The following is a 49,750-nucleotide window of genomic DNA, read 5'->3' on the forward strand; positions in this document are numbered from 1 at the left end:
CCCTCTCCCACCTCGCCGGGTGCGTGCAGGACAGGCGACCCAGCCCTGGGTGATACCGACGACCGCCGAGCCGTCCAGGTCGGTGATCTTGGTGCCCACGAAGCCACGGGCCCAGTCGGAGGTCTGGAGGCGGAAGGCGGGCCGGTCCGCGGTCAGCGCCTCGATCACCGACTCGGCGGCGCCCTCGGCGGTCTGCGCGCCGTCCAGGAACTGCCCGACCGTGCGGTTCACGTAGGCGCTCAGCTGGGGTGCGTACACCCCGGCACCGGCGACGGCCTCTTCCAGGTCCACACCGACGTTGGCCACGAACTCGGTGGCGACGGCGCCGGGCTCGATCACGGAGACGGACACTCCGTGCGCCGCGGCCACGGGAGCCAGGCTCTCCATGTACCCCTCGACGGCGAACTTGGCCGCGCAGTAGGCCTCGTTGAAGGGCTGGCCGATGACGCCGCCGACGCTGGTGACGGTGATCAGACGGCCGCCGGAGGCGCGCAGGTGGGGCATGGCGGCCTTGGAGACGTTGAGTACGCCGAAGAAGTTGACCTCCATGACCTTGCGGACCTCGGCCACTGACTCGTTCTCCAGGGTGCCGAGGTGTCCGGCGCCTGCGTTGTTGACGACGGCGTCCAGGTGGCCGTAGTCGGCGAGCACGCCGTCGATCGCGGACGTGATGGAGGCCTCGTCGGTGACGTCGAGCCGGCGGATGTCGAGTTCCACGCCCGCCTCGGCGGCGGCCTTGCGCAGGGCGTCGGAGCGGCTGGGGTCACGCAGCGTGGCGACCGTGGTCCAGCCGGCGCGGGCGGCGGAGACGGCGGCGGCGAGGCCGATGCCCGAGGAGGTACCGGTGATGAGGACGACCTTGGGGGACTGGGAAGACATGGGGAAGCCCTTCGTGGTGGGGATGACGCACATTTGAGTGCGTGTACACACACCATAATGCATCTATGTGCGTGTACACGCAACCGCTAAGCTGGGGACATGCCGAAGAAGAAGCTCACCCAGGCCGAGATGCCCGTGGCCGACCACGCCTTCTACGGGCTGGTCTGGGCCGGGACCGTCCTGACGGACCGAGTGGACCGTGCCCTGACCAAGGCGCACGACCTGCCGGTCTCCTGGTTCGAGGTCCTGCTCTGGCTGGCCTCCAGCCCCGACCCCGTTCCGGCCTCGGTCCTGGGCAACAGCACCATGCTCAGCCGCAGCCAGGTCTCGCGCGTCGTCGACGCCCTCCAGAGCCGCGGCCTGGTCACCCGCACCCCCTCGCCGCGCGACGCCCGCTCCGTCGAGGTCTCGCTCACTCCCGAGGGCCACCGGCTGTTCGAGGCGGCCGACGCCACCCGCCGCGAGTGCCTCGCCCCTGTCTTCACGGACCTCCTCGACCAGGACGACCTGCAAGCGCTCAGCACGGTGTGGCAGAAGCTCAAGGCCAACAAGGACGCCTAAGAGATCGCGCAGATAGGCGCGGGGGTACCCGTGACAGCACGGCAGGTACAGGTCAGCCGCTCTGGGCGATGGCGCGCAGGGCGTCGAAGGTCTCCTGTTCGTCTTGCTGGTCCCCGTAGTCGCTGAGTTTCACCACGACGGTCTTGCTTACGGGGTCGACGTAGATGTACTGCCCGTACACGCCGAGGGCGGAGTAGTCCTTGCCGTTGCCGCCGGGCGGATGCCACCACTGCGCGGAGTAGCCCCAGCCGTCGACTTTGTGGGGTGCTGGGGTGGCGATGCGCTTGATCCATGCCGGGGGGATGATCTGTTTGTCCTGGGCGCGGCCGTTGTTCAGGACGAGTTGGCCGAGTTTGGCGTAGTCGCGGGGGGTGGCGTTGATGCAGCAGTACGCCTTCTCGTGGCCGTTGTCGTGGTCGAGGTTCCAGGTGGCGCTGTCCTGTGCTCCCATCGGTGCCCAGATGTTGTCCGCCAGGAGGTCGGCCAGCGGCCGTCCTTGGGCCTTGGCCAGGACCTGGCCAAGGAGTTCGGTGTCGATGCTGCGGTAGGCGCCTTGGCTGCCCGGCGGGAACTGCAGGTCTCGATGGTCCTGCGCGAAGGCGGGCAGGTCCCGGGTGAGGTACATCCGGGCGGTGCCGGTCAGCGGGTAGTACTCGTTGTAGTTCTCCGGGACGTCCACGCCCGAGGTCATGTCCAGCAGGTCGCGCACGGTGATGGCGTCGTAGGCTCCGCCGGTCTTCAGCTGGGGCAGGATATCGACCAGCCGGTCGTCTTCCCGGAGTCTGCCCTGTTCGATGGCCTGCCCGGCGAGCAGGGACACCACCGACTTGGCGGCCGACCAGGACGACAGGCGGGTGGTGGGGCTCACCCCGTTGCGGTACCACTCGTGGGTCAGCCGGCCATTCCTGAGGACAAGGAAGGCATTGGTGTGGGTGGTCGTCAGGAACTGCTCGACCGGCGCCCGCTCGCCCTTCCATGGCACGGTCGCAGGAAGCGACTCGTCGTGGACGGGCAGGGGTGCCGGCGTGGCGGAGGCGGGGATGGTGCGGGTGGCGAACAGGTCGCCCTGCCGCGAGGGCTCGGTGGTCAGCAGTTGGGCCAGCGTGGGTGGGGAGGGGATGTCCAGCAGCGCGGTGGCCGTGTAGGAGCCGGCCACCAGCACGCCAAGCGCCACCGGCAGTGCGATGAGGGTGCGCCGTAGTACGCGCCGTGTCCGCGGCTTTGCAGAACGCGAGTCGGCCACGGTGCGGTCGGTCGGCTCCACGGCCCGGGTGGTGGGACCGGCAGCGGAAGCGGACCGGGAGCTGGCTGCCGGTTCGGGACTGCTGTCCTGGGGGGCTTTCTGGTCCGTGTCGACAGCCTCGTCAGCCTCGTCGGCGGCTTCCACAGCAGGGCGGTGGTCAGACATCGGCGCCGTCCTTGGGGGTGGTGCGGGCGGTTGCGTCGACGGCCAGCCAGAACGCTTCCATCAGCGTCTGGAAGACGGCCTCGTCGTCCTGCGCTGCCAGGTGGGGCAGGTGCGTGGTGATGGCCGGATACTGCTCGGGGGAGATGGTGGCGTATGCCCCGGCCCAGGCATGCTCGTCGGCGGCGCGCACCTCCTGCGGGAGCGCGGCATACCCGGCACGCATGCCCGCGTACGCCAGCACGGTGTCGGCGAGCATCCGTTGGTAGCGAGCCACACTGCCCTCGTCCAGACCGATCTCCTCCAGCGCCGTGAGCATCGTCTCCATCGCGGCGAACTCCCCCGGGCCGCGGGTGGTCCGGCATGCGACGGCCGCACCGACGTACGGGTGGGCCGCAAAGACCTCCACCAGGGAGCGGGCCAGCTCCTGCAGAACCTCCCGCGGCCCCAGGCCGTCGGGCACACGCTCCACGGCCATTGCCAGCAGCCGGTCACCCACCGCCAGCAGCAGCGCGTCCCGGTCCGCGAAATGCCGCCACACCGCCGACCGGTCCACACCCAGTTCCTCTCCCAGAGCCCGTCCGGTCAGCCCGTCCGGTTCCGCCCGCGCCGCGATCCGCACGGCCGCCTCCACGATCAGCTCCGGCGACAACCGCACCGCCCGGCCCTTGCCCACAGCCATGTCCGTCCCCACTCTCGAAATCATCAGTGCTGTCATCAATGATGACAATGCTGGGGTGGGATGGTCAACTCTGGAGTGCGACCACGATGCGGCGACGTTCGGGAAGGGCTTATCAGCCGGACGCAGGCAGTCGAGGCGATCGCTGCCGCCAGCCCAGCGCGACGCTCTGCGATCACCGGGGAGACCTGTGCCTGTTCTTCCGCCATGGCTGACCGAACCGCTGTGGGACCAGTTCTCGGCCCTGCTGCCCCAGCGGCCGCTCTACCACCCGGACCACCCTCTGCGCTGCCACCGTCCGCGCATCAGTGACCGGATCGTGTTCGACAAGCTTCTGCAGTTGCTGCGGTTCGGCTGCCCCTACGAGGCGATTGCTGACACGACCTGCTCGGCGAGCACCATCCGCAGCCGTCGCGATGAGTGGATCCGCCTGGGCATCTTCAGCCAGTTGAAGCAGATCGCGCTCGACTCCTACGACCGCATCGTCGGCCTAATGCTGGATCAGATCGCCATCGACGGCTCCCTCACCAAGGCACCCGGCGGCGGCGAGGTCGCCGGCCGTTCCCCGGTCGACCGGGGAAAACAGGGCCTGAAGCGCTCCGGCATGACTGACGGCTACGGAATCCCGCTCGGCCGTGTCCTGGCCGGGGCGAACTGTCACGACTCTCCACTGCTGGCCCCGACCCTGGACCGCCTCGCGGAACTCGGGCCGCTGCCCGACGACATCACGGTGCACCTGGACGCTGGGTACGACTCGAACAAGACCCGCGCCCTGCTCGACGAACGCGGGCTGCACGGTCGAATAGCGCACAAGGGCGAGAAAGCACCGATTCAGGCGAGCCGGCGGTGGCACGTCGAGCGCACCCACGCCTGGCAGAACGCCTTCCACCGTCTTTCCCGCTGCTACGAACGCCGCGCCGTCGTGATCGACGCCTTCTTCGACCTCGCAGACACGATCATCACCGTCCGCAGCCTGATCCGACGATCCTGGACCACCAACCGCTGGGACAACCGCCCGAGGCGACGCCCGTAAGCCCACGCCTATCCGCGCGAGTTCTAAGGCCCATGACGTTGCTTCAGGCCGCCGCTCCCTGATCAGCGAACCGGCAGTGCCGCCGAAGAGGCACCTGGTCGCTCCCGCGAAGCGGGAGCTCTGACAATATCCGGTCAAGGAACTGCTGACGCCCGCTCAGAGCCACGCTCCGGGATCCCGCGTACGATCGTCCGCCCCATGCCGGTCTCCTGGAGCTCGAAGCCGATGCGGCCGAGCAGGCCGACCGTCAGGCCGAAGGAGTCGGCATGCACCAGGCGCCGAGCGGCGGGCACCGCCGTACCGTTCACGGTGACGGTGTCGGTGGCCGTGTCCTGATCGGCGCGGTAGAGCTCGTACTCCTGCACCAGCAGCCGGTACAGCGTCAGCAGCCGCCCGGCCGGCGGCGCGATCCCGCCGGTCCAGGCGAATGAGCTCCCGTCGGCTCGGCAGGTGAGCTCCAGCGGGGTGCCCACCTGCTTCCAGTCCCTGTCGTCCTCCCCCACGGCCGCCCGGCTCTGCAGGGTGACGGTGACCCGGCGGCTCGCGGCGGCCGCGCTCACCCCCGTGAACCTAAGCTGCGCCGATATGACGACACCACAGAACGAGACGATCCGACCGTTCCGCGTATCGATTCCGGAGAGCGATCTGGACGACTTGCGGAACCGTCTTGACCGCACCCGCTGGCCGGACGAACTGCCGAACGTCGGCTGGGCGTACGGCGTTCCGCGTGACTACCTGCGGGAGCTTGCGCACTACTGGCGGCACGAGTACGACTGGCGAGCGGCGGAGAGCCGCCTGAACCAGTGGCCGCAGTTCACGACCACGATCGACGGCGCGCACATCCATTTCGCGCACATCCGCTCCCCGGAACCGGATGCCACGCCTCTGATCATCACGCACGGCTGGCCCGGATCCATCGTCGAGTTCGAGCGGATCGCCGGCCCGCTCACCGACCCGCGGGCGCACGGCGCCGATCCCGCCGATGCCTTCCACCTGGTCCTTCCGGGCATCCCCGGCTTCGGGTTCTCCGGCCCCACCCGCGAATCGGGCTGGGAGTACCACCGTGTCGCGGCCGCTTTCGCCGAGTTGATGCAGCGCCTGGGATATCACCGATACGGGACCCAGGGCGGCGACTGGGGATCAGCCATCTCTCGCGAACTGGGTCGCATCCGCCCCGACCAGGTCATCGGGGTCCACCTGAACATGATTCCCGGCGCAGGGGCGGCGGCCGAGCCGACCGGGGAGGAACTCGCCGCCCTCAGCCCCGCGGAACAGGAACGCACCCGGGCCTCCTGGGAGCGGATGCGGGCATGGAGTCGCGAGAAACAGGGCTATGCCGACATCCAGTCCACGCGTCCGCAGACCCTCGCCTACGCACTCACCGACTCCCCCGTCGGCCAGCTTGCGTGGATCGTCGAGAAGTTCAAGGAGTGGACCGATTCCTCCGACCTGCCGGAGGACGCCGTCGATCGCGACCATCTCCTGACCAACGTGATGCTGTACTGGCTGACCGGGACCGCCGGCTCCTCCGGGCGCATCTACTACGAGCGCGCCCACGCGCCCTACTGGGGACAGCCGCCCGAGCCCTCGAAAACCCCCACCGCGTTCGCCTCCTTCCCGCAGGAGAACTTCATCGTCCTGCGCCACATCGCCGAACGCACCAACAACATCGTCCGCTGGACGGAGTTCGATCGGGGAGGCCACTTCGCCGCGATGGAGGAGCCCGACCTGCTCATCGGCGACGTCCGCGCCTTCTTCCGAAGCCTGCGACGAGAATCTAGCGTCACGGCCGTTCCGTGCGGTCCTGCAGAGCCGAGGCAAGCAGGTCGTGGATGAGGAAATCTCCCTGGTCCGGGGGCTACCCAGGGAACCCGGTGGCCGGGGCAGACAGAGCGGCTGGAAGACTGGATGCCTGTGACCCATGCTGATCTTGCACTTCGTATCCACGCTGCGTCCCATCTGACCGGTCGGTTCACCCTGCGGTCCGGGCGGACCGCCACGGAGTACTTCGACAAGTACCGGTTCGAAGCCGACCCCGTTCTGCTGGACGAGATCGCCCGGCGGATGGCACCACTGGTGCCGTCCGACACGGAGGTGCTGGCGGGTCTGGAGATGGGCGGCATACCGGTGGTGACCGCCCTCGGCCGCCACACGGGGCTGCCCTGCGCGTTCGTTCGCAAGCAGGCCAAGGCGTACGGCACCTGCCGACTCGCCGAGGGGGCCGAGGTCTCGGGCCGACGGGTGCTGGTCGTGGAGGACGTGGTCACCAGCGGCGGACAGATCGTGTTGTCGACCGCGGATCTGCGCGGCCTGGGGGCGCAGGTGCACGAGGCCCTGTGTGTGATCGACCGTGAGCAGGGCGGCGCCGAAGCTCTCGCGGCCGAAGGCATCCGTCTGCTGTCTCTGCTGACGGCCGAGGATCTGCGGACCGCCGCCTGACCTGCCGGGCCTCGTGTCCGCCGGCTGCCCGGCGCTGAACAGAACAGAGGAAGTTGGGCCCTTCTGACGGGGGCGCTCATGTCCGCCGTTCAGTTCGCGCCGGTGCGCGCGGCCGTGACCGCCATGGTCGCGTACCGCGTCGTACGAGAGCCACGAATGCCGTCAGGACGTCACGGCGTGCAGGATCCGCGCCCATGCAGACGACGCGACCGTACTCGGCTCGGCCGCCTCGGGCAGCACCGTGCGGATGTCGCCGTGCACCGGCCCCACCTCCCCCGTGCCCTGGACGTGGGCGCTGCCAGCTCGTCGAACAGGCGGCGGCTGGTGTCCGCGGCGATCACGGGAGAGAAGCCGAGGCGGACCAGGGCCAGTGTCTGTTACCGGAGCCGCAGCCCGGATCAATGACCGTCCCGCCGTCTTCGGCTCCCGCCAGGCCGAGTTCCGAGACTGGCCTGGCCCGCCCGTTTACGGCTTCGTGGACGTCGCCGCCCAGCATCCAGGTGTAGTGCTCGGCGAGCAGACGGCAGGTGAGCAACGCCTCCCCGCACGCCTTCCCCCGCCCGGCTGATGCTGTGACTGCAGGGGCGAGCACGTCGGGGTGACGCCCGCCGACGCCGCGCCGGCGCACATGCGAGAAGGGCTCATCGGAACGAACGCCGGCACCCGTCCGACCGCCACGACCGCCGGCTCGGCGAACCGAAGCGGTCCGAGCGCTAGGCGTCGGCGATCCCCGCGTCGTGGGCGAGGAGGCCGGCCTGGGTGCGGTTGACGCAGCCCAGCTTGTCCAGCATCCGCGAGACATAGCCCTTGATCGTGGCCTCGGAGAGGTACAGTCGCGCCGCGATCTGCGCGTTCGACAGACCCTCGCCGAGACCGGCCAGCACCTGGACCTCTCGCTCGGTCAGCGAGCCGACCAGTTCGCGGGCCCGGTCGCGGGCCGGGAGGCTGTCCGTCGAGGCGGCGATCAGCCGGCGCGCGGCGGAGGGCGACAGGACGGTGTGCCCCTGCGCGGCGGTCCGCACGAGACCGATCAGTTCCTCCGGCGGGGTGGACTTCACCAGGAAGCCGGTCGCCCCGGCCCGCAGCGCGCGCAGCACGTACTGGTCGGCGTCGAAGGTGGTCAGCACCACGATGCGCGGCGGGTCGGCGAGTTCGTTGATGCGTCCGATCGCGGTCAGCCCGTCCGTGCCCGGCATGCGCAGGTCCATCAGGACTACGTCCGGGCGGCTGCGCCGGACCGCCTCGACGCCGGCCGCGCCGTCGTGCGCCTCGTCGACGACCTCGATGTCCGGGGCCGAGCCGAGAATGGTGCGCAGGAACCCGCACACCATCGGTTCGTCGTCCACCACCACTACCCTGGCCACGCTCACAGCTCCGCTTCCGCAGTCGGGACGAACGCGGGCAGCGTCGCCTCGACGCTGAACCCGCCGTCGGAACAGGGTTCGGCACGCAGCGTGCCGTGCACGAGTTCGATGCGCTGCCGCAGATGCGCTATCCCCAGACCGGAGCCGGTACCGGCGAGGGCGCTGCGGGGTCTGCCGGTCGGTGGCGTGTTGCGGACCGCCAGCCGCACCTGTGCGTTGCCGTACTCCACTCGCACCTTCACACGGGCGCCGGGAGCGTGCTTGCGTACATTGGTCAGCGCCTCGCGCAGCACACGGTAGGCGGTGCGTCCGACCACCGGTGAGGCCAGCGCCGGGTCGCCCTGCTCGATCAGCTCGGTCGGTATCCCCACCGCCACGGACTCGGCGACCAGGTCGGCGAAACCGGCCACCGAGGGGGTCCGGTCGCCCTCCGGCGCGGTCCGCAGGATGCCGACCAGGTCCCGCAGTTCATCCAGCGCCTGGCAGCCCGCGGCGCGCAGTTCCTCCGCCGCCTGCCGGGTCGCCTCGTCCGGTGCCGTCACCCTCAGGGCACCGGCCTGCAGCACCATCAGGCTCACCCGGTGGGTGACCACGTCATGCATCTCACCGGCGAGCCTGGCGCGTTCTTCGGCGCGGGCCTGCTCGGCCAGCAGATGACGCTCCCGCTCGGCGCGCTCGGCGCGCTCGACCAGTGCCTGCAACAGCCTGCGGCGGGTGTCGAAGTACAGGGCCAGCAGCGGCCCGACGGCGGTACGCAGCAGCCCGACCGTCATGTTCGTGACGGACGGCTCCCAGGGCCGCATGACGACGAGGGTGAAGGCGCCGAGCGCCAAGTACGCCGTACGGCGGTTCTGTTGGTAGAAGAACGGTCCGTAGGCGGCCGGCAGGGTGGAGAGGGGAGCCCATACGCCACCCGGGTGGGCGGGCGTCAGTGCGCCCGCCGGTGAGATCAGCAGCGTCACCGCGAGCGTGAACGCGCCGAGCACACCGACGACGGTCAGCGGGGCGATGCGGCGGAAGGCGAGCGAGGCGCAGGCGAGCGCCTGCACACCCAGCACGGCCCAGGCGAGCGCGCCCGGACGGTCGGGCCACCAGGTGGCGCCGGCCAGCGTCGTGCCGGTGTCGAGCAGCACGAAGACTGCCGCGATCGTCACGTCCACGGCGAGCCGGTGCCGACGGAGCCACGGCCCGTCACACGCCCCCCGGTCATCGGTCATGACGCTCACCGTAGGGCATCGGCTGCGCGGACCCGGCCCGGCAGCCGGCACCGGACACCTCCGGCTCGGGCGGACCCTACGAAAGTCGTATGCCGGACAGCGTGAGCGTGCTTTCGTCGGGTCGGGAACCAACCACTCGCCCTGCCGCGCTGCACGCCCGCCGCCGTGGAATGGGGGCATGGATGCGACAGACAACCCCGCCACGACGGCTCCCCGGCTCGGTCACTACACGATCGACACGGACAGTTCGTCCCTCTCGTTCAAGAGCAGGCACCTCTTCGGCCTTCTGCCGGTGCGCGGCACCTTCGCGATCCGCGTCGGCACCGTCGACGTGACCGGGCCGCTCTCTTCGTCGCGTGTGCACGCGGAGCTCGACGCGATGAGTTTCCGCACGGGCAACGACCAGCGGGACGCCGCCGTACGGTCGCCGAAGTTCCTGAACGCCGACCGGTACCCACTGATCACGTTCGCCTCCGACCGGGTGGACGCCACCACGGTCTCCGGCACGCTGACCGTGTGCGGAGTCCCCCGGCCGGCCCGCCTTTCGGTCGTGCGCTGCGAGGTGCTCGCCGATGCCTTCACCGTCCGTGCCACCACGCGGGTCGACCGTACCGAGTTCGGTGTGACGGCGGCCCGTGGAATGGCCGGGCGCCGCATCGACCTGACGTTGGAGATCCGTTGCGTTCGCGCCTGACAGCGGGGGCCGCGCACCGAGGGACGGGAGGCGGCCGTGGCTGACGCGGTCGTGGTGGAGGGTCTGCACAAGCGGTACGGCACGGTGTGGGCGGTGCGCGGGGTGAGCTTCACTGTCGAGCACGGGGAGATCTTCGCGCTGCTCGGCCGCAACGGGGCGGGCAAGACCTCCACCATGGAGATCCTGGAGGGGTTTCGGGGCCGCGACTTGGGACGGGTCGCCGTGCTCGGCCTGGACCCGGGTGAGAAGGCCACCGCGCGCATCCTGCGGGAGAGGATCGGGCTGGTGTTGCAGGACATCGCGGTCGAGCCGTATCTCACCGTCCGCGAGACGATCGCCCGCAATGGGGGCTACTACCCCGCGCCCCGCGACATCGACGAGGTGATGGGCCTGGTCGGCCTCGCCGGGCTGGAGAAGAAGAAGGTCCGGGCGCTCTCCGGCGGCCAGAAGCGCCGCCTGGATCTCGCACTGGGGATGATCGGCGACCCGAGCCTGCTCTTCCTCGACGAGCCGACGACCGGATTCGATCCGGTAGCGCGCCGGGCCGCCTGGCAGATGATGCGTGACCTGCGTGACGCGGGAACCACCATTCTGCTCACCACCCACTACATGGAGGAGGCCCAGGAGCTGGCCGACCGGGTGGCGGTGATCGCCGACGGCCGGATCGTGGCCGCGGGCACGCCCGCGACCCTGGGCGGACGCGACACCGCACGGGCCCGGATCCGCTTCGCACTGCCGCCCGCAACCACGGTCGCCGATCTGCCGGTTCCCGCCACGCCCGGCGAGGACGGCCTGGTCACCGTCGAGTCCGCGGAGCCGACCCGGACGCTGCACCGGCTCACGGACTGGGCGCTGGGCCGCGACACCGTGCTCTCCGGGCTGACGGTCGACCGGCCCAGCCTGGAGGACGTCTATCTGCGTCTGACCGACCAGAACCATGGCACGCCGGAGCGCACACCGGAGAGGAGCACATCGTGAGCATCACCGCTCCCCGAGCCACGGCCGGACCGACGCCGAACCGGGTCCTGCGCCTGGTGTGGCATCAGATCCGCTACGAGCAGCTGTCGTTCTGGCGCAATCCGCAGAGCGCGTTCTTCACGTTCGTCTTCCCGGTCGTGGTCATGGCGGTCTTCGGCGGGCTGTTCGGCGGCATCGGGAGGAGCGAGTTCTACTTCGGGCGATCCGCCCTCCAGTACTACGTGTCCACGATCGCCGCCGTGTCCGTACTGGGCTCCTGCTACAGCCAGTTGGCGATCGTGCTCGCGACACGGCGGCAGAGCGGGTTGCTGAAGCGGGTCCGGGCCACCCCTCTGTCCGCGTCCGTGTACTTCGTGGGTCTGCTGGCGCACTGCGTCCTGGTGAGCGTCGTCGACGTCCTGCTCATCACGGCGGTCGGCAGGCTCTACGGCGTCTCGCTGCCCGCCGCCTCGCAGTGGGCCGCGCCGGCGGTGACCGTGGTGCTCGGCGCGGGTGCCTTCTGCGCCCTCGGAGTCGCGGTGGCCTCGCTGATCCGCAACGCGGAGGCCGCGCCGTCGGTCGTGCAGCTGGTGCTGTTCCCGCTCGTGTTCGTCTCGGGCACGTACATGCCGATCCACTCCGCCCTGCTGAACGCCATCGCCGGTGCCCTGCCGGTGAAGCCGTTCAACGACGCCCTGTTCCGCGCCTTCACCACGGACCGTGCCGGCCTCCCCTGGCGGGACTACGGCGTCCTGCTGCTGTGGGGGACGGCCGGTGCCGTGGTGGCCGTCCGGCGGTTCCGCTGGGATCAGCGTGCGGAGTGAGCGCCCCGGGCAAACCCTCGGTCGATCCGGCCCGCGGTGAGCCTCCCGTTGCCTCCCCGGCGGCCGGAGAGCCGTGACTTTGCTCATCGTTCAGCGGGTCAGGGTCGCGGTCTCTCTGCGTCCGGCTGCACCCGTCGTCCGCGGAGGCAGGTGACGACCGCTCCGGGCGCGCCGCCGGCACCCGCTGGTACGTCGGAAGTCGTCGTCACTGGTGCAGTTCGTCGAGCATGATCCTTGCGAGGTTGATGTGGCGGTGTCCGGACTCGAGAACGCGCTGCGCCTGATGCAGGACTCGTGTCAGCTCCTCGCCCGCCTCCCCGGTACGGCCTTCGGCAATCCACGCCTGGCACCTCTGCAGGCGGGTGTGGACGACGTGCGGGTGGTCGGCGCCGAGAACACGGCTGCGGTCGATCACCAGCTGGGTGAATGCCGCCGCTGCTTCCGCCGTTCGGCCCGCGCGGGCAGCAAATGCCGCCTGGGTGCTGACGATGGCGAGTGTGTGCGGGTCGTCCGGCCCGAGGCATCGCAGTGCGTCCTGCAGAAGGTGCTGCAGCTCGAGTTCGGCCTGGCCGAGATCCTCATGGAGGCTGGAGAACCAGATGAGACTGCGCCGGGTGGCGAGGACTTGGGGGTGGTCCGGTCCTTCCAGCCGTAATCGGTCCTCCAGAAGAGCCCGCAGCTGCCGGACCGCCGTCTGGGTGGTTCCCGCCTCTCCGGTGAAATAGGCCTGCTGATGCCGGGCGGCCAGCGTGTCGGTGTGCGTCGGCCCGAGGGTCGCCGTCGTGTCGACCACCAGTTCGGTGAATGCGGCTTGGGCCGCATGCGTGTCGCCGGCCTCCCCCGTGAAGAACGCCCACTGATGTCGGGCGGCCAGCGTGTCGGGATGGCACGGGCCGAGTTCGGCGCGCCTGTGCCGTACGACGTCCTCGAGGTTCCGTACCGCCTGGCGCGGCCGGCCGCGGTCTCCGACAGCGATCGCCAGCAGGAAGTCCGCGCCGGCCGCTCCCCCGACCCGGGCCAGTTCGAGAGCCGCAACCGCACGCGACAGCTGGTTCGCCTGATGGGCAACCAGTCCCATGTCGTAGGCGTCGGCGGGCTCGACCCGGGTCAGCAGCGCCTCCCACAGATGATCCGGCACCGGAGGGAGTCCTTGCGTGTTCAGCAGGTAGTCGAACGCCAGGTAGCCCTGACTGTAGTTGCCGACCAGCAGCCCGCTCGTCGCGTAGGCGGCCTTGCAGGCCCATTGCATGGCCTCCTCAAAGGGCTCAGGTTGCAGATCCGGCCCGCCGCGCTCGGCGAGATACGGAAGATGGAGGTCTTGGAGCCACTGTCTGCTCACCGGCCGCCGCAGCCCCGACCGGCGGCAGTCGACAGCCGTGGCCACGACGGCCGCGCCGCGCGGATTGGCCCCCGGCGCCCAGGCGTTCTCCCAGGCAGCCAGCAACTCGGGGCCGGCCGCGACCACTTCTGCGACTCCGAACCGGTCGCAGCTCTTGAGCGCGAGTCTGATCCGCGGATCGGCCCGGTGCGCCGCGGCACGCTGCTGTTCCGCGGGCGTCCAGTGGCGAGCGAGGCGGATCTTCCGTGCCCGGTCCAGCACCTCCCGCTGGACCCGCCATGCGTCCCGGTCGGATCCGGTGAGCCTGCTCTCCTCGCGGGCGTCGTAACGGCGGTACTCCTCCGACCGCATCGTCGCCAGTACCACGGCACGACCGGACCGACCCTGAAGCAGCCCGGCCAGCATCGAGGTGGTCACCCCGTCGGCACCCAGATAGTCCTCAAGGTCGTCCAGCCACAGGACAGCGCGTCTGCGACGCCGGGCCACCTCGATGGCGGCGGCGAGAGCGGTCCTGGTCAGGGGGCGTACGAAGGCGTGTCGCGGGAAGAGCGACCGGGCGACCTCGTAGGCCAGACGCGTCTTTCCGGCCGTCGACTCACCCACGATCAGCACGAAACCGCCCTGCGCCAGCGCTTCCCGTACCAGTGGCTCGGCATCACGCTCCACATAAGGGGGTGCCGGTTGAGCGTGCTGGCCGTCCGCGGGGTGCACGCCGGCCAGTTCGGGACGGTCCAGCTGGTTGCACCGGGGGATGCGTCCCGACGTGGTCCGCAACAGGGCCGCAGCCTGCGAACGCGACTGCCGCGGTCGCGTGTGGTCCGCCACCAGGCTGTACAGCGCCGTGACGGCCGCGCCGATTCCGGTGGCGAGCGGACCGGTCGTCCAGGTGGCAGCGAGTCCCAATGCGCAGGCTCCGGCCCCCACGGCTGTCAGGTACCTCAGCCAGCCCCGGCTCCGGCCACCTTCTCGGTGCAGATATGGCAACACGCTGCCCCCATTGCGTGATGTGGCTATCCATTGTCATCACCGCGTCGGCCCTGTCGACAGCTCTGTCCGTGCACACCCGGTTCCGGGTCCCGGATCGAAGTCGCACAGGTCCGCAGCCACCTCGAACAGGTCGACAGCGCGCGTCACGGATTCCGGTACCAGGCGGTTTCAGGGGCTGGATTCAGGCGGGCGGCGTCGTTGCCCCAGGGCGACCCACCGCAGCGTGACAGCTGCCTAACCCAGGCCTGCCCCACCGGGGAGTCTCTCTTGTTCGCTGCCGAGCCGGTCGGCGAGGATCATCGCCACATCGTCGGCCAAGTCACCCTCGGTATGGCGGATCAGCGCCTGGTGCAGTTGCTCCAGGAACTCTGGTGGGGCGGTGCCGGCAGGTATCCCTTCCATGGTCTCCGGCAGGGCGAAGAACTCGCCGTCGCGGTTGCGGGCCTCGATCACGCCGTCGGTGTACAGCAACAGACGGTCACCGGGGACGAACGGATAGCTCTCGGGCTTGGCGACGAGGTCGGGAGCGAGGTCTTCGAGGCCGAGAGGCGGCAGCGGCAGGGAGGGCATCAGTGGCGTGGCCCGGCCCTGGTGCAGCAGCAGTGGCGGCGGATGCCCCCGGTTGATCAGCTGCACCACGGGCTCGTCCGGCACTTGTGCGATGAGTGCCGTGGTGAATCCTTCCATAAGCACTTCCTGCGCGTACGCACCCGGCACCGCGACTTCCCGTCGCAGCGCGGCCGAGCAGCGGTTCATGACCTCTACGAGCTCATCGTCATAGTGCACGGCTTCCCGGAACGCACCCAGCGCCGCCGCAACGGCCCGCACCGCGGACAGCCCCTTGCCCCGGACATCCCCCACGATCATCCGGACGCCGTGCTGCGTCTGAACGGCCTCGTAGAGATCACCGCCCACCCGTGCCCCCGTCCCGGCGGCCAGGCAGAGGCTGCCCGCCAGTACTGGGCCCAGTCTCGCGGGCACGGGCCGCAGCACGACCTCCTGGGCCGCCACGGCGATGCGGCGGACCTGGTCGAGTTCTCTCTGCCTGCGCGCCTGCACGGCGCTGCTGCAGATGAAACCCGCTACGGAGACCAGGCCCAGAGCCAGGAAATTGGTGTAGACCTGCAGAGTGCCCCAAGCAGCGTTGTAGGTCGCGGTGGTCACGCTGATGGCCAGCGCCAGTGCCGCCGCCGCGGTGGTGCCCTTGGGCCCCATGGTCACTCCCGCGAGCGCCGGGACCGCGGTGAGGAGCGGCCCGGTGTAGATGAAGTGCGCGGGCGTGAGCTCGATGACCAGCACGGCCAGTGCCATCAGGAAGGGCACGCACTGCACCAGCATGAAGAGGCCCCGGCCACGGCCGCGTGCTCCTGGCCGAGGGGGTGAGCGCCAGAGCGACTTCATGCACCAAGCCTGCCTCTCCGAAGCCCGCGGCTCCACTCTGCCGCCGACCGCCCTGAGCAGCCCGGAGACCTGCCCGGCCCGCCTGCAGACGACGCTGGGCGGAGTGTGATCGGGCCTTCGCCCTCTTGACGCGCCACGCACCACAGATGGTCGGGGGCCACCGCTCCGGCCCTGCTGCACCGGCCGAGGTGATCACGGCCTCGCGGACATTCCGCGTGGGCTCACCAGCCGCGTGCCGGGGCTCGGCCGACACGGGTGCCGGCCTACGTGTTTGTACTGATGCCGGGGCAGGGCGGGGTGCGGCAGGCTTGTCGGCGCTGCGCCGGGACGGCCGTCCGCTTCCCGGATCCCCGCAGGGCGCGGCCGGGCCGGCGAGCCGACGACTTCGCGCAGTGCTCAGTGCCAGGTCCTGTGCCGACACCGGCTCTACGAGGCCGGGTCGTCACCGGCAAGGCAAGGACCGTTCGGGCCGTCTCGCACCGTGCGGGCGGCACAAGTCAGGAGGCAGCGTGGCTCAGGCCATACAAACTCGGCATGTCGACGGCGTCCGGGCGTTCGCGGAGCGCTTGCTGGTGTCAGTGATCGATGATGCGGCTGTGCGGGCGGCGAACGGTGATGTCGTCTGTTCGCCCATGGGCCTGTGGCTTGCGCTGTCGGCCGTCGCGGCGGGGGCCCGGTCGGACACGGCGCAGGAGCTGCGTACGTTGCTGGGTGCGGCCGGGCCGGAGGCTGCTGCCGCCACCACCGAGGTCGCCGCCCAACTGGCCGCTGTGGAAGGGCTGAAGCTGGCGACGGGCGTGTGGTCGCGGATTCCGGTCTACCGGGATTTCCGTGACCGTCTGCCGGGGATCTGCTTCGGGCACCTGGACCCGTCCGACCCCTCGGCGATCAGCGCCTGGGTGCGAGAGATGACGGGTCGGCTGATCGGTCGGCTGCCGGACCGTCCGGAGGGGGACGAACTGCTTCTGCTCGTCAACGCGCTCGCGCTGGACGGCAAGTGGTCGTCCCGGTTCAAGCAGCAGAACACCGCCGACCGGACCTTCACCGACGCCCGGGGCATCGGGCACCTCGTCCCGACCATGGCCAAGACGCTGCCGGGGCCCTCGTACGCCTGGACCGTCGAGGCTCCCTCCCAAAGCGCTGCGGATGAGGTGGACGTGGTGGCGTTGCTCTGCGACGCGGAGCCGGGCCGGGTGCCGCTGCAGGTGAGTTGCGTGCTGGGAGCACCAGGTCGGGGCCCCGCGGAAGTCCTGCCCGCTGCCTGGGCGCCGCTCGAGCGTCGGCGGCCGGTCGACGCGGACGAGGTCACCGTCGCGCTCCCGCGGCTCCACTTGCGCACGCGCCTTGACGCAAAGCGGCATCTGCCCCCGCTCGGCGTCCCCCTGGCCGTGTCCGAACGCGCCGACTTCTCCGGCATGTCTCCCGAGCCACTGCGCATCGACAGGGTCACCCAGGAGTCGGTGCTGAGAATGGACGAGGAGGGTGTGCGAGCGGCAGCCGTGACGCAGGTCTGGAAGTCCACTCGGAGCGTCTCGGGCCGCGTACCGCGGACCAGGCACATCGCGTTCGACAGGCCGTTCGGCATCGTGATCTTCGCCGGCAACAGTGGACTGCCCCTGTTCACGGCGTGGCAGGCGTCGGTACCCCGGTCGCCCCATTCCTGATGCGGAACGGCGAGTCGGGACCTGGACGCGGTACGACGCCGCCCCGACCTTCGCGCCGCAATGCTTGCGCCCCGCGGTCACGTGCTCGGCTACGTGTTCGCACGGATGTGGCCGGCCCCACTCCAGCCGATCATGAACGGAATCCGGCAGGCGCGGTGTTCACTCCCGCCGGCTCCGACGCAGAGTGGAGGGGGTCCGTGAAGCTGCTGATCGGCGAAACCGGAGGAACCCGGTGCGCACACGCGAGGGCGCCTGCGAGCGGGGCGTCCTCTGGCCCGCCTCCTTCCCTGACGCGCCCAAGGCCCGGGCCACCGTGCACGCCCTCGCCGTGCAGGTGATCATGATCGCCGTGTTCGGGGCGTACATCACCTTCTATTGGGCCGACGACCCACAGGTCGACGGCCGGTCCCGCGCCACCGCTCTGTCGCAGGGCGGATGCATGATGGCGGCACCGGTCCTTTTGATGTGCGTGGCCCTCTCCCGTGCGGTGCGGGGCCGGCACGGGACGCTGCAGTGGGTACTGACCGCCCTGGCCTGGGCGACGGCATTGGCCACGACCCCGCTGCTGGTAGTGCTGACCTCTGTGATGAACGACAGCGACTACTGCACGGGATTGCCGCCCCGGCATCCGCTCGCGGGCTTCGCACTGCCCGCGAGTCTGCTGGCCACGCTCGCCGCAGGCTCGGCGGGCGCGTGGGTCACACGGGTGGTCTCGCGTCGCCGGGCACAGGCACCGGTCCTCTACACGGTCCGGCTCATCACGGCGGCCGTCACCGTGTTCGTGACCCTGGCCCCGTTCTTGCACTCGGCGCAAACCTGCGGTCCCGCGGCAGGGGCCGAGGGGATACCCGGCGCACTTGCCCGGGGGTACCCATGGTGATCTCGCTGATCGTGTGCACGCTCCGTCCGGCGCGGTATGGGGCCGTGGCAGACACCGTGCGCCGACTGGATGTCCTGGCTCCTCTGCCGGTTCCCCCGCCCCACCGGGAGCCGGCCGCGGCGGTCATGAAGTGAGGCTGCCGAGCGCGGTTTCCGCCAGGCGTGGCCAGCGGGCGGCATGGATCCGGGGAACGGCGACCCAGTCCTTGAAGGGGCGTTGCTTTCCGGAGGGGTCGAAGAGTTCGGCACCTGGCAGGGCGAGGGCTTCGGCGTGAGCGGGGGTGCCGCCGCCGAGTTTGAAGGCGAGGTGGTCGCCCTGAAGGCAGGCGAAGGCCTTGCCGTCGGCCTTGAGGGCGCGCTTGCCGAACATCGCTCCGGTTGTGGCGCCGAGGGGAGCGAGGCTGTCGGCGATGGTGTCGAAGAGTTCATCGGTGGTCATGGGCAGGTCCTTGTAGTGGTTGCTGCAGCTGCTGTCAGCCGCGGATCAGATGGTCGCGTCCGTCCTGGTCACCCACCAGGCCGAGGGCGGATCACCGTGAACATCCGCTGCTGAACCGCACCGGGCGTCCTTCACGGCGGCCGGCCTTCCACTGCGGCGGCGGTTCACCCCATACGCGTTCCTCCTCCCACTCGTCACGGTAAAGGACGGGTCTGACAACGCCCCACGGCTTGATGGGCAGCTCGGCCGAGCGGCCTCGAACCCGGTACCCAGGCCGAGTTCAGTTGTCGGAGCGGTTCGCAGACCCTGGAGGGGCAGGAGGCGTTCTGCCGCCCGTACGACCGCCACGATGTCGTCGTCGGGACAGTCGTCGACGGGCGGGAACCAGATGGTGCTGTCGTGAGGTTCCCACTCGGCCCTCCGCAGTAGGGCTGGGCGGGCTGGAAGGAAGCGCTTGACCGACAGGAGACTCCACAGCCGCTGCAGTGTGATGCCTTGTGCCGTGCGGTGGAGCAGGTACCCGTTGAGTGCGCGTACTGCGTCGTCGACGGAACAGGCGCTTTGCCCCTCAGCTGTCGGCCAGGGTGCGGCCCAGGAGGGGAAGCAGGCGGTCCCAGTGGCGCTGCATTGCGGAGGGGTTGAAGGCCTCGGTGTCCGACATCGTGAAGCCGTGGATGGTGCCGGGGTAGATCTCGCAGCTGTAGCCGACACCTGCGGCGTCCAGGGCCTGGTTGAGCTCGCTGATGGCCTCGGCCGACATGTCGTTCCCGGCGAGGCCGAGGTGGACTTGGGCGGTGAGCTTGGGGACGAGGCGGTGCGGGCTGTCGGGCTCGTCCGTGACCAAGGGGCCGGGGTGGTATCCGGCAACGGCGGCCACCTGGTCGGGGTGGGCCGCTGCGGTGCGCATCGCCAGGACGGCGCCCATGCAGTAGCCGATCACGGCGACGGGTCCGGCGCTGACCTCTGGCTGGGCGGTGAGGAACCTGAGGTAGGCGTCGGCGTCGCGCAGGGCACGTTCGGTGGTGTGCGCCTCGACAAAGGGCATCAGCTGGGCGAAGACCGCGGGCCGGACATCTTCTCCGATGTGCTCGGGAAGGTCGGTCACCGGTGCCGGGCCGTGCCGGTAGTAGAGGTTGGGGACGAGCACGTAGTAGCCGTGCTCGGCCAGTTCACGGGCCATCTCCTCCAGCACGGGCCGCACGCCGATGGCGTCCATGTACATCAGCACCCCCGGGCGCGGCTCGCCGTGGTCGGGGAAGGCGGCTAAGGCGTCGGCCTGGCCGCCCGCGGTGGGAATCTGCAGTGTCCTGACGGGCATGGCGGATGCTCCTTCGTTGGACTGATGCCAGTGCACAGCCCTCTGCCGGGGTTGAGGTAGTCGGCTGGTGATCACCCCGGCCGCAATCCGTGATCACCGTTACGAACCGTAGCAGTGACGATCGCCCCGGCCGCCACCAGTAATGGGCCGCCCTCGGCCGCTCCGTCCGCCTCGGCAAGGAGACGTCCGCCGCCCCGGTCAGTGCGGAGACGGCGACCGCGCACGCGGGCTTGGACCGGCGGGACGGCCAGATGGCACGACGCACTCCCGGGCCAAGGAGAGGAGGAATGGAGGACCGCGACATCCCCGGCGTTCCAGGCCCCAGTCACGAAACCAGAAACCTCACTGTCCCTCAGGGACCCGCTCATGACTACCGACTGCCGATGGCCGTGTGGGCGGGCGCGGCCCAGCGACCCGACCTGCCCGCCCTTCACTGGGTACTGCTGGAGGAGAGGGTTGGTTCAGACGAGCCAGTCGGTGTAGTGAACGGGGGCGATCCGGGCCTGTTCCGGGGCGGTGAGGACATCGCCCTTGGCGGCCGCGAACATGCCGGCGCTGTCGTCGGTGACGACGGAGCGACTGTCGCCCTTGGCGGTCAGAGTGAGCCGGCCGAGTTCGTCGAGGGGGTAGACGTCGGGGCCGGCGATGTTGAGGATGCCGTTCAGCGGTGCGCCCGCGGCGACTTCGGCGACGGTGGCGGCGACGTCCTTGGCGGCGATCGGCTGGATCGGCGTACGCGGCAGGCGGACGGTGTCGCCGTCGGCGGTCATGGACAGGGTCGCGTCCATGAACTCCATGAACTGCGTGGCGCGAACGATGGAATACGGGATCGGCCCGGCCTTGAGGACGTCCTCCTGAAGCACCTTCGCCCGGTAGTAGTCCAGCTCCGGCACCTGGTCCACGCCGACGATCGAGAGAATGACGAAGTGCCCTACCCCGCCCTTCTCGCTCGCGGCGAGAAGGTTGTCCATCGAGGTCTGGAAGAAGGCGAGCGAGGCGGCGTCGAAGGTCGGTGAGTTCGTCAGGTTGATGACGACGTCGGCGCCCTGCACGGCCGACTCGACCCCCTGGCCGGTGATGATGTCCACGCCCGTGGACAAGGAGTGCGGTACGGCCTGATGCCCGGCCGCCTTCAGGTTCTCCACGACCCGTGACCCGATCAGCCCGGTTCCGCCGATGACTGCGAACTTCATGGCATGCACCTTCCTTCGTTGATTGATGTCCGATATGTACCGCATGCGACTGCGGTCACACGCCGGACGCATACTCGGACACTCGATGTCCGAGACATTACCCGGACATCAGGTGTCCGAGTCAACGGGAGCCCGGGTAAAGTGAGGGCGTGAAGATGTCCGGTGGGGTTGAGTGGGCCCTGCACTGCTGTGTCGTGCTGACGTCGGTGGAGGCGCCCGTGCCGGCCGCGCGGCTGGCGGAACTGCACGACGTCTCGCCGACCTATCTCGCCAAACAGCTCCAGGCCCTCTCGCGCGCCGGGTTGGTGCGAGCGGTTCAGGGGAAGGCGGGCGGCTATGTCCTGACCCGAGCCCCTGCGTCGATCACAGTGCTCGATGTCGTCGAAGCGATCGACGGACCCGACCCGGCATTCGTGTGCACGGAGATTCGCCGGCGCGGACCGATGGCGAGTCCGCCCGAGGCCTGCACCGCGCCCTGCGCCATCGCCCGTGCGATGGCCGCCGCCGAGTCGGCTCGCCGCAACGTCCTGCGGTCCGTCACCATCGCCGACCTGGCCGACGACGTCGAATCCGACTCCGGGGGCGGCACCTTGGCCGGCATCGGCACCTGGCTGAGTGCGGCCGAGGCGTAACGAGCTGATCATCCGGACCCCAGCCGTCCCGAACTTCGCCGACCTGCGAGAACTCCGATGAAGTTCCATGTGTGGCGGCCGGCGAACCGCCGTCGTCAGCCACAGGCAGTCGGTGGCCTTGCCTCGGGTCCCATACCGGTCGGCGGCGGGCAACCAGGTCCTCAGCAGCCGCTCCGCGGCGTCCAGCGCGGGAGCAGGCGGTTCGCTTCCAGCATTGCTGAACGGCTCGGCCCGGACGGCCGCGAGCCCGCCCGCCCTTCGTCAGCGTGGTCCCACGTCATGGCCGACCGAGGATCTTCTCCGACGAGTCAGGGCGACGAAACACCGGTGCCCGCTCGTCCACTGGTCGATGACGCCGAGGGCAAGCTCCTCGGCGGCCCTGCGGAGCGCCCGTCGCCCGAGCCGCGCCCAGGGAAAGGGTGCACCGCTGCGGCCCTGGACGTCCTCCCACCGGGCCGTGCACACCTCTTCGACATCATCGGGGTCGACCTCGATGACGAGGTGTCCCGCCGGGGCCATCAGCCCGCCGCAGCGGCGCAGCAGGCCACGGGGGTCGCCTCCGATGCCGGTGTTGCCGTCGATGAGCAGAACCGTCTGCCAGCCTCTTTCGCCCGGCATCCGGTCGAAGACCGATCGGCACAGAGCGAGCCCGCCCAGGGCGGTGGTGAGTGCGACCGCGCTGGGCGCGATGTCGACGCCGAGGGCGAAGACTCCCCGGCTCAGCAGTTCTCCGCACAACCGGCCCGGCCCGCAGCCGACATCGAGGACGGGACCGACGCAGCGTTCGAGCACGGTCTTGTCGGCTGCCGTGGGCTGCTCGTGCCAGCGGTGCACCGGCATACGGATCCGGCGCCCGTCGGCCAGCCGCAGATACACCGGTCCACGGCCCGGCCGCAGGGCCAGCGCGTAGGGGTCCTGCTCTGCGCCGTACCCCTCGTCCTCGTCGGTCGTCATGGTGTGGCGCCATGACCTGAGGCGGGCCGGCTCTCGTCACGGCGGGCTCGTAGAGCGCGGCGCAGTCTGATCGCGAAGGCCACTGCGGAGGCAGCGAAGAGCACGCCGGTGATCGCCAGCCATCGGCCGAGGTAGACGCTGTCGGACAGCCCGGTGTCACCGGGGCAGGGGACGGCGAGCCGGAAGACGAGGGGGAACCGGACGAGCAGGAGCAGACCGGACAGGAAGGCGGGGACGCGCAGGTGGTTGATCCACGGCACCGACGGTCCGTTGCCGGCACGATGCCGCAGCACGGAGAGGGCCGACAGGCCGGCCAGCGAGTACAGAGGCAGCAGGGTCAGGTCGTGGAGGACGGCCGCACCGACGAACCAGATCGCCACCTCCCAGGCCCGGACGGCGAACAGGCGCACCATGGCGTAGCCGGTGAGGGCGAACGAGGCGATCAGGACCAGAAGATGCAGTGGGCCCGAGCCGTACCAGCGGACGAATCGTGCCATGGACACACCCTGAAGGTGAGCCGGTGGACCCACTTGGTGTTGTTCACGCCGGGGTTGGCCGGGACGATGATGCGGGCCGGGTAGCCGTGGTCGAGTGAGAGGTCCCCGCCGTTGACGCGGAGGGCGAGCAGCGCTCGGGGGTCGCGAATCCGGTTGCCCCGCAGCACCACCCTGGTGAACGGGCCTGGCGGCTGGATGGATTCGACCAGGACGCTTCCGGCGTCGGACATGTCGGCCAGGGCTGCGAGGCGGTCCAGCCGGGGGCCGCTCCATTGCTGGTCGTCGACTGGACCAGCCCTCCACGCAGGCGATCGGCAGCGCGGCGGCGTGCTGGGCCTGTAGGTGCGCTGTCTGCGGGCCGAGGGTGTGGAGTGCGTCTTCGTGATCTCCGGTGAGGAGAACATCCGGTTCATCGACGCGCTGAACGGCTCCGGGGGTCCGGTACGTCCCGGTCCGTCACGAGGGGGCCGCCTCGTTCACGGCGGAGATCTACGGGCGGCCGACCGGTGGGCAGGGGTGCGCTCGGCCACGCTGGGGACCGGCCCGTCGCGCTGCCGGGCGCCCTCGCCGCCGAACTGGCCCGGCCGGACCGACGCGTCCTGGCCATGATGGGTGACTGCTCCTTCCTGATGAACTCTCACGAGCTGGCGACCGCCGTCCGTGAGCGTGTCCTCCTGGTGGTCCTCGTCCTGGTGGACCGGGAATACGGCCTGATCACCTGGAAGACGGAACTCGAACCGGGCCGCCGCAGCCACACCCGGTTCACCGTCCCGGACCTGGTCGCCTACGCCGAGAGTTTCGGCGCCCGCGGCTACGCCATCGAGACCGCCGAGCAGTTGCTGCCCGTTCCGCGCCGGGCGCTCGATGAAGCGGGGTCTCCGTGATCGCCTGCCCCGTGGACTGCTCCGAGAACCTGCGGCTCACGGACCGGCTGGGCAATCTCGGTGGTCCGTTCTGACGATTCGTCATCCGTGGTCCTCGCCCTCGACCCGTCCGCCCGGCAAACCGGAAGGGTTTGATCAGCCGGCTGGATGCCCCGAAGCAGAGCACACCACCCGCTGCCGTCGGGAGCGGGCGGCTAGGCAACGGTGTCCGCCGGAACAGCCTGTTCCGTCCAGATGATCTTGCCAGTCGTCGTGTAACGGGTGCCCCATCGGCGGGCCAGCTGGGCCACGATCAGCAGGCCCCGCCCGCCCTCGTCGGTGGTCCGGGCATGGCGCATGCGTGGCGAGGTGCTGCTGGCGTCGGAGACCTCGCAGATCAGGCTGCGGTCCCGGACCATGCGAAGTCCGATCGGTCCGGTCGCGTGGCGGATGGCGTTGGTGACCAGTTCGCTGACGATGAGCTCCGTGGTGAACGTAAGGTCGGGGATGCCCCACTCCGTCAGCTGCTGGGTGGCGAGGGCGCGGGCGTGTGCCACGGCGGCCGGGTCACTGGGCAGGTCCCAGGAGACGACACGGTCCCGGGACAGGACCCGGGTCCGGGCGAGGAGCAGGGCCGCATCGTCGGACGGCGGACCGGCCAGCAGATCGTCGATCACCGCACGTCCGGTCTCCTCCAGTGTCGGCCGGGGCGCCGTCAGGGCACCGCTCAGCCGGGAGAGCCCGACGTCGATGTCCCGGTCGAAGGACTCGATGAGGCCGTCGGTGTAGAGCGCGATGAGGCTGCCCTCGGCCAGCTTGAGTTCGACGGACTGGAAGGGGAGGTACCCGAGGCCGAGTGGCGGTCCGGCGGGCAGGTCCAGGATGTCGACGCCGCCGTCGGGATCGACGATCACCGGCGGGAGGTGACCGGCCCGGGCCAGCGTGCACCGCCCGCTGACCGGGTCGTAGACGGCGTACAGGCAGGTGGCGCCCATGAACGCGGTGCCCGCGGCCTCCCCCTCGGCCGCCGTCGAGGCATCGCTGTCGTGCGCGCCCATGAGGCCGATGACCAGGTCGTCCAGGTGGGCCAGCAATTCGTCCGGCGAAAGGTCGAGGTTGGCGAGCGTGCGTACCGCGGTGCGCAGGCGCCCCATCGTCGCCGCCGCGTTGATGCCGTGCCCGGCCACGTCCCCGACGACCAGTGCGACCCGCGCTCCGGAGAGCGGAATCACGTCGAACCAGTCGCCGCCGACACCGGTGGGGGCATCCGCCGGGAGGTACCACGAGGCCACCTCCAGAGCGGACCCTCCCGTCAGTTCCTGCGGCAACAGGTACCGCTGCATGGAACGGGCCGCGGTGCGCTCGCGGGTGAATCGGCGCGCGTTGTCGATGCACACCGCCGCACGGGAGACGAGTTCCTCGGCGAGACGTACGTCGTCGTCCTCGAACGGGCCCAGCCGCCGGGACCGGGCGAACGTCGCCACGCCCAGGGTGACGCCGCGCGCCCGCACCGGGACCACCATCACCGAGCGGGCGTCGTAATCGCGGATGGAGGCGCGCAGCGACTCGTCCTCGGTCACCCACGGACTGGTGGTGTGGTCCAGAGTCCGTTCCACGAGGGTCCTGCTCTCCAGCAGACAGCGGGTCACGGGCGACGAGGGTGCACGCCGGACCGTCTCCCCCACGGACAGCGTCGCCTCGGGACAGCCCTCCCGCACCGACTGCTGCCCCGCGCGCCTGATGACGGGCGACATCCCGACCGGCCCGGGTGCGGGCTCCTCACCCCTCATGACCGAGTCCAGCAGGTCGACGGCGACGAAGTCGGCCACGGACGGCACGGCGTCATCGGCAAGTTCCTGCGCGGTCCGCGTCACGTCCAGGGTGCTGCCGATGCGGGCAGCAGCATCGTTGAGCAGGGCCAGGCGTTCCTGGGCCCGCCGCCGCTCGGTGACGTCGATGACCATGTACCAGACACCCGCGTTCCGACCATGGCGGTCCTTCATGGCGAAGAAGGAGGCCGAGATCGCACGGCCGGCGCCGGGGGCGGTGTGCCCGGGGCTGCGGTACTCGAAGTCCATCACCGGAGCGCCGGTCTTCAGGACCCCGCGCATCCTCTCCTCAAAAGCCTCGGCCTCCGCCTTCGGCAGCACCTCCGCCATCCGCCGCCCCAGCCGCCGTTCGAGCGGGATCTGCTGGTCCAGTGGCTCGTTCACCCAGACGTACCGCAGGTCGGTGTCGAGCACGGCGATGCCGACCGGCGCGTGTGCGAGGAACGGAGTGAGCATCAGCCGGCTCACCCCGCCGCCCGGCATCCGCCAGAAGGCCCGTTTCGGAGGCCGGCCGACGAACCTGCCGAACACCAGCGCGGCGGCCGCGGCGACCAGGACTCCCGGGACCATTTCGTAGACGCCCGACTCGAAGGGACCGAGCAGCGGATTGATCTTCTTCCACAGCAGCACCGTGGCGGCGCCCGACACGATCCCGGCCATGGCCCCCGCCCAGGTCATGCGCGGCCAGTACAGCGAGAGGAGGACGACCGGCCCGAAGGCGGCCCCGAAGCCCGCCCAGGCGTAGGCGACGATGCCCAGCAGCCCGCCGCCCCTGAGCGCGATCACGAAGGCCACCAGGGTCACGACGACGACGGCGGCGCGGCCGACCCAGACCAGTGCCCTGTCGGAGGCACGCCGGTTGAGGAACGCGTGGTAGAAGTCCTCCGTGAGAGCGACCGACGACACGAGGAGCTGACTGTCCGCGGTCGAGATGATCGCGGCCAGTACGGCGATCAGCATCACCCCGGCACCCCAGGGATTGAACAGTGCCTGGCTCAGGCCGATGTACACCGTCTGGGGGTCGTGGAGCGGCGTGCCGGTCCGCGCGATTCCCATCAGGCCGACGAGCGTGGCGCCGACGAGCACGACGATGACCCACCCGGTTTCGATGCGCCGGGCCGCGGGGACGGCCTCGGTGCTGCGGATGCCCATGAAGCGGGCCAGGATGTGCGGCTGACCGAAATAGCCGAGGCCCCAGGCGAGCAACGAGATGATCGCGACGGCGCCGAGCGACCCGCCTCCCGACCACCGCCCGTCGGTGAAGTCGACCTTGGCGCCCATGTCCAGCAGGCTCGGTGTCCTGCTGTTGAGGGTGTCGCGCAGTGCCCCGAAGCCGCCCAGCGCGCCGATGCCGACAGCGGGGAGCACGAGCAGGGCGAGGAACATCAGCGTGCCCTGCATCACGTGCGTCAGGCTCACGGCGAGGAAGCCACCCAGGCACGAGTAGACGACGATGACCAGGGCGGTCAGAGTCACTCCCAGCCCGAACCCGACATCGAAAATGTGCTCGAACAAGAGTCCGCCTGCCACCAGCCCACTGGCGACGTAGACGGTGAAGAAGACGAGAGTGACCGCCGCGGAGACCATCCGAAGCATCCGGGTGCGGTCCTCGAACCGCTCTTCCAGATAGGCCGACAGGCTCACGGCGTTCCCGGCTCGCTCGGTGTAGGTGCGCAGCCTCGGCGCGACGAACAGCCAGTTGAGGTAGGTACCGACCACCAGACCGACCGCGATCCAGCTGGCGCCCAGACCGGCCGCGTACACCGTTCCGGGAAAGGCCAGGAACAGCCAGCCGGACATGTCGCTGGCTCCCGCGGACAGGGCGGCGACGAAGGCACTGAGCCTGCGGCCCCCCAGGGCGAAGTCGGCAAAGGTGTGGGTGCGACCGGAGGCCCAGACACCTGTTCCGATCATGACGGCCACATAGACGAGGAATGTAGCCACGATCGGCGTACTCGAGTCGAACATTTTGCCCCGCTCGCGAGGTTCCTGAGCACGGCCGCGGCACGCCTGGCAGCCGTGGGCCCTACTGCACAAATGTACAGATTACGGTCAATGTCAGCCGCCGCACCGCTCGTGTCTGCCGTGGCGGTCAGGCAGGGGCTCCTGCCCCATCCGGCTCGGGCAGCCCGACCAGCAGCAGCGTCACGTCGTCGTCATGCGCCGCCATGTCCGGAATCAGGGTTCTGAGCAGCCGGTCAGCGGCCCGGTCGAGGCTCTCCGGATCTGCGGGAGAGCCCTTCATCGCGACGCCGAGAGTGCGGGCGAGGATGTCGATCTGGGCCTCGATGTCGGTGCCGGGCCTCTCGACCAGTCCGTCGGTGTAGAGCGCCAGAGTGCTGCCCGGCGGCAGCGGCTGGGTGGTCTGCTCGAACGGCACACCACCGACGCACGAATCGTTGACGCCCAGCGGCACATTGACCGGAGCCACCAGCCGGCGAGCAGGCCCGTCAGGTGAAACGGTGATGACAGGGAGGTGTCCCGCCGAACACAGCGTGACCTCATGGGCGCTCTGGTCCATCACCAGGTAGACGCAGGTGACGAGCTGGTCCGCCAGATCACCGACGAAGGCGTCCAGCCCGGTCATCAGCCGGCCGGGCGGTATGCCCGTGCGGGCCAGCGCATGGGAGGCGGCGCGCAGCTGCCCCATGACGGCGGCCGCCTCCAGGCCCCGGCCCATCACATCGCCCACGACGATGCCGGTTCGGTGCCGGTCGAGGGGAATGATGTCGAACCAGTCGCCGCCGACCCCAGGGTCCTGGACGGATGCCAGGTACCGGTGGGCACTCGGCAGGTACGGCAGACGGGGCGGCTCACCCATGAGGCTGTGCTGCAGGGTGTGCGCGATACGCCGGTGCTCCTCATAGCGCTCGGCGCGCTCGGCCTCGGCCTGCCGGCGTTCGGTGATGTCCCGCACGGTCAGGAACACCAGCGTCTCCTCCTCGGCCCGGAGGCTGCTGACGCTCACCTCGACCGGGAACTCACCGCCGCCGCTGTGCAGCCCGTACAGGCCCCTGTCCACGACGATCGGCTTCGGGTCCCGCTGTCGCAGGTAGGCACGCAGGAGGACGCCGTGCCGTCGGCGCCGCGGGCCAGGCACCAGATCACCGACCTCGGTGCCCAGGAGGTCGGCCGGCGTGTGACCGAACAATCGCTGCACCTGCGCATTGGCCATGACGACGACGCCTCGGCCGTCCGTGATCAGCAGGGCGTCGGGGGCCGATTCCAGCAGCGCGCGGAAGCGCCGGTTGGCCCGCCGGACCTCGCGCTGTGCCGCGACCCGTTCGGTGATGTCGGTGGCCACACCGCCTATGGCGTAGACGCTGCCGGACGGCGTGGTGAGGGGGAACAGACTGGTGAGGAAGTCGCGCGGCCCCTCCGGCAGGGCGAGAAGCTCCTCCTGCTGCATGGGGGTGCCCTGCGCCAGCATGCCGAGGTCTGAGGCCCTCGCCTGACGAGCGAGGCCGGGCGGCAGGACATCCAGGTCCCGGCGGCCCAGTACCTGCTCGCGGGGCAGGCCCAGGCTCTCCTCGAACGTCGTGTTGACCGCCAGGAATCGACCGTTCAGGTCCTTGACGAACATCACCGCCGGGGTGTGGTCCATGAACGCCTGCAGCAGTTCGTTCTGCCGCACCTGCCATTCGGCACGGGCGTGCGCCACCTCGATACGGCGACCCACGGCCAAGGCCGCGAAGGTGATCGCCGTGAATACGGCCACGTGCGCGCACACCAGCAGCGCGGTACCCAGACGCGTCCCGAACAGTCCCGCATCCTCACCGGCCAGGATGAGCCGGCCCAGCAACGGCGGTACCACCAGGACGGTCGCGAGCAGCCGGCGCCCGAGCGCCCCCGTGGTGCCCGCGTTCATGAGCAGTCCGGCAGGACCCCGGTCCGGCCGGGCGAGGAAGGCGGCGAGGCCCAGCAGCACCAGAGCCAGTCCGGTGTACAGGGACATGCCCTGGTAGGCCCCGAACCGTTCCAGTTCGGGCACGGCGTACGCGAACCCGTACAGCCGCAGCATCCCCAGCGTGAGAACGGCCAGGCCCGGGATCTGACTCGTCCAGGCGGGAAGCCGGGGCGTGCTCGCGCACAGGGCGGCCACTCCCCCGATCAGCAGTGCCGGAGCCGTATTCGGTGCCATCCTTCCGGGTACTTCGGTCGCCACCTGAGCGGTGTCGTCCCTGAAGAGCAGCTCATCGATGCCCAGGCGAACCCCGGTCACGTACTCCACCACCGTGAGTCCGCCGATCAGGGCGGCCAGGACAGCGGCGGCACGGGCCGCGGCGATCGCCCACGAGGTGACATATCTGCCCGCCACCAGGAACAGGGAGAGGCCGAGTGCCAGCAGGCTCACAGCTGTGTTCGCGTTCATCGCCGCACCGGCGCCGGGCACACGCCTCAGGGCGTCGATGTCGAGGATCCAGCCGGACAAGCCCGCCGCACCCAGCACGGCGGCCACCAGCGCAGCACCCTGAGCCACAGCGCGGGCAGCGTCCAAGGCGGACTTCTGGTACGGCAGGTCCGCAACTTGCTCAGTTGCACACGCGCCAGACAGTTCGGGCGTCGGCTGTTCTTCCGTCAAAGCACACTCATCCTTATGGACAAATGCATCTATAGGCATCAATACTCTAGGAATTTCGACAGCCGCGCGCTCTGCTCCGAACAGCTCTGCCCTGCGGCCCCGGTCGCGCCGGGGACGGGACCTCGCCGGCCCCCGGCCGACCTGGGCTCGGGACCATGGCGGCGCAGTCCGGCGGACCGGGCGAACCGGCGGGCGGCGGCGTGCCCCGGGGCGACTTTCGATCCACCCCGTTCCGGCGTCACGTTTCAGCAGGTCACTGCGCTCGTCGCCGCGGCTTCAGCGCTACCGTCGGAAGCTCGGGCGCCGGCAGCGGGGCACCGTCGTACCCCTTCACCACGCCGAACCGGTCCCCCGCCATCCACTCCTCACGTGCCTGTACGACCTCTTCATGCGACCGGCAGATGAAGTTCCACCACATGACGATCACCTCCTCGAACGGAGTCCCGCCGAGCAGGATCGCGCGGGCGGTGTCGTCCGACTCGTTGGTGAGGGTGAGCGTGTCGGAGCCGGGGGGCGCATAACCCAACTCCGCAGGACGCAGGGGGACATCTGCCAGGCGGACGTCGCCGCGGTCGACGAGGAGACCGTGCTCGAAACGGGGGTTCACGGCGAGGGTGAGGGCCGAGCACGGCGGGAGGACGATCTCGGCGCCGAGCAGGGGCGTGAACGTCCGCACCGGGGAGGCGGCACCGGCGAGAGTGCCGAGGAAGACCCTGAGTTCGGCTCCGCCCACCCACAGCGGCTCGGGAATGTAGTGCTGGAAGTCCCGCTCGGTGTTCCGGTGCGCGTCGGGCAGCGCCACCCACAGCTGGACGCCGTGCAGGACGGTGGTCCCGGGGGTGGAGACCTCGGAGTGGGCGATGCCGTGCCCGCCGGTCATGAGATTCAGCTCGCCGGGTCGCACGGAGGCGTGGCTGCCCAGGCTGTCCCGGTGCTCGATCTCCCCGCTGAACAGCCAGCTCACCGTCTGCAGACCGGTGTGCGGATGCGGGGCGACGTCCATGCCGCCCGTGTCCGAGACGTCGTCGGGGCCGTAGTGGTCCGCGAAGCACCAGGCACCGATCATGGTCCGGGCGCGCTGCGGTAGCGTGCGCCGCACGGTCATGGCCCGTGGGCCGCCCAGGGGAACGTCCCGCGCGGTCAGGACCTGCACGGGCGGCACGGCGGACGGACGGCCGCCGTCCGCGGGGGTGCCGCAGCGCAGTTCCGCGGGTGTCGTTTCGGCATTGCTCACTGTGAACCGCCTCTCAGCCCCACCATTTGTTTTATGTTCAACTATTATGCCTGATCGTAAACCCTTCCGAAGGAGTCTCGGGTTGAGCACCTACACGACCGGGTCCGCGGTCCGGCGGATCTTTGTCGACAAGCAGAGCCCCGCCGCCTATCAGGCGCTCGTCCGGACGTCGGAGGCGGTGCACGCGGTCGCCGCCGAGGCGGGGCTCGACCGCGCGGTCGTGGAGCTGATCAACCTGCGCGTCTCGCAGCTCAACGGCTGCGCGTACTGTCTCGACGTCCACACGAAGGCCGCCCTGCGCGCGGGCGAGACGACGCAGCGGCTCGGCACGCTGGCAGCCTGGCGGGACACCGAACTCTTCACCCCCGCGGAACGTGCGGCGCTCGCGCTGGCCGAGGCCACCACCCACCCCGGCGACGCCACTGCCCAGCAGGCCGCGTACGAGACCGCCCTCGAGGTGCTCACCGACGACCAGGTCTCCGCCGTGATCTGGGTGGCGATCACCATCAACGCCTTCAACCGGGTCTCGATCCTGAGCAAGCATCCAGTACGGCCGCGACCTGCGTCCGCTTAATCGCTTGCCGCGCTCTCGCGAGGCGTGACAGGGTTTCGCCCGGTCGATCCTTTCCCACCTCTGCGCGACGAAGGACTGAAGCCTTTGATCCCGGCGTCCCCCAGCGGCCGCCGTCGGCAGTGACACCGCCCGCCTCTCCGGCGGCGGACACCACCGGTGCCCTCGCATCTCTCACGGCGGCCCCACGCATGTCCCGTGTTCCCGGCTTCGGCCGGTCCCGCAGCCCTCGCGGCTGCCCTTCACCGTGAGGTCATCATCACCGTGCACACCGATGTCCAGAGCTTCGCCGTCGCCCATCTGCTGCGCCGTCCGGCGGCGGTCGAAGCCGGAGGATTCATCGTGGGTTTCGATCCCACGACGACCAGCCAGTACGTCAACTACGCGACTCCGGTCCCCGGCGCCGAGCCGACCGACCAGGACGTCAGCGCCCTGATCGAGGCATTCCACGAGCGCGGCCTCAAGCCCCGTCTGGAGTTCGCCCCCGACGCCGCGCCCGCCGTCGAACCGGCGCTGCGCCGGGCGGGGTTCGGCACCGAGGCGGTCCACGAGTACCTGGTCTGCACCCCCGCCACCCTGGTGGTGCCGGCCGGGGCCGTCGGCGTGGAAATTCCGGCCCGCGACGAGGACTACGTGGCGATCGACACCGCCCTGGCCGAGGCGTTCGGCGGTGAGTTCCCTGCCTCCCCGGAGGGCGCGGCGCGGCTGCGGCGCACCCAGGAGAGCGGCGGAGCCGTCCGTTTCGTCCGCGCCGACGACGGCGGCTGCGCCGGGGCGGCCATCTGCTCGGCGCCCGCCGAGGGCACCGCGGAGCTGGCGGGTGTGGGCACCCGGCCCGCCTACCGCGGCCGGGGCATCGCGGCCTCGGTCACGGCGGCCCTGGCCGGGACCGCGTTCCACGGCGGGGCGCTGTCCGTCTGGCTGGAGTACTCGGGCGAGGGATCCCGCCGCGTCTACGAACGCGTCGGCTTCAGGCCCGCGGGAACCCGCCTGTACCTGACGCTGGAAGGGTGACGTGCCCCGGCGGGGGTCGAGCACGGCTCAGCCCCCGCCGGGCAGCGGGTGTTCCTTGACGAAGCGTCGGATCTCAGCGGTGAGAGCGGCCGGGTTGTCCAGCTGGACCAGCGTGCGCGCGTCGGGGATCTCCACGTAGCGCGCGTTCGGCAGCAGTTCTGCCAGACGGCGGCCGGTGGCGGGCGGCATCATGCGGTCTTCGGCACCCCAGGCGACCAGGACCGGGCGGGTGAAGCCGGGCAGGTTCCGGGCCGCCTCGACGTAGCACTGCGGGTCCACGCCGTGGCAGAACTTGGCGAAGTCGCGGCGGATGGCGCGGCTCGACAGCAGAGGGCCGTACCAGCGGGCGATCAGGTCCTTCGGGAGCCTTGTCTTCGCCATCCCGCCGAGCGAGGTCTCCATGCGGGCCAGGAAGGGGAAGCGGAAGGACTGGAGGAGCAGGAAGAGGCCGCCGGGGACCCTGCTCGCCCGGTGCAGCAACCTGCCCTGCACTCCTGGCGGGTAGTTGTCCAGAGCCTCGCAGGAGGTGAGGACCAGGCGGGCGATGCGCTCGTCCCGTACACCGACGAGAAGCTGGGCCGTGCCGGCGTCGTTCTGGACGAGGGTGACGTCGTTCAGCTCCAGGCGGTCCAGGAACTCGGCGAGGAGCCGGGCTACGCCGTGTGCGGACAGGTCGGCGTCCGGCCGCATCGGACGCAGATGGCTGCCGAGGGGCAACACGGGGACGAGCACCCGGAAGTCCGGCCGCAGGTCCGACGTCACCTCGGACCACACCGTCGCGTCGAAGCCGAGGCCGTGGACGAGAACCACCACCGGGCCGTCGCCTCCCGTGTCCTCGTAGTCGATGGTTCCCGCATACAGCTCGATCTGCGGCATGGTCCCGTCTCCGATCCGGTCGGCTGCCTCGACAGCAACTTGATAGATCGTTCTAGTGACACAATAGACACCGAACGCCAGACAGCACCAGCGGCCTTCCGGGAGGCTTCAGCCGTGAGCGACAGCAGGGCCCCGAGCACCCACGAGACCAGGCAGCGCATCGTGAGCGCCGGCACGGAGCTGTTCCGGCGCACGGGCTACACCGGCACCGGCATGAAGCAGATCGCGGAGACCGCCGGTGCGCCCTTCGGGTCGATCTACCACTTCTTCCCAGGCGGCAAGGCGCAGTTGGGCGAGGAGGTGATCCGTACCTCGGGCGCCGTCTACCTGGGGCTCATCACCGCGCTGATGACAGCGTACGAGGACCGGGTCGCGGCCACCGCCGACGCCTTCACCGCAGCGGCAGAGACCCTCGCCGAACTCGACTTCGCCGACCCCTGCCCCGTCGCCACCGTCGCGATGGAGGTCGCCAGCACCAACGAGACGCTGCGCCGGGCCACTTCGGAGGTCTTCGACAGCTGGACCGACCACCTCGCCGCCTACTACACCGCAGGGGGCATCCCCCAGCCCGCCGCCCGGGAGACGGCAGGCTCGGTCATCGCCCTGCTGGAGGGTGCCTTCATGCTCGGCCGCGCGGCACGCAGCACGGCACCGGTCCTCGCGGCGGCCAAGGCGGCAGCGGCGATCGTACGGGCGGCACAGGCGGGCGAGTGAGGAGCGAACGAGAGGCGCATGGGGGCCCACGCGCGGCGGCGGGCAGCCTGCGGAGGACCGGGCAACGGCTGCTTCCTTAGCGGCATGTTAGATCTGCGCGGCGGCCCTTGTCCGGGTGCGGCGGGCGCCCGCATGCTCGGCGCACTCAGGTTCTGGGGACACCTTTCCGCTCCCCGTTCCCACCGGACCACCCCACCTGGAGCCGCCATGTCCGCTTCTTCCGCCCTGCCCGGAAAACCACCCGCCCACTCCCCCGCCGGCCGCCGTCTCGCCCTTGTCGGCGGGTCGCTCGGCAATCTCGTCGAGTGGTACGACTGGTTCGTCTACGCCAGCTTCGCGATCTACTTCGCCGACTCGTTCTTCCCCGGTGACAACCCCACCACCAAGCTGCTGAACACGGCCGGCATCTTCGCGGTCGGCTTCCTGATGCGGCCCGTCGGTGGATGGATCCTCGGGCGGGCGGCGGACCGCCGCGGCCGCAAGAGCGCGCTCACCCTCACGGTCAGCATGATGTCGGTGGCCGCCCTGCTCATCGCCCTCGCACCGACCTACGGCCAGGCCGGTTACTTCGGTGCGCTGGTGCTGCTCCTGGCCCGGCTGCTGCAGGGCCTGAGCATCGGGGGCGAGTACGCCGCCAGCGCCACGTACCTGACCGAGGCATCGGCCCGCAACCGGCGCGGTCTCGGCTCCTCGTTCCAGTACGTGTCGATGACGTGCGGACAGCTCCTCGGCCTCGCCATCCTCATCACGATGCAGCACACCCTGAGCACGGCGCAGCTGGAGAGCTGGGGCTGGCGGATCCCGTTCGTGATCGGCGCGCTGTTCGCCGTGGTGGTGTTCTGGCTGCGGCGCCGGCTGACGGAGACGGAGGTCTTCGCCGAGGAGTCCGGTGCTGACGGGCGTACGGACACCACGCGCGGCACGCTCAAGGCGCTGTGGCAGCACCGCCGCGAGGCCGGGCTGGTCATGGCGCTCACCCTGGGCGGCACGGTGGCCTACTACACGTACACCACGTATCTCACCAAGTACCTGATCGGCAGCGCCGGCATGGCCAAGTCCACAGCCACGCTGGTGAGTTTCACCGCGCTCACCGTCTTCGCACTGCTCCAGCCCTTCGCCGGGCTGCTCTCCGACCGGATCGGCCGCCGGCCGCTGCTGATCACCTTCGCAGTCGGCTGCACGGTGGGCACCTATCCCATCATGACCGCGCTCGGCTCGGCCTCCTCCTACTGGTCGGCGCTGGGACTGTCCCTGCTGGCCCTGGTGATCGTCACCGGCTACACCTCGATCAACGCGGCCGTGAAGGCCGAGCTGTTCCCCACCCGGGTCCGCGCCCTCGGTGTGGCCCTGCCGTACGCGGTGGCCAACGCCCTCTTCGGCGGTACGGCGGAGTACGTGGCCCTGTGGTTCAAGGACAGCGGCCACGAGAAGATGTTCTTCTGGTACGTGTCGGGGTGCGCACTCGTCTCGCTGGTCACCTATGTCCTGATGCCGGACACCCGCAACGCGGCGCTCAGCCGCGCCGAGGCGCAGGCCGGTCCCGATGCCGATGCCGGTACGGCCGCCCCGGCCGAGGCCGTCCGCTGACGCGAGGGTGACCTGGCCGTGCCGCTTACGTAAGCTGCCGCCCAGGTCACCACGGCACGAGGACATCCCATGCACGCGCTGCTCGTCGAGGACGACGACCGTATGGCCCAGGCTCTGATCACCGCCCTGGCCCAGCGCGGGCACACGGTGCGCAGGGCCGGCCGGGCCCTGGACGCCCTGCGGCACGTCCACGAGGCCGAGTTCGTGCTGCTCGACCTCGGCCTGCCCGACCTCGACGGGCTGGAGCTGCTGCGGCGGCTGCGCACGGTGTGCGACGCGCCGCTGATCGTGGTGACGGCCCGCTGCGAGGAGCGCGACATCGTGCAGGGGCTGCGGGCCGGGGCCGACGACTACGTGGTCAAGCCGTTCCGGATGAACGAGCTGATGGCCCGGATCGACACCGTGCGCCGCCGCACCGGTGCGGCGGCGTCCCGTACGGACGGAGCGGACCGCGGCGGACGTCCCGTGCGCACGGGCGATGTCGAGATCGACATGGCGGGGCGCACGGTCACGGTCGCCGGGGCGGCCGTACGGCTCACCCGGCGCGAGTTCGACGTCCTCGCGTTCCTCGCGGCGCGGCCGGGCGAGGTGCACTCCCGCGAGGAGATCCTGGACCGGATCTGGGGCGACGCCTTTCTCGCCGCGTCCCGTTCCCTGGACGTGCACGTGGCGGGCATCCGCGCGAAGACGGGCCGCGCCGAACTGGTCCGCACGGTGCGGGGCTTCGGCTACCAGCTCGGTTCGCCGGCAGCGGACCCGGACGACCGGGGCGGCCGATGAGGCGCAGACTGCTGGCCGTCCTGATGGTGCTGATGGGGGCCGCGACGCTGTTGCTGTCCGTGCCCCTGGCCGGCTCGTACGCGAGCGGGCGGACGGAACACCTGCTGCTGCAGCGGCGCGCCGACGCCGTACGGTTCGCCGACCTCGCCGACCGGGTGCGCACCGCCGCCGACCGTGCCGAACTGTCCACCGAGATCCGCCGGTACGCCGAGCTGTACGGGGCCGGGGTGCGTGTGGTGGACCCGGCGGGGCGGGTGGTCGCCCGGGCCGGGCCCGGCATCGCGCGGCCCTCCGCCGACGACGTGCTGGACCGGGCGCTGACCGGCCGGTCCACCGAACGGCTGCCGACCGTCCGGCCGTGGGGCCCGGACCGGGTGGTGCTCGCCGAGCCGGTCGGCCGGGACGAGCGGGTCAGCGGGGCGGTCCTGCTGACCGTTCCGACCGCAGCCGCCCGGCGGGACGTGACCGTGCGCTGGGTGCTCATCGCCGGCGGGGCGCTCACCGCCTTCGCGGCCGCCGCCCTGGTCGCGGCGGGCATCACCCGCTGGCTGATGCGCCCGGTGCGCGATCTCGACCGGGCGGTCGCCGGTCTGGCCTCGGGCAGCCTGCAGACGCGGGCCGTCTCCGGCACGGGGCCGCCGGAACTGCGCAGCCTGCGCCGTCACTTCAACGGCATGGCCGAGGCGGTCGCCGACTCCCTGGGCCGCCAGCGCGCCTTCGTCGCCGACGCCTCGCACCAGCTGCGCAACCCGCTGGCCACGCTGGTGCTCCAGCTGGAGAACGTCGAGCCGCATGTGGCCCCGGGACCGGGCCGGAAGGAGCATGCGCGCGCCCTGGACGAGGCGGAGCGCCTGGAGGAGCTGCTCGACGGTCTGCTCGCGCTGGCGCGCGTGGAAGCCGGTGCGGCGGAACGGACCGTGCAGGACGTGGCGCGTTCGGTGCGCGAGCGGGTGACCGCGTGGCAGCCGGTCTTCGAGGCCTCGGGGCTGACGCTGACCGCCGCTGCCGTACCGGAGGGGCTGCGGGCGCGGGCGGTGCCGGACGCGGTGGGCCGGATCCTCGACGCGGTCCTCGACAACGCCGTCAAGTTCGTCCCCTCCGGGGGCAGGGTGACCGTGTGCACCGAGTGCACGGACGGCGCGGCCGTGGTGCGGGTGAGCGACGACGGTCCGGGCGTGCCCGAGGATCAGCTGCCCCTGCTCACCCGCCGTTTCGCCCGGTCGCCCGAGCACCAGAACGTGCCCGGCAGCGGGCTGGGCCTGGCCATCGCCGACGAGATCGCCCGGCTCAGCGGGGGGCGGCTCGGCATGGCCGGACGCGAACCCCACGGCCTGGTCGTTGAGCTGTGGCTGCCCTCCGCCTGACCGGTCAGCCGTAGACCGACCGGTAGTAGGCCACCGCGCCCGGGTGCAGGGGCACGTCCCCCGTGGCGACCGCGAACCGGGGTTCGAGCCGGGCACCCGCCGTCACCTCCCTGAGCAGCGCGCGCCACCGGTCGAACACCACCCGGAGCACCTCGTGCACCGCCTCTTGCGGCACCCGGGAGCGGGCCAGCAGATAGTTGCCGACGCCGATGGTGCCGACCGGCTCGGTGAGCCCGTAGGCGCCGGCCGGGAGGGTGACCGCCGTGTAGACGGGGCCGTACGTGTCGCGCAGGGTGGCGGCCTGCTCGTCGAGCGGCAGGAAGCGCAGGGGGAGTTCGCGGGCCAGGTCCGACAGGGCCGGGGTGGGCACTCCCCCGGCCCAGATCAGCGCGTCGACCGTCCCGGTGCCGAGTGCCCGGACCGAATCGGCGAGCCCGAGCTGCTGCTGCCGTACCGCCCGCTTCCCGGCCAGCCCGCTCACCCGCAGCAGTCGGCCCGCGAGCACCTGCCCGCCGGATCCGGCCGCGCCGGTGGCGACCGACCGGCCCGCCAGATCCCCGACCGACCGCACCGGGCCGTGCGCCGGTACGACGAGATGGGTGTAGTTGACGTAGACACGGGCGAGAGCCGTCACGGCTGCCGGGTGCGAGAACGGCGCCCGCCCCCGGACGGCGTCCTCGGCGGCGTCCGCCATGGCGAGGCCCAGGTCCGCCGATCCGTCGCCCAGTCTGCGCAGGTTGTCCACGCTCGCCGCGGTGCTGACGGGGGTGATGTGCAGGCGGGGCGCGGTCCGTGCGGCCTGCGCGGCCAGTGCCTTCCCGAAGGCGTTGTACGGCCCGCCCTCAGGGCCCGTCGCGAGCCTGAGCCGCCACACCGGTCCGGTGTCCCCGGAGCATCCGGCCAGGGCGGCCGCGGGGCCGGCGAGGAGAGCGGCCTCCAGCAGGCCCCGGCGGCTCATCGGTCGACCGGTCACGCCCGCAGCGTAGCCGGTCCGTGTCCGCCGGCCGTCCGTTCCCGCTTGGCCCCGGCGGGCGGCGGGGCACTATCGTGGCGCCCTCAAACACGGGTAGGAGAAGGGACATCGGTGTGGCGATGAAGGCCTTGCGTTCGGCGTTGGAAGCGGTCTATGTACGGCGCCTGAACCGCAAGCTGGAGGGCCTGCCCCGGCCACGGCATGTGGCGATCATGCTGGACGGGAACCGGCGCTGGGCACGGGGTGCGGGGCATCAGGACGTCCGCGAGGGCTATCGCGTCGGCGGCGCCAGGGTCTCGGACTTCCTGCACTGGTGCACCGATGCCGGGATCAAGCACGTCACGCTGTGGATGCTCTCCGACGACAACCTCCACCGGCCGGCCGACGAACTCGGCCCCCTGCTCGACATAATCGAGGAGACCGTCCGGCGCATCTGCGCTCCCGGGGAACCCTGGGAGATCGAGATCATCGGGGCCCTCGACCTGCTGCCCGGGAACACCGCCCGCGTCCTCAAGGAGGCCGCAGCGCAGACCGCCGGCCGTGGCGGGCTCAAGGTCGATGTGGCCGTCGGCTACGGCGGCCGCCGCGAGATCGTCGACGCCGTCAAGGCGGCCTTCGACAAGCACATCGCCACCGGCGGCGACCCCCGTGAGCTGGCGGCCGACTTCGACCTGGAGCACATCACCGACAACCTGTACTCGCCGGGCGGGCACGACACCGACTTCATCATCCGCACCTCCGGAGAGCAGCGGCTGTCCGGGTTCCTGCTGTGGCAGTCGGCCTACGCGGAGGTGCACTTCGTGGATGTGCTGTGGCCGGCGTTCCGGCAGATCGACCTGTTGCGCGCGCTGCGCTCGTACGCCGCCCGGGAACGTCGTTACGGCCGCTGACGGGCCCGGTGGAGGTCGCTGAGCAGGGCGATCTCGGGGCCGTGGTGCAGAACCCGGTCGACTCACCACACGACGCCGGGGAAGGGCTCCTCGGCGTCGCTGCCGTGCGGACGTGTCCGGTGTCCGGCGGTGTCGAGTGCGGTGTCGTCGGCGCTCGGCAGCGCGGTGTCGTCGGCGCTCGGCACTGCGCTGTGCCGGGCGCGGGCCGCGGTGTCGAACGCCGTGACCGGCTGCCTGCGCTCGCGCTCACTCGTTGCCGACGGCCGCGAGGAGGTGGGCGACGAGCGGGTTCGGGTCGCTCCTGCGCCAGGCGACGGCGACCCGGGTGCGGGCGGCGGCGGGGGCGATGCGGCGGAACGCGACGCCCTTGAGGCGGATGCGCCGGATGCTCGCCGGGGCGAGGGAGACACCCAGGCCGGTTTCCACGAGAGCACACACGGTCTGCCATTCGACCGCGTGCTGGGCGGTGCGGGGTGTGAAGCCCGCCTCCGCACACAGGCCGGTGATCCGGTCGTACAGCCCTGGTCCCACCGCCCGGGGCAGCAGCACGAACGGTGCGTCGGCCAACTCCGCGAGCGGTACGGTCCGTCGGGCGGCCAGCGGATGAGCGGCGGGCAGCACGGCGACGAAGGGCTCGCTGAGGACGGTCCGGAAGCCGATGTCGGGCTCGTCGGAGGGCGGTTCGCGCAGCAGGCCGATGTCGATGGCCTTGTCGTGCAGGGCGGCGATCTGCGGTGCGGTGGTCATCTCTTGGATGTCCAGGTGCACATCGGGGTGGTGGGTCCGGAAGGTGCGCAGCACTCCGGGCAGCACGGTCAGGGCGAGGGAGGCGGCGAAACCGATCCGCAGCCGGCCGGCCCGGCCGGTGCCGACGGCCCGGGCGGCCGCGAGGCCGTCAGCGAGGCCGGTGAGGGCCTGCCGGGCCGCGGGCAGCAGTTCGCGGCCGGCCGGGGTGATCGTGACCCGTCCCGGCTCACGGCTGAACAGCGCATGTCCGACCTTGTCCTCGAGGCGCCGGATCTGCTGGCTCAGCGGCGGCTGGGCGATGCCGAGCCGGGCGGCCGCGCGGCCGAAGTGGAGTTCCTCGGCGAGCACGACGAAGGCGTGCAGCTGTGGGAGGGGAAGTGCGGGGCGCTCCATACGTCCAGAGATATCAGGTCGCTCCACGTCCGGCACGGGACGTATCGGGGCAGTTCGCCCGGCGTTCGGCCTGCGACCGGGCTCTGGCGAACGCACCGACAGCGTCGTGGTGAGCTCAGCGGGGCGTAGGAAGGTCCAGCTTCTCCCGCAGCTCCGCCAACCCGCGGGTGCGTTGCTCGTTGCGGCGGTCCTCGACGAGGACATGGAGCACGAAGATCAGGCGGCGGCCGCGGTCGTAGCGTTCATCGCTCCAGGTCTTCAGGCGGTCCAGTCCCGCGTGCACCGGCTCGAAATCAGCGTCGTGAGGGAACAGATGGAAGCCGATGTCCACCAGAGCGGGACGGCTGACCTCCTTGCGGTCGAAGACGGCTTCGAAGGGCTCACGCACGATCTCGCCCTCGCTCACGCCACTCCTCTCCATCTGGTCGTGAACGAGGTCAAGGCCGAACAAGTCGCCCGCCAGCAGTTCGCCGAACCGGACGGCAACCCAGGGGTGCAGCCCTTTGGTACCGCATGCGAACGGGTGGGACTCGCCGTGCGCATACCCGAGCACATGGCCGGCCTCGTTCTTGTCGCCCTGCCCGATGAGTACGTGTCCTTCGAGGTGACCCGCATAGCCCGCGAACAGGCCGTCGCTCATCTCCCGTGCGTGCCTGAGCCGCTCGAGCGCCGCGGCCTGGTCGCCGCTCTGCAGCAGGAGGTTGCCGAGGAGGATGTCGGCGAGGTCCCCCGTCTCCGTGCCTTTGCAGACGTCGGCTGTCTGCTCGAATCGGTTCCGGGCCGTGTCCGGGTCACCGGTGAGCTGGGCCGCGAGACCCTGACGGAGCAGGCGGCCGGAGTCCGAGGACGTCCAGGAGAGGAAGTCCGGAGTGAGCATCACGGCGGCCAAGGGGCCGAGCCAGGGGTCCTCGCCTGCGGCCGCCTGCTCAAGCCACTTTCGGCAGGAGTCGTCTAAACCGTTCTCGCCGAGTGAGACGCCTGCCAGCGCCATGGCCGCATGCCCGGACGCGTGGGTGCGCCCTGCGCCGGCGATCGGGGTCAGCAGGGCTTGCGCTGCCGGGGCATCGCAAGCCCTGTAGGCCGCAAGCCCGTGTTCGACCTCGTCCGGAACGGGGCTCAGGGGATCGGGGGGAAGCGGAAGTGCCCATCCTTCGGCGTCCACCAGGGTTCGATCGGTCATGTCGCTGCCTTCGCGTGGGAACTGTTTGCGCGTGAGCATGCCAGGAGGTGCTGACACTCGGTCGCGGACGGTCGTGCCGGGCGCACGGACGCTCACTCCGTACGCACGGAGATACGCACGGAGATATCTGGTCGCACCACGGGGGGTATTAGACGTATCGGTGCAGGTCACCTAGCGTTCGGCGCATGACAGAGCGACGTGCGATCCTCAGCGGCTCCGCCTTCGAGGAGCAGATCGGCTACGCCCGTGCCGTGGTGGACGGTGACTGGGTGCATGTGTCCGGGACGACCGGGTTCGACTACACCACGATGACCATCTCGGACGACGTGGTGGAACAGGCAGAGCAGTGCCTGCGCACCATCGAGGCGGCGCTGACCGAGGCGGGCTGCAGCTTTGCCGACGTCGTACGCGTGCGCTATCTGCTGCCCGACCGCGAGGACTTCGAGCCCTGCTGGCCACTCCTGCGGCGCTGCTTCGGTGACGTCCGCCCGGCCGCGACCATGCTGGTGTGCGGCCTGGCCGACCCCCGTATGAAGATCGAGATCGAGGTGTACGCGCGCCGGCCCACCGGCTGACACGGCCGCGGTCGTCCCCCCGAGCCCCGAGGTCTCCGCTTCAGGTTCGTCTTCCGGGCCTGTCTTGGGGACCTGTCTTCGGGGTAGTTGCCCTACGCTCGATGCACGAAGCGTGTCCAGGCAAGCGCAAAGAGGTGTCCATGGAACCGATAGCGCCGGAACTGCTGATGGCTCTCGCGAGCGGCACGGCCGGTGCCGCCGGGCAGCAGATATGGACGTCCCTGCGCGGTCTGGTCCGACGCCGGACGGACACAGGACCCAGCGGCGAGGGCGAGTTGACCGCCCTCGCCGCCGCGGTCGGCAGCGCGGAACGCGCCGCGCGCGCCGAGCGGCTGGCGCAGGTGCTGGCCGAGCGGGCCCGGCAGGACCCCGCGTTCGCCGATGCCCTGCGGGCCTGGCGGCAGGACGCCCTCGACTCGGCGCGGACCGGGTCCGGCGACGTGCACAGCGAGGTCTCCGGCGGTCGGCAGCAGACCGTCATCCAGGCCCGCGACATCAACGGCGACATCAACCTCGGCAACCACGGCGGATAGGCGCCAGGTGACGGGGCACAGCCGGCCCTCGGGGGACACTCACAACATCACCAGCGGGGGCCGGCAGGGCCTCCTCATCCAGGCGCGCGACATCGTGAACCTGCACGTCCAGCCGCACGTGGCGGTGGGCGTACGGGGGCTGGTCGCGGGCTTCGGGCTGTATCTCGTCGCCGTACGGCCCGAGTTGCCGCTCCCCCGCGGCTACGACCCGGGCCCGGTTCGGCTCGGCTGGCTGCTGCTGGCCCTGGCCGTGGCGTCCGCCCTGGCCGCACGTGTGCTGGCCGCGCGGCGCAGGAGGCGTGACCGGGCCTGGCAGTCGCCGGAGCACCTCCAGCGGGTCGCCGACGGTCTCGCCGAGGTGTTGCGGCGGCAGTACGCCCGCGACGAGCGGCTGCTGCACATCGCGGAACCCCACCCCATCGAGGTGGAGTGGACGCCCGCGGGGGACGAGCCACGGGCCTCCATCTCCGGGTACTTCGAAGGCACCCCCGACCGGCGGCTCGTCGTCCTCGGCGGTGCGGGCGCGGGCAAGACGGTGCTGGCCCTGCGGCTCGCCTCCGAACTGCTGGACGCACGCGCCCCGGACTCTCCCGGGCCCGTCCCTCTGGTGGTCTCCCTCGCGTCCTGGAACCCGCGCCGGGGACTGGCCCAATGGCTGGCCCGGCAGTTGGCCGCCGACTGTCCCCAGGTGTGCACGCCCGTGCCCGGGGTCCGCCCCCACGACGTCGCCCTCCACCTCCTGCGCTCCACCGACCGCGTCCTGCTGATCCTCGACGGATTCGACGAACTGCCCGCCGCACGCCGCAAGGACGCCCTGCGCCAGCTCGGCGAGAGCCTGCGGGGAAGGCCGTTCGTCCTCACCAGCCGTCAGGACGAGTACCGCGAGCACGCACCCGACCCGAGCGTGTTCACTCGCACGGAGATCGTCCTCCAGAGCCTCACGGACGACGCCGTCGGCACGTACCTCAACCCCTCGGGCTCGGACCGCTCCCCCTGGGCACCGGTCCTGGACCGGCTGCGCGATGCGCACGACGTGTCCGCCGAGACGGTACGGCTGCGCGAGGTGCTGCGCGTGCCGCTCATGGCCGGACTGGCCCGGGTCGCCTACGGCTGGGACGGCAACCATCCCCGGGAACTGCTGTCCCGGGGCCGGTTCACCGAGGAGGGCGTACTGGAACGGCACTTGTACGACGCCTTCCTCGACACCGCCTACAGCACCTCCCACGACATCCGCGCCGAGCACGGCGGCTGGGAGCCCAGCGACGCGCGCCGGTGGGTGGGCTTCCTCGCCACCCGGATGAAGGCCGCCAACGAGCAGGACTTCGCGTGGTGGCGGCTGCAGGAGGAGATGCCGTGGCCGGTGCGGGGACTGTGTCTGGCGCCCGCGTACCTGCTGCTGGTCCTGCTGGTGGCGTGGACCGGCGTGGGAGCCGCATGGTGGGGTGCGTGGCCGTCGGTGTGGGGCGCGTTCGCCCTGACCTGCCTGCTCACCCTCTACGGCTTTGCCGCCGACCCCGACGGCGAACGCCCCTCCCCGTGGCGGTTCGCCCGGCCGACGGGGACGCGGGTGCGCGCGGCGCTGCGGGCACGGAAGGTGCGGTTGGTGACCGCGGCCTCCGTGTTCACCGTCGGGGCCGCCGTCGCCGCGGCCGTGGCCCACCGGTGGGTGGTGGCGGGCTGTTGTGTGCTCGTCCTCGGGGCCCAGCTGCAACCGGTCGTGGCCGCCGTGTGGCGGTTCGCCGATCCGGCGGTGGGCCTGTCCCCGAGAGAGGTGCTCCGCGCCGACCGGCGCCTGGTGCTCACCCTGGGCTGGCTCGCGCCGCTGAGGCTCGGACAGGGTGAGCCGGCGTCCTCGCTGTTTCCGCTGGGCCTGCCCCCGATGGTGTTCTGCGTCTGGCAGTGGACCCACCGCAGCCCACACGTCGCGACCACGCGCGACTGGGCGTTCGCCGTGGCCGCCACGCTGTTCGCCTGGTGGCTGTACGCCGCTGGGTTCTCGGCCTGGGGCCGGTACAACGCGGCCCGCCTCTGGCTGGCGGTCACCGGCCGGCTCCCCTGGCGCCTCACGGCATTCCTCGAGGACGCGCATGCCAGGGGGGTGCTGCGGCAGGCCGGGGGCGTGTACCGGTTCCGGCACATCGAGCTGCGGGACCGCCTGGCGGAGGCCTACGACACCGGTGAGTCCCGACTCCGTACTCCGATGCGGCCACCGTTCGCGCTCTCGGCCTCCGTGTTCGGTGCCCTCGCGCTGTTCGTCCTCTTCTTCAGCGCCGCGTCCGCCGAGCCGCCGCCGGACCCGGTCGCCTTCGCTCCCGAGGCGTGTTCGCTGCTGGACGGCCACGAGATGCAGCAGATCATGACCGACGGCACGAAGTCGGCCCGTACGAAGACGCACATCTTCATGCTGCCGGGCCTGTTGCCGTCCGTCCCGGGCGGCAATGTGTGCGTCGCCTCCGAACAGTCCCCGTTCTCACCGGACGTGGAGATCGGGATCGCCTCCGTGGGCTGGAAGTCGAACAAGGAGCTGAATGGAGTCCGGTACGCCACCGAGCAGTTCCGCACCATCGGGAAGCAGCCTCTCGCGAAGGGGGAGCGGCGGCTGGCCGGGCTCGGTGACGAGGCCGCCGAACTCGTCAAGAAGGACAGGTTCGGGATGTCGGCCATGGAGACCGAGCCCTGGCAGACGATGGTGCGGGTACGGGTCGGCAACGCTCTGTTCCTCGTCACCTACGCCGAGGAGTTCGCCGGCCGGGAGCGCACCAGGGAGATCGCGGAGATCCTGATGCGTGACTTCCTGCGGCGCGCGGGCCTGGACGACTCCGGTGGCGGGCACGGGACGGGGACGCTGACGGCGAGCCGGCGCCGACTGGCCGATGTTCCGCGCGCCGAGGTCCCGAAGCAGGGCACGAGGCTGGCCAAGTACACCCACGTCCCGGGGCAGTCCGTGTACGGAGCGACCTGGAAGGAGAGGGAGCGGTCGTACGTGTGGGCAAGTTGGCGCCTGCCGTTCGCCTTCCGCGCGCCCAAGCCGCTCTTCTGTCTCACCGGCGGAGAGGGCGATCTCCTCACGTACGAGTGTGAGCGCTCCGCCACGCCGGCGGCGCCCGGGCCGGTGCCCGACATCAGCATCCGGATCGCGTCCAACCTCGGCTGCGGGGCCTCCTGTCACGAAAGAGACGCCGGCGCCTACGAGCGTGCTCTCCTGAAGTACGGCGACCCCCGGTGGACGAGCGTCCCGTCGTCCCCCGGGCGCGGTACGGCCGACTACGCGCAGGAGACCAGGACCGTGGGCCGGGAGCAACGGTACGCCATGTATCTGCGCCGGAGTTTCGTCTGGAACAGCAAGGGCAGGCAGCTGACCTGGCGCGTGTGGGTGAAGGTGGACGTCCCGGAGAAGGACAGGGGCCTGGCCCAGAAGGTGGTGAACGACATCTTCACCCAGTCCGGCGGCCGGGTCCGGACCCCGCACGCCGACTGAGGACGATCACCGAGCCCTGGGCAGGGCTTGGAGGTGTTGCCGCGTGCAGGCACCCTCACTTCGGGCCGGACAGGTCGATCGCCCGGTCGACGTCCTGCGGGCGCAGCACGCGCAGGATGCCTTCCAGGAGGTAGTAGTCGGCGTACGGGAGGGAGATCTCGATGCCGTCCTCGGCGGGGCGGTTGCGGGTGCAGCGGGCGACGACGGCCTCGGCACGCGTCGAGTTCCTGGTCAGGCAGGTCTGAGCGAGTGCGGTCAGCAGACGCAGGGCGGCCTGCCGGTACTCCGGGCGGCCGGTCGCCGCGGACAGGTCGAGCAGACCGCAGGCCATGATCGCGCCTGCGGAGGCGTCCTTGACGTCGTACGGCTGCTGGGGCGCCCGGTAGTCCCACACGGGGACGTGATCGGGGCTCAGGGCTCCGAGCGCGTAGTCGGCCAGCCCGCGTGCGGTCGCGAGGAACTGCCGGTCGCCGGTGCGGCGGTGGACCGTGGTGAACCCGTAGATGCCCCAGGCCTGTCCGCGCGCCCAGCAGGAGGTGGGGCTGTAGCCCTGGACGGTGCCGGGGCCGATCGGTGCTCCGGTGGCGGGGTCGAAGTCGTACACGTGGGGCGTGGAGCCGTCCGGGCGCGGGAACACCCGCTGGGCGGTCCGCGCGTGCTCGGTGGCGATGTCGAGGTACTTCGCGTCGCCGGTCTGCTCGGTCGCGAAGGCGAGCAGGTCGAGGTTCATCATCGTGTCCATGATGATGCGGCCCGCGTTGTTCGGATCGTTCAGCGCTCCCCAGGCACGGATGAAACGGCCGTTCGGGTTGTAGCGCCGGCTCAGCGAGTCGGCGGCGCGGACGGCACCGGTCCGCCAGGTGTCGTCGCCGGTCAGACGCCAGGCGGTGACCCAGGAGGGGTAGAAGAGGAAGCCCAGGTCGTGGGTGCCGGTGTCGTTCTGGCGGGGGGCGAGCTTCTTTGCGGAGTCGAGCGCCAGGGTGCGGAAGGTGTCGTCGCCGCTGTGGAGCCAGGCCATCCAGAGCGTGCCGGGCCAGAACCCCCCGACCCAGTCGCCGTTCTGCGCGTAGACCCACTTCTCGAACTTCGTGCCGACCGGGAAGGCCGTCACGTTCGGGGCGACGGTGCGGAGTTTGCCGATCGCGTAGTCGGCGGCGGACCTGAGGGTGCGGACGACGGCCGCAGGGGTCTGCTCCGCCGCCCGGGCCGCCGTCGTCGGCGCCGTGTACAGCGCGGCGGCCGAGGCCGCCGTGGTCAGCACGGTGCGTCGGGAGAGCTCCATCGGCCCGCATCCTCCAACTCGGCGGCAGTGAAAGGAAGTTGATGGAGCCTTGCACAGCCCGCCCCGTCATGTACACCCACATGGGCAAGGTCCATGGATGTGAACCATGACGGGCGGGGCACGGCACCGTCGGGCCGGGTCAGCCGCAGGTGCCGACCGGACGCGTGCGGGTGACCACGTCACTGACACCGGTGGTCGCGTCGAGCCGGATCACCTGCGCACCGGTGGCCTCGGCGGCGGAGAGCTGCTCGCCCCCGGTTGCAGGAGACCCGGCTCCTGCGCAGTCCATCGCCCTTGTCCGCCGCGAACTGCCGGAGCCTGGACAGCGACTCGTCGCTCAGGCCGGTCACCGGCTTGCGGGCGACTGTCGTCACCACCTGCCCGGACACGGTCAGGTCGGAGATGTTCAGCGCGTCCGGGCCGGTCTCCGGGCTGAGGTCCGTGATGCCCGAGCCGTCGTGCCCGGCACGGCGCAGAGCCGTCGTGCCGTTCTGGTCGGCCCCGTCGAGCAGCCAGTACACGTGATCGCCGGTGACGGCCGCCGGTCCCAGGCTCGTTCCCGGGGCGGACTGTTGGATCACCCTGTCCTCGCCGGTGGCCACGTCGACGATCCGTCTGCCGTCCTTGCGGTCCATGCGCACGATGTACTCGCCGTCCAGGGCGGGAACACCGTGGTACGTCTGGCGCAGCCGCACGGTCTCACGCACGCCCGCCGTGTCGGTCCCCGCGGGTTCCGGATCGCGGGCGGGATCCGCGATCCGGTGGCGGTCCCGCTTCGCGGCGAGGCAGGCGCGCGCGGCGCCCGCCGGGGTCGCCGCCGCCGGTGCCGGATCGCGCAGGCCGCTCACCAGTGCGGGGGTGGCCGTCGCCTGTTCCGGAGTCAGCTCTCCTTGCCCGCCGGCGCCGTGCCTGCCTGCGCGGCGCCGGCGG

General features: G+C 70.8%; 44 protein-coding genes and 1 pseudogene. 21 read left to right on the forward strand and 24 right to left on the reverse strand.

Annotated elements, in window-relative coordinates:
• The coding region (locus AB0H32_RS20820) for an SDR family oxidoreductase (RefSeq protein WP_361122457.1) at positions 1–879 on the reverse strand (879 nt) is incomplete at its 3' end.
• 99 nt (positions 880–978) lie between these two features.
• Here AB0H32_RS20820 and AB0H32_RS20825 point away from each other — a divergent pair.
• Positions 979–1,440 (forward strand): MarR family transcriptional regulator, encoded by a 462-nt coding sequence (locus AB0H32_RS20825; RefSeq protein ID WP_361122460.1) that lies wholly within the window; start codon positions 979–981, stop codon positions 1,438–1,440.
• Positions 1,441–1,492: 52 nt separating this feature from the next.
• Here the strand turns inward: AB0H32_RS20825 and AB0H32_RS20830 are convergent, their stop codons facing one another.
• Both AB0H32_RS20830 and AB0H32_RS20835 read right to left on the reverse strand, forming a co-directional pair.
• Positions 1,493–2,848 carry a serine hydrolase gene (locus AB0H32_RS20830; protein WP_361122463.1) on the reverse strand — a complete coding sequence of 452 codons (1,356 nt, stop codon included), beginning with the start codon at positions 2,846–2,848 and terminating at the stop codon, positions 1,493–1,495.
• Positions 2,841–3,527, reverse strand: a complete 687-nt coding sequence (locus AB0H32_RS20835) for a helix-turn-helix domain-containing protein (protein WP_361122466.1) — start codon at positions 3,525–3,527, stop codon at positions 2,841–2,843. Before AB0H32_RS20835 ends, AB0H32_RS20830 begins: the two co-directional genes overlap by 8 nt.
• A 187-nt stretch (positions 3,528–3,714) precedes the next feature.
• On the opposite strand from AB0H32_RS20835, the gene AB0H32_RS20840 reads away from it, so the two are divergent.
• Positions 3,715–4,557: an IS5 family transposase gene (locus AB0H32_RS20840; RefSeq protein ID WP_361122469.1), complete on the forward strand. Its 843-nt coding sequence runs from the start codon at positions 3,715–3,717 to the stop codon at positions 4,555–4,557.
• A 134-nt stretch (positions 4,558–4,691) separates the two neighbouring features.
• On the opposite strand, the gene AB0H32_RS20845 is transcribed toward AB0H32_RS20840, so the two are convergent.
• A complete protein-coding gene (locus AB0H32_RS20845; protein ID WP_361122472.1) occupies positions 4,692–5,117 on the reverse strand; it encodes a hypothetical protein in 426 nt (141 codons plus the stop codon).
• Positions 5,118–5,142: 25 nt separating this feature from the next.
• Here AB0H32_RS20845 and AB0H32_RS20850 point away from each other — a divergent pair, with 25 nt between their 5' ends.
• Complete coding sequence (locus tag AB0H32_RS20850) at positions 5,143–6,393, forward strand: epoxide hydrolase family protein (RefSeq protein WP_361122475.1); 1,251 nt, start codon at positions 5,143–5,145, stop codon at positions 6,391–6,393.
• 72 nt (positions 6,394–6,465) lie between these two features.
• Complete coding sequence (pyrE, locus tag AB0H32_RS20855; RefSeq protein WP_361122478.1) at positions 6,466–6,996, forward strand: orotate phosphoribosyltransferase; 531 nt, start codon at positions 6,466–6,468, stop codon at positions 6,994–6,996.
• 713 nt (positions 6,997–7,709) lie between these two features.
• On the opposite strand, the gene AB0H32_RS20860 is transcribed toward pyrE, so the two are convergent.
• Together AB0H32_RS20860 and AB0H32_RS20865 are read right to left on the reverse strand one after the other, a co-directional pair.
• Positions 7,710–8,360 carry a response regulator transcription factor gene (locus AB0H32_RS20860; protein WP_361122481.1) on the reverse strand — a complete coding sequence of 217 codons (651 nt, stop codon included), beginning with the start codon at positions 8,358–8,360 and terminating at the stop codon, positions 7,710–7,712.
• A gap of 2 nt (positions 8,361–8,362) precedes the next feature.
• On the reverse strand, positions 8,363–9,577 hold the full coding sequence (locus AB0H32_RS20865; RefSeq protein WP_361122484.1) for a histidine kinase: 1,215 nt from the start codon (positions 9,575–9,577) through the stop codon (positions 8,363–8,365).
• Positions 9,578–9,755: 178 nt separating this feature from the next.
• On the opposite strand from AB0H32_RS20865, the gene AB0H32_RS20870 reads away from it, so the two are divergent.
• The 3 genes from AB0H32_RS20870 to AB0H32_RS20880 are packed head-to-tail and all read left to right on the forward strand — an operon-like array spanning position 9,756 to position 12,052.
• Positions 9,756–10,271, forward strand: coding sequence for a YceI family protein (locus tag AB0H32_RS20870; protein ID WP_361122487.1), 516 nt, complete (start codon positions 9,756–9,758; stop codon positions 10,269–10,271).
• A gap of 36 nt (positions 10,272–10,307) precedes the next feature.
• Positions 10,308–11,249 (forward strand): ABC transporter ATP-binding protein, encoded by a 942-nt coding sequence (locus AB0H32_RS20875; protein WP_361122490.1) that lies wholly within the window; start codon positions 10,308–10,310, stop codon positions 11,247–11,249.
• The gene (locus tag AB0H32_RS20880) at positions 11,246–12,052 is read left to right on the forward strand and encodes an ABC transporter permease (protein ID WP_361122493.1); all 807 of its coding nucleotides are present in this window, start codon (positions 11,246–11,248) and stop codon (positions 12,050–12,052) included. The genes AB0H32_RS20875 and AB0H32_RS20880 overlap by 4 nt, the downstream gene beginning before the upstream one ends.
• 205 nt (positions 12,053–12,257) lie before the next feature.
• Here the strand turns inward: AB0H32_RS20880 and AB0H32_RS20885 are convergent, their stop codons facing one another.
• Entirely contained in the window at positions 12,258–14,294 is a 2,037-nt protein-coding gene (locus tag AB0H32_RS20885) for a hypothetical protein (protein WP_361122496.1), read from the reverse strand.
• A 318-nt stretch (positions 14,295–14,612) separates the two neighbouring features.
• Entirely contained in the window at positions 14,613–15,689 is a 1,077-nt protein-coding gene (locus AB0H32_RS20890) for a PP2C family protein-serine/threonine phosphatase (protein ID WP_361122499.1), read from the reverse strand.
• A 599-nt stretch (positions 15,690–16,288) separates the two neighbouring features.
• Between AB0H32_RS20890 and AB0H32_RS20895 the strand changes: the two genes are divergently transcribed.
• A complete protein-coding gene (locus AB0H32_RS20895) occupies positions 16,289–17,443 on the forward strand; it encodes a serpin family protein (protein WP_361122502.1) in 1,155 nt (384 codons plus the stop codon).
• 232 nt (positions 17,444–17,675) lie between these two features.
• Positions 17,676–18,323 (forward strand): hypothetical protein, encoded by a 648-nt coding sequence (locus AB0H32_RS20900; RefSeq protein WP_361122505.1) that lies wholly within the window; start codon positions 17,676–17,678, stop codon positions 18,321–18,323.
• A gap of 123 nt (positions 18,324–18,446) precedes the next feature.
• Here the strand turns inward: AB0H32_RS20900 and AB0H32_RS20905 are convergent, their stop codons facing one another.
• The 3 genes from AB0H32_RS20905 to AB0H32_RS20915 form a co-directional block, all read right to left on the reverse strand.
• Positions 18,447–18,761, reverse strand: coding sequence for a hypothetical protein (locus AB0H32_RS20905; protein WP_361122508.1), 315 nt, complete (start codon positions 18,759–18,761; stop codon positions 18,447–18,449).
• 568 nt (positions 18,762–19,329) lie between these two features.
• Positions 19,330–20,079 (reverse strand): dienelactone hydrolase family protein, encoded by a 750-nt coding sequence (locus AB0H32_RS20910; RefSeq protein ID WP_361122511.1) that lies wholly within the window; start codon positions 20,077–20,079, stop codon positions 19,330–19,332.
• Between the two features lie 461 nt (positions 20,080–20,540).
• Positions 20,541–21,272 (reverse strand): SDR family oxidoreductase, encoded by a 732-nt coding sequence (locus tag AB0H32_RS20915; protein WP_361122514.1) that lies wholly within the window; start codon positions 21,270–21,272, stop codon positions 20,541–20,543.
• 155 nt (positions 21,273–21,427) lie between these two features.
• On the opposite strand from AB0H32_RS20915, the gene AB0H32_RS20920 reads away from it, so the two are divergent.
• A complete protein-coding gene (locus tag AB0H32_RS20920) occupies positions 21,428–21,904 on the forward strand; it encodes an Rrf2 family transcriptional regulator (RefSeq protein WP_361122582.1) in 477 nt (158 codons plus the stop codon).
• Positions 21,905–22,165: 261 nt separating this feature from the next.
• Here AB0H32_RS20920 and AB0H32_RS20925 read toward each other — a convergent pair whose 3' ends face one another.
• From AB0H32_RS20925 to AB0H32_RS20935, 3 genes are read right to left on the reverse strand one after another with little or no spacing between them, the layout of a single operon-like run.
• Complete coding sequence (locus AB0H32_RS20925) at positions 22,166–22,858, reverse strand: class I SAM-dependent methyltransferase (protein WP_361122517.1); 693 nt, start codon at positions 22,856–22,858, stop codon at positions 22,166–22,168.
• Entirely contained in the window at positions 22,855–23,355 is a 501-nt protein-coding gene (locus tag AB0H32_RS20930) for a hypothetical protein (RefSeq protein ID WP_361122520.1), read from the reverse strand. Before AB0H32_RS20930 ends, AB0H32_RS20925 begins: the two co-directional genes overlap by 4 nt.
• A complete protein-coding gene (locus tag AB0H32_RS20935; RefSeq protein ID WP_361122523.1) occupies positions 23,301–23,768 on the reverse strand; it encodes a molybdopterin-dependent oxidoreductase in 468 nt (155 codons plus the stop codon). Before AB0H32_RS20935 ends, AB0H32_RS20930 begins: the two co-directional genes overlap by 55 nt.
• A 93-nt stretch (positions 23,769–23,861) precedes the next feature.
• Here AB0H32_RS20935 and AB0H32_RS20940 point away from each other — a divergent pair, with 93 nt between their 5' ends.
• Complete coding sequence (locus AB0H32_RS20940; RefSeq protein WP_361122526.1) at positions 23,862–24,239, forward strand: thiamine pyrophosphate-dependent enzyme; 378 nt, start codon at positions 23,862–23,864, stop codon at positions 24,237–24,239.
• A gap of 194 nt (positions 24,240–24,433) precedes the next feature.
• Here AB0H32_RS20940 and putP read toward each other — a convergent pair whose 3' ends face one another.
• The 3 genes from putP to AB0H32_RS20955 all read right to left on the reverse strand — a co-directional run bounded on the left by putP (position 24,434) and on the right by AB0H32_RS20955 (position 31,863).
• Positions 24,434–28,015: a sodium/proline symporter PutP gene (gene putP, locus AB0H32_RS20945; protein ID WP_361122529.1), complete on the reverse strand. Its 3,582-nt coding sequence runs from the start codon at positions 28,013–28,015 to the stop codon at positions 24,434–24,436.
• A 124-nt stretch (positions 28,016–28,139) separates the two neighbouring features.
• Positions 28,140–30,545, reverse strand: coding sequence for a SpoIIE family protein phosphatase (locus AB0H32_RS20950; RefSeq protein ID WP_361122532.1), 2,406 nt, complete (start codon positions 30,543–30,545; stop codon positions 28,140–28,142).
• Positions 30,546–30,882: 337 nt separating this feature from the next.
• On the reverse strand, positions 30,883–31,863 hold the full coding sequence (locus AB0H32_RS20955) for a pirin family protein (RefSeq protein WP_361122535.1): 981 nt from the start codon (positions 31,861–31,863) through the stop codon (positions 30,883–30,885).
• Between the two features lie 82 nt (positions 31,864–31,945).
• On the opposite strand from AB0H32_RS20955, the gene AB0H32_RS20960 reads away from it, so the two are divergent.
• Entirely contained in the window at positions 31,946–32,437 is a 492-nt protein-coding gene (locus tag AB0H32_RS20960) for a carboxymuconolactone decarboxylase family protein (protein WP_361122538.1), read from the forward strand.
• 261 nt (positions 32,438–32,698) lie between these two features.
• A complete protein-coding gene (locus AB0H32_RS20965; protein WP_361122585.1) occupies positions 32,699–33,448 on the forward strand; it encodes a GNAT family N-acetyltransferase in 750 nt (249 codons plus the stop codon).
• Positions 33,449–33,475: 27 nt separating this feature from the next.
• Here AB0H32_RS20965 and AB0H32_RS20970 read toward each other — a convergent pair whose 3' ends face one another.
• Positions 33,476–34,324 carry an alpha/beta hydrolase gene (locus tag AB0H32_RS20970; protein ID WP_361122541.1) on the reverse strand — a complete coding sequence of 283 codons (849 nt, stop codon included), beginning with the start codon at positions 34,322–34,324 and terminating at the stop codon, positions 33,476–33,478.
• A 114-nt stretch (positions 34,325–34,438) separates the two neighbouring features.
• Between AB0H32_RS20970 and AB0H32_RS20975 the strand changes: the two genes are divergently transcribed.
• The 4 genes from AB0H32_RS20975 to AB0H32_RS20990 all read left to right on the forward strand — a co-directional run bounded on the left by AB0H32_RS20975 (position 34,439) and on the right by AB0H32_RS20990 (position 38,769).
• Complete coding sequence (locus tag AB0H32_RS20975) at positions 34,439–35,038, forward strand: TetR/AcrR family transcriptional regulator (RefSeq protein ID WP_361122543.1); 600 nt, start codon at positions 34,439–34,441, stop codon at positions 35,036–35,038.
• 207 nt (positions 35,039–35,245) lie between these two features.
• Positions 35,246–36,625, forward strand: a complete 1,380-nt coding sequence (locus tag AB0H32_RS20980) for an MFS transporter (RefSeq protein WP_361122546.1) — start codon at positions 35,246–35,248, stop codon at positions 36,623–36,625.
• A gap of 69 nt (positions 36,626–36,694) precedes the next feature.
• Positions 36,695–37,405, forward strand: a complete 711-nt coding sequence (locus AB0H32_RS20985; protein WP_361122549.1) for a response regulator transcription factor — start codon at positions 36,695–36,697, stop codon at positions 37,403–37,405.
• Positions 37,402–38,769 carry a HAMP domain-containing sensor histidine kinase gene (locus tag AB0H32_RS20990; RefSeq protein WP_361122552.1) on the forward strand — a complete coding sequence of 456 codons (1,368 nt, stop codon included), beginning with the start codon at positions 37,402–37,404 and terminating at the stop codon, positions 38,767–38,769. The genes AB0H32_RS20985 and AB0H32_RS20990 overlap by 4 nt, the downstream gene beginning before the upstream one ends.
• A 4-nt stretch (positions 38,770–38,773) precedes the next feature.
• Here AB0H32_RS20990 and AB0H32_RS20995 read toward each other — a convergent pair whose 3' ends face one another.
• A complete protein-coding gene (locus AB0H32_RS20995; RefSeq protein ID WP_361122555.1) occupies positions 38,774–39,742 on the reverse strand; it encodes a TAXI family TRAP transporter solute-binding subunit in 969 nt (322 codons plus the stop codon).
• Positions 39,743–39,861: 119 nt separating this feature from the next.
• Here AB0H32_RS20995 and AB0H32_RS21000 point away from each other — a divergent pair, with 119 nt between their 5' ends.
• Positions 39,862–40,632: an isoprenyl transferase gene (locus tag AB0H32_RS21000; RefSeq protein WP_361122588.1), complete on the forward strand. Its 771-nt coding sequence runs from the start codon at positions 39,862–39,864 to the stop codon at positions 40,630–40,632.
• Between the two features lie 62 nt (positions 40,633–40,694).
• Here AB0H32_RS21000 and AB0H32_RS21005 read toward each other — a convergent pair whose 3' ends face one another.
• The 3 genes from AB0H32_RS21005 to AB0H32_RS21015 form a co-directional block, all read right to left on the reverse strand.
• The gene (locus tag AB0H32_RS21005; RefSeq protein ID WP_361122557.1) at positions 40,695–40,817 is read right to left on the reverse strand and encodes a hypothetical protein; all 123 of its coding nucleotides are present in this window, start codon (positions 40,815–40,817) and stop codon (positions 40,695–40,697) included.
• Between the two features lie 61 nt (positions 40,818–40,878).
• Positions 40,879–41,772: a LysR family transcriptional regulator gene (locus tag AB0H32_RS21010; protein WP_361122560.1), complete on the reverse strand. Its 894-nt coding sequence runs from the start codon at positions 41,770–41,772 to the stop codon at positions 40,879–40,881.
• A 115-nt stretch (positions 41,773–41,887) separates the two neighbouring features.
• Positions 41,888–42,952 (reverse strand): tetratricopeptide repeat protein, encoded by a 1,065-nt coding sequence (locus tag AB0H32_RS21015; protein WP_361122567.1) that lies wholly within the window; start codon positions 42,950–42,952, stop codon positions 41,888–41,890.
• Between the two features lie 185 nt (positions 42,953–43,137).
• Between AB0H32_RS21015 and AB0H32_RS21020 the strand changes: the two genes are divergently transcribed.
• From AB0H32_RS21020 to AB0H32_RS21030, 3 genes are all read left to right on the forward strand, one after another.
• Positions 43,138–43,527 carry a RidA family protein gene (locus AB0H32_RS21020; protein WP_361122570.1) on the forward strand — a complete coding sequence of 130 codons (390 nt, stop codon included), beginning with the start codon at positions 43,138–43,140 and terminating at the stop codon, positions 43,525–43,527.
• A 140-nt stretch (positions 43,528–43,667) separates the two neighbouring features.
• The gene (locus tag AB0H32_RS21025; protein WP_361122573.1) at positions 43,668–44,060 is read left to right on the forward strand and encodes a hypothetical protein; all 393 of its coding nucleotides are present in this window, start codon (positions 43,668–43,670) and stop codon (positions 44,058–44,060) included.
• A gap of 7 nt (positions 44,061–44,067) precedes the next feature.
• On the forward strand, positions 44,068–47,538 hold the full coding sequence (locus tag AB0H32_RS21030) for an NACHT domain-containing protein (protein ID WP_361122576.1): 3,471 nt from the start codon (positions 44,068–44,070) through the stop codon (positions 47,536–47,538).
• A 55-nt stretch (positions 47,539–47,593) separates the two neighbouring features.
• On the opposite strand, the gene AB0H32_RS21035 is transcribed toward AB0H32_RS21030, so the two are convergent.
• Together AB0H32_RS21035 and AB0H32_RS21040 are read right to left on the reverse strand one after the other, a co-directional pair.
• Positions 47,594–48,820: a glucuronyl hydrolase gene (locus AB0H32_RS21035; RefSeq protein ID WP_361122579.1), complete on the reverse strand. Its 1,227-nt coding sequence runs from the start codon at positions 48,818–48,820 to the stop codon at positions 47,594–47,596.
• Between the two features lie 179 nt (positions 48,821–48,999).
• A pseudogene (locus AB0H32_RS21040) lies at positions 49,000–49,750 on the reverse strand (hypothetical protein); the annotation flags it as partial.

Source organism: Streptomyces sp. NPDC020362 (assembly GCF_040642095.1).
Taxonomy (GTDB): Bacteria; Actinomycetota; Actinomycetes; order Streptomycetales; family Streptomycetaceae; genus Streptomyces.

Coding starts and splice junctions, on each gene's coding strand:
- AB0H32_RS20910 (WP_361122511.1), bottom strand. CDS start 20,079: ATGCCCGTCAGGACACTGCAGATTCCCACCGCGGGCGGCCAGGCCGAC.
- AB0H32_RS20905 (WP_361122508.1), bottom strand. CDS start 18,761: ATGACCACCGATGAACTCTTCGACACCATCGCCGACAGCCTCGCTCCC.
- AB0H32_RS20925 (WP_361122517.1), bottom strand. CDS start 22,858: ATGACGACCGACGAGGACGAGGGGTACGGCGCAGAGCAGGACCCCTAC.
- AB0H32_RS20850 (WP_361122475.1), top strand. CDS start 5,143: ATGACGACACCACAGAACGAGACGATCCGACCGTTCCGCGTATCGATT.
- AB0H32_RS20835 (WP_361122466.1), bottom strand. CDS start 3,527: ATGGCTGTGGGCAAGGGCCGGGCGGTGCGGTTGTCGCCGGAGCTGATC.
- AB0H32_RS20915 (WP_361122514.1), bottom strand. CDS start 21,272: ATGAAGTTCGCAGTCATCGGCGGAACCGGGCTGATCGGGTCACGGGTC.
- AB0H32_RS21010 (WP_361122560.1), bottom strand. CDS start 41,772: ATGGAGCGCCCCGCACTTCCCCTCCCACAGCTGCACGCCTTCGTCGTG.
- AB0H32_RS20920 (WP_361122582.1), top strand. CDS start 21,428: ATGTCCGGTGGGGTTGAGTGGGCCCTGCACTGCTGTGTCGTGCTGACG.
- putP (WP_361122529.1), bottom strand. CDS start 28,015: ATGTTCGACTCGAGTACGCCGATCGTGGCTACATTCCTCGTCTATGTG.
- AB0H32_RS20970 (WP_361122541.1), bottom strand. CDS start 34,324: ATGCCGCAGATCGAGCTGTATGCGGGAACCATCGACTACGAGGACACG.
- AB0H32_RS20830 (WP_361122463.1), bottom strand. CDS start 2,848: ATGTCTGACCACCGCCCTGCTGTGGAAGCCGCCGACGAGGCTGACGAG.
- AB0H32_RS21025 (WP_361122573.1), top strand. CDS start 43,668: ATGGAACCGATAGCGCCGGAACTGCTGATGGCTCTCGCGAGCGGCACG.
- AB0H32_RS20990 (WP_361122552.1), top strand. CDS start 37,402: ATGAGGCGCAGACTGCTGGCCGTCCTGATGGTGCTGATGGGGGCCGCG.
- AB0H32_RS21000 (WP_361122588.1), top strand. CDS start 39,862: ATGAAGGCCTTGCGTTCGGCGTTGGAAGCGGTCTATGTACGGCGCCTG.
- AB0H32_RS21035 (WP_361122579.1), bottom strand. CDS start 48,820: ATGGAGCTCTCCCGACGCACCGTGCTGACCACGGCGGCCTCGGCCGCC.
- AB0H32_RS20865 (WP_361122484.1), bottom strand. CDS start 9,577: ATGACCGATGACCGGGGGGCGTGTGACGGGCCGTGGCTCCGTCGGCAC.
- AB0H32_RS20985 (WP_361122549.1), top strand. CDS start 36,695: ATGCACGCGCTGCTCGTCGAGGACGACGACCGTATGGCCCAGGCTCTG.
- AB0H32_RS20890 (WP_361122499.1), bottom strand. CDS start 15,689: ATGGCACTGGCCGTGCTGGTCATCGAGCTCACGCCCGCGCACTTCATC.
- AB0H32_RS20930 (WP_361122520.1), bottom strand. CDS start 23,355: ATGGCACGATTCGTCCGCTGGTACGGCTCGGGCCCACTGCATCTTCTG.
- AB0H32_RS20870 (WP_361122487.1), top strand. CDS start 9,756: ATGGATGCGACAGACAACCCCGCCACGACGGCTCCCCGGCTCGGTCAC.
- pyrE (WP_361122478.1), top strand. CDS start 6,466: ATGCCTGTGACCCATGCTGATCTTGCACTTCGTATCCACGCTGCGTCC.
- AB0H32_RS21020 (WP_361122570.1), top strand. CDS start 43,138: ATGACAGAGCGACGTGCGATCCTCAGCGGCTCCGCCTTCGAGGAGCAG.
- AB0H32_RS20980 (WP_361122546.1), top strand. CDS start 35,246: ATGTCCGCTTCTTCCGCCCTGCCCGGAAAACCACCCGCCCACTCCCCC.
- AB0H32_RS20825 (WP_361122460.1), top strand. CDS start 979: ATGCCGAAGAAGAAGCTCACCCAGGCCGAGATGCCCGTGGCCGACCAC.
- AB0H32_RS20935 (WP_361122523.1), bottom strand. CDS start 23,768: ATGAACCGGATGTTCTCCTCACCGGAGATCACGAAGACGCACTCCACA.
- AB0H32_RS21015 (WP_361122567.1), bottom strand. CDS start 42,952: ATGACCGATCGAACCCTGGTGGACGCCGAAGGATGGGCACTTCCGCTT.